We start from the raw sequence: 56,099 nt of genomic DNA on the forward strand, positions 1-56,099 counted from the left end.
ACATCGGCCTTTCACGCCGGTAACAGGGGTTCAAATCCCCTCGGGGACGCCAGAAATAATCCCCGGCCTCAATTCGCTAGGTGTTTTCTATACTACGGAGTCAAGTCTTAACAAGAAGATGGTTTAAAACCGGCTTAAACTCTAGACATACTTTTCGTATTCTTTCTCGAAAAGCTCCGAAAGAGTACGAGCCTTGTGATCATATTCGTCCGGATCATCCCATGAAAGTCGAGGTTGTAGAAGAGTCGAATCAACTCCAGGGCAATCAGCCGGCACGGAGAGGTCAAGTATAGGAACTTTGACAAACTCTCTGTCGTCAAGCAAACCGCTTACGGCTGCTGTAACAAGAGCTCTTGTGGATGGAAGAGGCATTCTCTTACCGACCCCGAAAGGCCCGCCGGAAATTCCGGTATTTAGAAGCCATACGTTTACTTTGTGTTTTTCCATTCTTTCTTTCAGCATCGCTCCGTAGAACTTCGGGGGTCTTGGAAGAAAAGGAGACCCGAAACATGAGCTGAAAGTCGCCTGAGGTTTGCTCACTCCCCTCTCGGTGCCGGCAACTTTCGCCGTGTAGCCCAGAAGGAAATAACGCATGGCTTGGTCGGAATCAAGCCTTGATATAGGGGGCAGGACTCCGAAAGCATCATAGGTAAGCATGAAAATACTTTTGGGAATACCGCCTATTCCTTCCGGAACAATATTTTCGAGCATATCAATCTGGTATGCCCCGCGGGTATTCTCCGTATACCTGTCGCTGTCAAAATCTATCTTTCCTGTTTCCGGATCAAGTTCGACATTTTCAAGAACCGAACCGAACTTAAGCGCTGCTTGATAAATCTCGGGTTCTGTAGTCGGGCTAAGCTTTATGGTCTTCGCATAACAGCCACCTTCGAAATTAAAAACCCCTTCATCAAACCAGCCATGTTCGTCATCTCCGATAAGCGCCCTTTCGGGATCAGCAGAAAGCGTGGTTTTCCCAGTTCCCGACAATCCGAAGAAAAGCGCCACATTTCCGTCCTTTCCGATGTTTGCCGAACAGTGCATTGGAAAAACGTTTCTTTCCGGCAGAAGAAAATTCATGGCGGCAAAAACGGATTTTTTCATCTCTCCCGCGTAGCGTGTACCACCGATAAGGGCAATTCTTCGGCTTAGGTTAAGAAATATAAAGGTTTCGCTGTTAAGACCGTATTTTTCTGGGTTGTCCGCCTTAAAACCCGGGGCTGAAATGACTGTAAAACCCACTTCCTTATGCGGAAGCTCAGAAGCGCCGGGTCGTATGAAGAGATTATTTACGAAAAGATTGTGCCAGGCGAATTCATTAATCACCCTCACGTTTGTTCTGTAGTCCGGATGAGCGCAGACCTGCAGGTCTCTCACGAAAACGTCCTTCCCCTTGAAATAATCCATCACCTTCTCGTAAAAGTGATCAAATACCTCTGGTGATACGGGCTTGTTTACCGCTCCCCAGTCTATATTTTTTTCCGTGGAGGGCTCCTTTACCACAAATCTGTCCTTGGGGGATCTTCCAGTATGAGGGGAGGTGTAGCCTACAAAAGTTCCACTCTCACCAATGTGTCCTTCGTTTCTCTTGATCGCCTCTTCGTAAAGCCTGGAAACGGCAAGGTTGTAATATACTCCTGAAGGTTTCTTAAGCTGGTGTTTTTCTGAAAGCTCCTTTTCGATTGAAAAATTCTCGGACATGGTCGTCGCCTCCAAATTCCCTGTTGCCTACAGATTTATGAGTAAAAATCTAGGAAAAAGTCAACTGTTTTATTAAAGGAGTTGTAAGATATATAAAGTTTCCCTTTTTGCAAGAACAAAAACTGAACTTGGCACCGTATCCCGGTTCAATTCCCAGAATCCCGAAACCCAGACGGAGAACTCGTCCGATTTATGTCTTCGCGTTAACTTCCGATATCCACTTTGTTATGGCGTCTATCGAGTCTTTGGGATTCTCTACGCAGTCGTGTTTCGCTCCCGGTATATAGCGTAACGTCACATCTTCGTTGCCCGACTGATTCATTATGTTCTTAAGTTCCTTGGGTTCCCACACATCAACGATTTCGTCATCTTCTCCGTGGATAAAGAGAACGGGAACCCTCACATTTTCTATAATTTCACAGGTTTTTGCGTAGTAGGCCTGGGGCCCCCTCATATACCACCAAGTCCTGTAAGTAAACATCTCCCCATCAACCGGGTTAAAAGAATCCCCCCAGGCTCTGTAGACGATAAATATCTGGTCGTTTTTCTTTTTCTCCGGATTCGGACCCAGAACCTCTCTGGCTTTCAGATAAATATCATCATAGGATGGAATACTCCTGTTTTTCTCAAGTCTTCTTTGCTGTGAATACGGCAGAGAATAGGAACACCCTTCTAGTATAAGGCCTTTTATCCCGAAAGAATCGGTCTGGGACGCATAGTAGACAGCCATGTTGGCCCCTAGGCTGTAGCCCAGCATGAAAATGTTGCGAAACCCTTCTTTTTGAAGAATATCCACCGATTCTTTCATTTCATGAATCGTGTCAGGAAAAATCCCCTCGCCCATTATCTGGCCCATAAACGCCATACGGGTATTTACAGAAAGCGTGCTTATATTCTTTTCCCTGAGAAGAGGGGGAAGTCTAAGGGGGGTCCCTCTCGTGAGAAAATGCCCCAATACTCCGTAGAGGTTTATGATTATAGGAGATTCGTAAAGATCTTCTTCCGACGCGAACTTAGGGGTGACAAGGAGAGAATTCACCTCGAATCCGTCTTCAGTCTTGTAGGTAAGGAGACTCTTCTGTTCGTTTACCATCGCAGAATCAGATGAATCTTCTGTCAAGCCATCTTATTATAATATCGCCCATTTCCTCTTCCTTTCCGTCGAGGGTATGGCCGGTATTGAGATAATATGCGGAAACATCGTCATTTCCGTTATCTATGGCTATTTGCGCAAGATTATGGGTCTCACCGGGTTTTACGAACTCATCGTTCCATCCCTGCATGAGAAGAATCGGCAGTTTTATGTTCTTTATTTGCTCGTGGCTTTTTACGGCCTCTGCCTCCGGACCGGCGAGAAACCACCACGTCTTGTAAGTATATATTTCGGTGTGCTCCGGCCGGTAGGAGTTTCCTCTGGCTCTGAAAATAAGAATCGTTCTATCTTGCTTTGAATCATGGGGATTATCGCCAAGTATTATCTTCGCTTCCTCGTATACCTCATCGTAAGAAGGCTGGCTTTCCCACTTATTCCATCTTCTTCTTATCGAGTCCGGGATAGAATAAGGAGTAGCGAGGGCAATCACACCCTTTAGCAGCTCCGACTCGTCGGAATCCTGTTGGCGGCTTTTTACGGAGAGATACCTGAGAATCACTCCTCCACCCAGGCTGTAACCGGAAACAATGATTTTCTCGTAACCGATTTCTCCCAAATATCTCACTACGCCGTCTATCTGCGAAATAGTGTCGTCCACTATTCCAAAGCCGAAGAAAAGCCCGAAATTGGCCAGTCTGGTATTTATTGCAATAGACGAATAGCCTGCCTTGGCGAGGATCGGCGGTAAGAATCTCTGGCTTCCGTCAAGAAAGTTCCCTAAAAACCCATGAACATGGATAATTATAGTCTTTCTTTTTTCGGAGTCGTTATTAAGCGCTCTGTAGTAGAGGGCGTTAACCTTTCTTTTCCCGACCGGTACGGAAATCAGTTCCTGCTCTACATATTTCATTATTAGACACGGTTTTTTTAAGAAGTACTGATATTATAAAAGTCCTGCGGGCAAGTCAATAGCGGTAGTAAAGAACTCCGATGATTGATAAGAACCTTAGCACTCGGAGATACCTCGAATCGTTTGCCTGAAATCGGCAAATTCAGCAATCCGCAGTTTCTATTGTGACTGAATCAGGGTTCCGCATTAGAAAATCAGCTTTCTTCTTCGCCTCTGTCCAGTCCGGAGCCTCTCCAATCTTTACGAGCGTGTTTTTTGCGGTGGCTTTGAGAAAAAGATGCCCCGTTTTCTTATTCCAGAAAATCTGCCAGTTATCCCCTTGGAAGTCTCTTAGCCATCCGAAAGGAAAAAATCCAGAATAATCACTGCCGGACTTCATGTGTTTTTTCTCCCCCTGCGTTCCGTAATTATTTTGAAAACCGGGTGGAGATACCCGGCGGTTTTGCGCACAAAGCGCTTTCGAAAAACCTCTTTAACGCTAACAGCTCTCACGATGCGTAAAGCTCCTCGAAATACAGGCATACGTGGGATATTCCGCACTTTGAACATAAGGGCTTTCTCGCCTTGCAGACATTTCTCCCATGGTCACCCAGGGAATTTGAAAAAAACGTCCAGTCTTTTTCCGGAATGCACTCTCTAAGATCAAATTCAATCTTAACGGGATCGGAATTCGAGGTAAGACCAAGTCGGCGGCTTAACCTCATTATATGGGTGTCAACTATTATTCCGGGTTTTCTGAAATAATTGCCGATTATAACATTTGCCGTCTTCCTTCCGACTCCTGGAAGTTTGACTAGCTCTTCCATCTCACAAGGGACCTTTCCCTCGTGTTTTTGTATTATCTCCCTGGAACAGTTTATTATCGCTTTTGCCTTATTTCTGTAAAAACCCGTTGATCTCACATCGTTTTGGAGTTCCTCCTCTGATGCACCGGAAAATGCCCCTAGGTCCGGGTACTTCTTGAAAAGTCCCGGAGTTATCATATTTACTCGTTTATCCGTACACTGGGCGGAGAGAATAGATCCGACCAGAAGCTCCGATGCGTTCTTAAAAGCTAGATGACATTTTGCGTCTGGATAGGTTTTCTTCAGAAATTGAAGAATCTTCCGTGCTTTCTTTTTTACATCTTGGGTATTCATCCTGAATAACAAAATATATACGTGAAACTTTTTAAGCTACAAACTGATGCAGTCTGAAATGTAAGGGAGTCTCTTTTGAACTTTTTCCACACTGCCATCTTGTCCGCATAAAAGTGCTTTCTCGAAGACATAAAAAAAAGGGGGAAATGAAGCTCTCAAGTCCCCCTTTTTTCTCTTTAAAACCCGTTCTTACTGAATTTTAGTCATTTCTGGCCGGTTCAAGGCCCTCTTTACCCTCGAAAAAGTCTTTGTTTATGTCAATGAACTTCTGCCATTTCTCGGGCAATTCATCTTCGTGAAATATGGCATCCACCGGACAGGGGTCTACGCACGCTCCGCAATCTATACATTCATCAGGATGTATGATCAGCTGATCATCTCCCTCATATATGCAATCGACCGGGCACGCTTCAACACAAGCCTTGTCCTTCACTCCGATACATGGTTCGGCAATTATGTATGCCATCTTTGAACCCTCCGAATTGGCACGTTACTACTTTACTAACTTATCATTTCTATACTAACTAAAGCACTTTCAAATAAAAGGCATCCGGATAACTGACACTTTATATTCATTCTCCTTCCTGAGAAGGTTCCAAAGGTTCTTCAACAGGCGGAGAGGTTTCTTCAAACATTTCAATCGGTGATTTCTCCACCACCGAACCCGATATTGATTTTACGGAAGTGTAACCTAGAAAAAGCGAGGTAATTACGAATATGAGCCCAAAGAGCCTGGTCATCTTCACAAGAAAAGGCATTGCACCGCTCGAACCAAAGAGCGACTCCGAACTTCCGCCTCCAAACATTGAACCTATGTCCGCGGACTTGCTCGGCTGAAGCAGTATGATCAGTACAAGAAGGATGCTGACAACAATATGAATAATTTTCACCGACGGTATTAAGAACTCCAATTTCTAACCCCCCACGGACTTTATTATTCTAAAAAAAGAGTCAGCTGAAAGACTTGCTCCTCCAACCAGAACCCCGTCAACTTCATCAACAGACATTATCTCTTCTATATTACCCGTTTTGACGCTTCCGCCATATAAAATTTTCACACTACCGCCTAAACTGGGGAACATCTCAGTTAAAAGCTCCCGTATATATCCGTGAACCTCAGCTATTTCCGAAGAAGTGGCATTTTTCCCCGTTCCTATGGCCCAGACCGGCTCGTATGCTATGACGATATCTGAAATCCGTTCCTCATCCAGATCATGCAGCGCATTTTCTATCTGGGTCTTTGTCGTCGAGAAAAGCAGTTCTTTTCTCGACGAAATGTCTTCACTTCCACGGATTGCTTCTTCCCTCTGGACTTCGGTTTCTCCCACGCAGAGAATTATTTTCAACCCGCAGGAGATTGATAGCAGAAGTTTTTCACGGATTTGTTCATCAGTTTCCCCGAGGATGTGCCTTCTCTCCGAATGGCCAATAATAACCCAATTGCATCCGGCGTCTAAAAGCATCGGCGCGGAAATCTCACCAGTGAACGCCCCTTTTATCCTGCCGAAAACGTTTTGAGCCCCAAGATCTATGTTTGAACCCGAGATGCGTCTCCCTACCATGTCGAGAACCGTATAGGGAGGCACAAGCACTACCTGACATGCGTCGTAGCCTTCTCCAAGCAGGCTGACTATTGCACCGGATAATTCCAGTGCTTCCTCCCGAAGCAAATTCATTTTCCAGTTTCCAACGACAAGCTTTTTATCCATATTAATACCCCGTGACGAAAATTTGTCTTATCCAGAAAAAGCGAGAAAGCTACTTCTCGGTCACAAGTAATGCAAGCTTTTTTCTCTCCAAAAGATACTTAACCCAAAAATTGACCCAGTCTTCTTATTCCCTCCCGTATGGAGTCAACCGACGTCGTATAGGAAAACCTGAGATAATCCCTTCCCCTGTCGCTGAAGTCTATTCCGGGAGTTACGCCCACGTGGCAGTTCTCAAGAATATCAAATGCGAGGCTCCAGGAGTCTCGGCTCCATCGAGAGGAATTCACGAAAACGTAGAACGCCCCCTTGGGTTCAACCGAAATATCAAATCCAACCGAGGAAAGTCCTTTTATCATCTCCTTCCTTCTTCTGTCAAACTCAGTCACCATTGTCTCGCTTCGCCCACCCTTCTTCACTTCTTCAATAGCGGCAACTCCTGCTTTCTGAACAAAAGATCCGGCGGAAATAAAGAGATTCTGCTGAAGCTTCTGCACGTACCTTACAAGGTCTTCTGGAACTATCATGTAACCAAGACGCCAACCTGTCATGGAGTAGAATTTAGCGAAGCCGTTTATCGCTATGGCGTTGTCAGTGAATTCCAGAATGGAGTTAACGCGCGCGCCATAGACAAGACCGTGGTAGATTTCATCTGAAATCACAAAAAGACCCATCTCGGACAGTTCCCGGAGAACTTCTCTGTCCATAACCGCCCCGGTGGGATTCGCGGGAGAATTTACCAGAATAGCTTTTGTCTTTTTGCCGATATTCTTTCTGATTTCCCCAGGGTCAACCTGGTAACCGTCCCTTTCGTAAACAGGTATTTTCTTTGCGACTCCTCTCGCAACGCTTATTATCTGCGGATAACACGCGTAATGCGGGTCCGTTATCAATATTTCATCCCCGGGGTTAAGAACTGTCAGCATTGCCAGCAAGAGCGCCGGGGAACTGCCTATAGTTATTATTACCCTTTCATACCCCACCTCTATTCCATAAGTACGGCTGTAATCCTCCGCGACGCTCTGGCGGAGCTCATCAATCCCAAGACTGCTTGTGTACTTGGTGTAACCCTCTTCTATCCATTTCACGGCAGTAGAACATATTTCATCGGGAGTATTGAAATCAGGTTCTCCAACCTCGAAATGTATCACGTCTCGACCTTCATCCTCAAGGCGCTTTGCCCTCTCGAGGATGTCCATTACGTAGAAAGGTTCTATGTTTTTAACCAAATCTGAAATCATGTTGTGAAATCGCTCTTGGAATCAAGCAAAACAAAAAATTAATCCTGTATGGAGCCGAACCGCTGGTTGATCTGTTTTACAAGAAGATCCTTTTTAAGTCGTCTTAGTCTGTCAAAAAACAATATACCATCAAGATGGTCAATTTCATGCTGAAGTACCCTTGACAACATTCCGTCCGCATCAATCGTGAAGCGCTTTCCTTTTCTATTGAGGGCAGATACACGAACGCGGTTTTTTCTTCTTACGTCCGCAAAAAATCCAGGCACGCTGAGACAACCTTCCTCTCCCACTTGGAACCCTTGAGAGGAAACAATCTCGGGATTTATAAGCTCGTAGAACTCCCTTTCTTCACTCTCAGGTAAAGGTACATCAACTACCAGGGCCCGGATATTCCTACCGACCTGTGGAGCCGCAAGTCCGACGCCATCTGCATCGCGGAGCGTCTCCGTCATATCATCCAAAAGACGTTCAAGGCCCTCACCTAACTCCTCCACGGGCAGGGATTTTCTCTTTAACTCAGGGGCGGGATAAACAAGGATATCAAGCAAAGGCATCTGCGACGCTTATAATAGAAGGGTTGTTAGCAGACCTACGCCGTGGTCTGTCATTCATCACTGCTTTTTTCCGTAAGCTTCGGGGCAAGCCAGCTACTTACCCTAAACAGTGGAAGGGTTTTTTCGCCGATGTCTATTTTTTCGCCTGTTCTGGGATTTCTTCCTTCATAAGGCTCGTAATCTTTTGTAAAGAAGCTTCCGAAATGTCTTATCTCTATTCTTTCCCCATCGCGAAGCATCTCAGTCATGGCGTTAATTATGGCGTCCAGAACCTTTCTGGATTCTACGGAATTAAGGTCGAATCTCCGCGAAAGCTCCTTTTCGATATCCGATTTTTTCATGACGTTTTGAAAATCAGTAAGGTTAGGTCCTGATTTCTCACTCTAGATATTTTAAAGCCGTTTGTCAAGTAAGCCCTCGATTTTGCGAGGAAAATCCTCAGTACCCGAGATTCGGCCGGAGCCATTTCTCCGCTTCTTCAAGAGCGATTCTCTTTCTTTCCGCGTAATCCAGAACCTGATCTTTGAGTATTTTGCCAAGAAAGAAATATCTCGATTCGGGATGGACCATGTAGAACCCTGAAACCGAACTTGGCGGAGTCATGGCGAAGCTCTCAGTAAGCGATACACCTGTGTGTTTCTCCGCCTCGAGAAGATCCCAGAGAATCTTTTTTTCTGTGTGGTCCGGACATGAAGGGTAGCCGGGAGCAGGCCTTATGCCTCTGTATTTTTCATTTATCAGGTCTTCGGAACTGAGCTTTTCATCTTTTCCGTAGCCCCAGAGATCTCTTACTTTTTTATGAATCATTTCGGCAAGAGCTTCGGCTATCCTGTCCCCCAGCACGCTTGTCATAATCGAATTGTAATCATCCCCTTTTCGCTTGAAATCCTCGGAGAATTGCTCAACCCCCTCTCCTGCAGTCACCACAAATCCCCCCATGTAATCTTCTCTGCGCGAGGCACTCGGCACTATATAATCTGAAAGACAGTAATAGTGACCCTCTTTAGAACGCATCTCCTGCTGCCTTAGAAAATGAAACGTTGCCAGAGCCTGTCTTTCTTCCCCATAGATTTCAACATCGTCTCCGACACTGTTTGCGCGGAAGATTCCGACAACAGCGCGGGGAGTGAAAACTTTCTCCAGGATTATCCGCTTAAGGAGCGTCTGACCGTCCTGGTATAGTTTTTTCGCCTGACTCCCTCTTTCGGGGTGCTCAAGTATTTTCGGGAAGACCCCTTTAAGTTCCCACGCCCAGAAAAAAGGAGACCAGTCGATGTAGCCGGCGACTTCTTCAAGAGAGATGCTGTCAAAGACAAAGACTCCAAGCCGCCCGGGGCACTCTATCGCAATATTATCCCAGTCGGTCGGGAACGCCTTTTCCCTGGCTTCTTCTATGGAAGCATATTCCGTCTGGCTGCGGGCTTTTTCAAAGCGCCGCTTCTGCTCCAAGTTGCTTTCTTCCAGTTTCTCCATGTAAAGCCGTGCTTTTTCCGGGTCCAGCATCTCGTTGCAGGCACCTACCACGAGCGAAGCATCAGCTACGTGATCAACTATGCCGCTGTATCCCGGAGCTATTTTTATCGCAGTATGAGCCCTGCTTGTGGTCGCCCCGCCAATAAGAAGGGGTATGGAAAACCCTTCCCGTTCCATCTCTTTCGCGTTATACACCATTTCGTCAAGAGAAGGTGTAATCAGTCCGCTTAATCCTATGAAATCCGCGCGATGCTCTTTTGCAACGTTGAGTATTTTCTCGCAGGGAACCATTACCCCGAGGTCTATCACTTCGTAGTTGTTACAGCCAAGAACCACAGACACTATGTTTTTTCCTATATCGTGGACGTCTCCCTTTACCGTCGCTATAACGAATTTCCCCTTGCCTCCCCCGCTTCCTTTTTTTTCCTCTTCCATAAAAGGCTGAAGGTGCGCAACGGCTCTTTTCATGACTCTGGCGCTTTTCACCACTTGGGGAAGGAACATTTTGCCGTCGCCGAAAAGATCTCCGACCACTTTCATGCCATCCATAAGAGGCCCCTCGATAACATCAAGCGGGGCCCCGTACTTAACCCTTGCTTCTTCCGTGTCATCCTCGATGAAGTCCGCTATGCCGTTTACAAGGGAGTGCTCAAGACGTTTTTCAACCCCGAGCTCTCTCCATTGCTTGGTATCCCTCTCCGCACTCCCGGACTTTACCCCTTCAAAATGTTTTGCGTATTCAACAAGACGCTCCGTGGCGTCGGGGCGACGGTTAAGAAGCACGTCTTCCACTTTTTCGAGAAGTTCAGGTTCAATGTCGTCGTAAACGGCTAGCATTCCAGCGTTTACTATTCCCATGTCAAGCCCGGCTTTTACGGCGTGGTAAAGAAACGCACTGTGCATGGCTTCACGCACTACGTTGTTTCCCCTGAAGGAGAAGGATATGTTGCTTACTCCACCGCTTGTGAGTGCTTCGGGACAGGATTTCTTTATCTCCCTGACGGCCTCGATGAAATTCACGGCGTAGGAATTGTGTTCTTCGATCCCGGTTCCGACAGTAAGTATGTTCGGGTCAAAGATTATGTCGCAGGGGTCCATGCCTATTTTCTCAGTTAATATGCGGTAGGCCCTTTTGCAGATTTCCACCTTCTCCTCTTTTGATGTCGCCTGGCCTTTTTCGTCAAAAGCCATTACCACGACTGAAGCGCCGTAGCGCATTGCCGCTTTTGCCTGTTCACAGAATACTTCCTCGCCTTCCTTAAGACTTATGGAATTTACAATGCACTTGCCCTGAATACATTTAAGTCCCTCCTCAATAACGGACCACTTGGAGCTGTCTATCATCACCGGAACCTTGGTTACCTCGGGTTCCGAAGCAATAAGGTTGAGGAAACGCTTCATGCAGGCTTCAGAGTCAAGAAGCCCTTCATCGAAATTAACGTCTATTATGTTCGCCCCGTTCTCCACCTGTTGAAGCGCTACCGAAACAGCTCCTTCATAGTCTTCTTCCTTTACGAGTCTTGCGAACTTTGGAGAACCCGTAACATTGGTCCTCTCCCCAACCATTATGAAAGGTCCCTCGGCATCAGAGGTTATGGTAAGGGGTTCAAGGCCGCTTAGCCTGGTTGCGTCTTCGCAAACCGGGATTTCTCTCGGCGGAACATCTCTTAGTTTTTCAACCACCATTCCTATATGCTCCGGAGTGGTGCCGCAGCATCCGCCCACTATGTTGACAAAACCGCTTTCCGCGAAATCCAGAAGAAGAGTAGAAGTGATCTCCGGCGTTTCGTCGTATCCCGTCTCGCTCAACGGGTTGGGAAGTCCGGCGTTCGGGTAGCAACTTATGCGGCAGTCGGCTATTCGAGAGAGCTCCTCTATGTAAGGACGCATGTCCTCAGCCCCAAGCGCGCAGTTTATACCGACGCTGAAAGGTTTTGCGTGGCGAACGGAGTTCCAGAAAGCCTCCACAGTCTGTCCCGAAAGAGTGCGTCCGGATCGATCCGTTATGGTAACGGAGATCATGACCGGAATCCTTTCCCCTCCACGCGAATCGAAAAAGCTCTCAATGGCGTATATGGCCGCTTTTAAGTTAAGGGTGTCAAAAGTGGTCTCAGGCAGAAGTATATCCACCCCTCCCTCGACAAGAGCTTCTGTCTGCTCGCGGTAAGCCTCAACCAGTTCTTCAAAGGAAACCGCCCTGTACGACGGATCGTTTACGTCAGGGGACATTGACGCTGTCTTATTGGTCGGACCCAGCGCTCCGGCAACAAAGCAAGCCCTCCCAAGGTTTTTTTTCATAAAATCAGAAGCTGCCTTCTTTGCGAGTTTCGCCGACTCGACATTAAGGGCTCTCACCCAGTTCTCAAGGCCGTAATCGGCCTGAGCTATTGAGGTGGAGCTAAAAGTGTTGGTCTCAACTATGTCGCAGCCGGCCTCAAAGTATTCTCTGTGGATTTCATATATAACGTCGGGTCTCGTGAGGGAAAGCAGATCGTTATTCCCCTTTAGGTCCACAGGATGATCAGAGAACAGATCTCCCCTGAAGTCCTCTTCTTCGAGGTCGTGCCTTTGGATCATCGTGCCCATGGCGCCGTCGAGGAAAACTATCTTCTTTTTCGAAAGAGCCTCGAGCTGGGCGGAGATTTTTATGTCCTTATATTCCGTATTCATCACTCCCTAACCTTGTTGAGAGGCCTTGCCTTTTTCTTTTTCCCTGATGGCAAATACCGCTTTACTGGAACAAGGAAAAACACGGAGTCTACCATATGTTTCTGAGTTCTCTTAACTTTATAAAAACCGCCATCGGGTCATTTTCCAAGGACGGGTCCTTTTTCCTGAGCGAGTCCAGAACATGCGGATCACTCGTTCTCATAAAAGGATTATAAGTTCTCTCCTCCCCCAGAGTTGAACGGGGAAACTTGTCCTCGGGGATTTCCTTGAGCTTTTTCTTCGCGGCTTTATTCTCCGGTGCAAGTTCAAGAGCGAATCTGAGGTTAGTATCTGCGTAGTCATGACCGCAGAACATCTTGAGGCTGTCGGGAAGACCGGAGAGCTTAAAGGCAAAGGTTTCATATAGGTCTTCGACTTTCCCCCTGAACTTTACGTTTCCACACCCTGAAACAAATACCGTATCGCCCAGAAAAATATTGTTCCCGATTACAAAGGAGACATGTTCTGGGCAGTGTCCTGGGGTATGAATCACCTGGAGTCGCTGCTTTCCGAAGTCTATCTCGTCTCCTTCCTCTATGCCTTCGCTTCTTGGAGCGACATAGTCAAGGGCCGTTGGATGAATAAGTATTTTCGAGGAGAGAAAGACTTTTATTATGGGGTTGTTTCCGTGAATATGGTCTGGATGGGCATGGGTATTCAGGACGTATCTAACCTTGTAATCTCTCTTTCTTATGATTTCAAGAAGAGTGATCGGATCAAGAGGGTCTATTACCACGCATTGCCCGGTTTCCTCGCACGCCACCAGATAATTGTAGTTGCTGTCGCTCTCGCCGACTTTGAAGCCATGTATTGAGAATCCGTCCTCGCTAATTACGTTCATCGGGGTCTCCTTTTTGCGTGAAAGTGTACCTGAAAGCCTTATTGCGAATAAAAAAACCGGGGTTGCCCACTACGGGCGATATGAGCAAAAACTTCTCTAAAACCTGCAGTGGGAGTCGCAGAATTTCTTTGACATCAAAAGCCGTTAAGGTAATTTTTACTCCCAATTGATTTTTTGGAGACACCATGGGTTTCGTAGAATCTCTTAAATGCAAGGAATGCAGTGATCTTTATCCCAAGGAACCGAAGTATGTTTGTGAAACGTGTTTCGGTCCTCTGGAAGCCGTATACAACTACGACGAGATAAAAAAGCATATTTCAAGAGAAAAAATAGCTTCCCGTCCGCAGAACATATGGAGATACAAGGAGCTTCTTCCGATTGACTCAGAACCCACCCTCGGAACCCAGGTGGGATACACTCCGCTTGTGCGGGCAAAAAACCTTGCAAAAGAACTCGGGGTTTCGGAGATCTACGTCAAAAATGACGCGGTCTGCTACCCCACCCTCTCTTTTAAGGACAGGGTTGTATCCGTAGCCCTCTCGAAAGCAAAAGAGTTCGGATTCGATACGACCGGCTGCGCATCCACGGGAAACCTGGCAAACTCCGTATCAGCGATTTCCGCTTCCGGGAATCTGAAAAGCATCATACTTATTCCCTATGACCTTGAACAGTCGAAAATACTCAACACCATAGTCTATGGAGCGAATCTCATAGGTGTAAAAGGCGGTTACGACGAGGTGAACAAGCTCTGCAGCGAAATTGCCAGCAAATATAACTGGGCCTTCGTGAACATAAACATGAGACCTTACTACTCCGAAGGTTCCAAGTCATACGCGTTTGAGGTGATGGAACAACTCGGATGGAAAGCCCCAAAGCACATAGTGGTCCCTATGGCAAGCGGTTCTCTCCTCACCAAGGTATGGAAAGCCATAAAGGAGTTTGAGTTGCTTGGGATCGTCGAGCCTCAAGGTTCAAAAATATATGGTGCTCAAGCAACGGGATGTTCACCCATATCGACCGCATTTAAAAACGACTGGGAGATGTTCAAGCCCGTAAAACCGGATACCATAGCGAAATCCCTTGCTATTGGTACTCCGGCCGACGGTTACTACGCGATGAACATAATAAGGGAAAGCGGCGGAGTGGCTGAGGACGTAAGCGACGACGAAATAGTGGACGCGATAAAACTTCTTGCAAGAACCGAAGGCATTTACACCGAAACCGCCGGTGGAGTAACGCTGGGAGTAACGAAAAAACTCATAGAGCAAGAGAAAATCCCCCGCAACGAGCCCATAGTGGTATCGATAACGGGAAACGGTCTTAAGACCCAGGATGCCGTCGAGGGAACTCTTGGAAAACCCGCGGTGATAGGACCTTCCCTCGAGGACTTCGAAGAGCTATACAACAGTAAAAAATCCTAGCGTTACGTGTTATAGTCATAGTATCCGGTTAGAAGCAGAATTTCGGATAAACCCAGGAAGAAACGGGAGAAAAACATGGTATCGGTAAGAATTCCAACCCCTCTTAGAAAGCTCTCAGAAGACAGGGACGAGCTTGAAATAGAAGCATCCACGGTATCCGCACTCATAGAGGAACTTGAGAGCGAATGTCCGGGAATAAAGAACAGGCTCTGCGATGAGAGCGGAAACGTGAGGAGATTCATAAATCTCTACGTTAATGATGAAGATATAAGGTTTCTTGACGGAGTGGAAACAAAGCTTAACGACGGAGATGTCGTATCAATCATTCCGGCAATAGCCGGAGGGTAAGTTTCCCGAAAATCCCGCACATACAGATTGTAGCGAGTTGTATTGCGCCCGAGTTCAAACACACATGTGTATACACTCTCCTTCCGGTTCTGAAGCAGTTCAGGATAGTTCGACACAGTTTTCGTGTTTCGGTATATTCGCACTATGAAGAACATCACCATCACATTGCAGGAAGACACAGCACTCTGGTTAAAGGGTCAAGCCCAAGCCGCCAAAAACGGGTGTAGCGTCTCAAGATGGGTCGCCGAACTTCTGGAAAGGACGAAAAACCGGGAAGACGAGCACGAAGTCGCCATGGAGGCTTTTTTATCCAGAAAACCTCGAAAACTGAAATGGGTCGACGGCCGACCCCCATCGAGAGAAGAACTGCATGAGCGCTAGTGCTAGTGGCTTCGCTGGCACCAGACATTCTCTCTATCAGCCAGACATTCTGGATACACTAAGTTAATTCTATACTTAAGTCAACACTTAAGGTTCAGTGGATTAAATCTCTTATCTTATTAAAGTATTTTTCGATCAGAGGTTCTTTTTCTTTCTTGTAACTTCCGGCAAATTCTATTAAAACCTCTTTTTGTTTTTTGGTGAGCTTTTGAGGTATTATCACTTTTACCACGACATACTGATCACCAAGGCTCCCGGATTCCACATCCACGAGCCCTTTTCCTCTAAGCCTGAAAGTCTGCCCCGGCTGGGTTCCGGCCGGAATTTTCATTTTGGTAGTGCCCTTTAGAATCGGGACTTCCACCTCGTCTCCAAGAGCTGCCTGGGTGAAACTTACGGGAAATTCACACACGATGTCATTTCCTTCCCGCGTGAAAATAGGGTGTTCCCGCACCATCACCTGTATGTAGAGATCTCCCGGAGGACCTCCTTGTGCCCCGGGTTCCCCCTCCCCCCTTATCACAAGTCTCATTCCGCTTGAGATTCCGGCGGGTATGCTGACCCCTACCATCTTTTCGGTGTACGAAAGCCCGGACCCCCTGCAACTCACGCAGGGTTTCGTTATAACCTTCCCGCTTCCCCCGCACGAAGGACATCCCTGACTTATTGAAAACGGACCTTGGGAGAAAGCAACCGACCCCCTGCCTCCGCAACGGTCACAAATCGATTCTCCCCCGACTGCGGCCCCGGAACCGGAGCAGTCATCACAGAGTTTTCTTTTCCCGACCTTTATTTCTTTCTGTGTTCCGAACGCAGCTTCGTCAAAATCCACTTCAAGATCATATCGAAGACTCTCCCCTTGCCGAACCCTGCCCCTTCTGCCCATACCTCCAGTGAAAACATCGTCGAAGAGATCACCGAAAAGGTCTCCGAATCCGGAGAAACCGCCCATTCCATCACCCGACATATGGCCGAAACTGTCATAACGAGCCCTTTTTTCCCTGTCGTTAAGCACTTGGTAGGCCTCGTTTATTTCCTTGAACTTCTCTTCGGCATCCTTGTCCCCGGGATTGCGGTCAGGATGGTACTTGAAGGCAAGATCCTTGTAGGAACTCTTTATGTCTTCAGGAGAAGCGTTTCTTTCAACGCCTAGTATTTCGTAGTAATCCTTAGCCATTTGGGAGTTGGGAGACGGGAGCTTTAGTCAGCTTCTTCTTCAGAATCTTTTTCAGGGGTTTTCTCCGGACCTTGGGACACCGATACCATCGAGGGTCGAAGCAGTCTTCCGTTTAGAAGGTAACCCTTCTGAACCTCCGAGATTATAGTCCCGCTTTCGCAAGTTTCCGAGTGCTCCTTGTAAACGGCTTCGTGGTAGCTGGGGTTGAAAACAGTTCCCTCGCCCGAATCTATTCCAGTAACGCCGAAGTTTTCAAGACCCGCAAGAAATTGCGAATGAACAATCTTTATTCCGTCAAGAAAAGCTACGAAGTCCGTTTTCTCGCCGTGTGATTCTTCAGAAAGTTCGATGGCTCTCTCAATATTATCGAGAACGAAGAGCAGTTCCTTTAGCCTGTGCGCGTTTCCGAAATCAAGTATTTCCTGCTTTTCCTTCGCAAGCCTTTTCTTATAGTTATCAAAATCTGCTGAAAGCCTCAGGTATTTCCCCCTCAGGGCCTCAAGCTCGGCGGAAACATCTTCTCCGGGTTCTTCCTCCCCAACTTCAGCACCGGAAAGTTCAGGCTCTTCTGAGTCTTCCTCACCGTTTTTCTTGTTCTCTTCAATGTCTGCTGCTGTGTTCTCACTCATTCCGTAATTTCTCCGTTAACCCTCTTTGTAACCATTTTCGCTGTGTAGTTCACAAGCGGGATGATTTTTGAATAGTTCATTCGCGTGGGACCAAACACACCTAAGCTCCCGTAGCTGTTTCCCTTGTAATAAGGTGCCGCCACGAGGCTGAAACCGCGAGGCATTCCTTTCTCTGAACCTATAAAGACCTTTGAGTGGCCATCTTTTATAACCGACTTCAGAAAATTGGAAAGAATTTCCTGATCCTCGAGTATCTCTATTATGGTCTTATAGAGACTGGAATCTCCGAAATTCAAAGATTCGATAACCGAAATCTTCCCCTCTATGAATATCCCCGCTTTTCTTTCCTTCTCGAAAAGCTCGCTGCTTATCCTGAGCACCTTTTCGAGGATTTCATTGTATTCGGTTGTGGTTCTCCTTATCTTCTCAAGCACCACTTTGCGCACCTGCTCGATCGTCAGGCCCAGAATAAGACGATTAAGGTAGCCCCCTATCCTCTCGACTTGGGAATCCCTAATGGGTTTGGCAAGCCTGATGTAGGTTTTTTCCGTAAGTCCGCCCTCAAACACGAGAAAGATAAGGCATTCCCTCTCCCCCATCTTAATAAGCTTCGTGGATTTAACTCTGAGGGTGTTCCTCTGGGGAAGCATCGCAAGACCCGCAAGCTTAGTAAAATCGGAAAGTATCGAACTTGCAGCACTTATCACGTGATCAAGCGTGCCGTCAATACGTTCATATTTGTTCTCAAGGAACTGCAGACCGAAGTCCGGTGAGTTCTCAACGTTGAGAATGTTCTCCACGTAATAATTTATTCCTTTCTCCGTGGGAAATCTGCCGGAAGAAGCATGACTTTGGGCGAGGAAGCCCGCTTCCATGAGCGAATTAAGCTCTTGGCGAACGGTGGCCGGGGACCATTTTATATTGTATTTCGATATGAGAGTCGAAGAACCTATAGGACTCCCTGTCTCAATAAAGTGGTCCACTACAAAGCCCAGAAAAGCCTCATTTCTTGGAGAGATTGGCTGTGTCATATATTTCTGAAATATAATTTCAGCCCGCCGCATTGTCAACGGAATACGCGCCAATCGGGACAAAGCGTCAAGTCATCCTGTGCTTATGTCACGAAATCAAGATACCGGCTCGGCGTTATCACGTCATAGGTGGCATCTGAATATGTGCCGAGCCAGTCCCCGGGTGGCTTTTTTCTGTCCTTTCTCCACTTAAACTCGTATCCGTGCAGCATGCCACCTCTTTCCTCTATGAAATCTATTTCCTTGCGGTCATAGGTGCGCCAGAAATAGTAGTTTGCGGAGATGCCCATGTACGCGTTTCTCTTGATTCTCTCAAGCACCATGAAGTTTTCCCAGAGCTGCCCGGTATCGTTTCTCGTGTCAAGATCGTTGAAGTTGGAAATAAGGGCGTTTCGTATTCCGAGATCGTAAAAGTAATACTTGCTCATCTTGGTTACTTCCTTGCGAAGATTTCTGGAAAATCCGTCGAGCCTGAAAAGGACGAAAGACTTTTCAAGCAGGTCGAGATAACGTCTCACGGTCTTCTCGTTTAGCCCGAGCCTCTCACCGAGTTCGGTGCAGGAGACTTCACCGCCGATCTGAAACGCAAGCAGTTTCAGAAGGTCTATTAAGGGTCGGGATTTCTTTACACTCTGAAAAGCGAGTATGTCCTTAATGAGAGATGAATCCTTGATCTCAACGATCCTTTTTTCTTTCCGTTCGTAGCTTTCATAGGTGATGACCTCAGGATACATACCGTAAACTAGGTACTGCCCGAGTTTCTTCTCAAACTCATAGAGAGTCTCCTCCCGCAGTAGCTCGCTTACCGCGACAGGGTAAAGAACCAGGATATTTTTCCTGCCGGTAAGCGCCTCCTCGGCGGTACTGGCGAGATCAAAGGAAGAAGAACCTGTAGCAATAACGCGGATGTCCTGTATGTGGTCCACCATGAGTTTAAGGGCTGTTCCGATGTTCTGTATCTTCTGCGCTTCGTCAATGAAAAGCAGGTTGTTATCTCCCGCAATTCTTTTTATATGCTCAAGATTGCACTCCGCAAGACTGTGGGCGAATTCAAGACTGTCGCCGCTGTAAGAAGCATATTTAAGCGGAGTTTCCGACAGGAATTTTTCAACCGAAGTCGTCTTTCCGACCTGACGGGGCCCGTAGATAATCAGAACCTTGTTTTCCTCAAGATTCCCTCCTATGTCTATCGCTCTTTGAATCATGGTGCCAAAACCATCCGATTCCGATAATTAAGCATAAAAACCGGAATTTAATTCTGTTGATTAATACTAATTGTCTGAATTCCTTTCTGCAAATTAAGATATCCCTACACAACAAGCCTTTCTTCAGTTGTACTGCTCAAGTCTTATATGCACCAGATTACAACTCACCCCCTTGAGCGTACTGGCCCTAACCCCGCGGAGAAAATACAGAATGCTGAAACAGATAAAGTCGTAATCTAATTCCGATAATTAAGCATTATAACCGGAAATATGTTCTGTCAATTATCCAATTAGACGATGTTGCCTTAAAAAATTAAGGCAACATCGTCTGGCAGTTTTAACCTGAAAGCGATTTGTCCGCTTTGACGATACGACAATTATAAATATAATTACCCCCGGAATGAGCAAGTTCGACCTCACAGTAATAGGATCCGGCCCCGGGGGATACATCTCGGCAATAAGAGCCGCGCAGATGGGAATGAAGGTTGCCGTCATCGAGCGGGACAAGCCCGGCGGAGTATGTCTTAACTGGGGATGCATACCTTCAAAGGCGATTTTAAAATGCGCGGAGATGTACTCGCATTTTCTTCACTCAGAGAACTACGGAATCACTCACAAGGGACTTTCTTTTGACTACCCCGAAGTAATAAAAAAAAGCAGAAAGGCCTCGTCTTCTCTTAACAGGGGAGTGGAAGGGCTCTTCAAGAAAAACAAGATCACCCTTATAAGCGGCACAGGAAGGCTCACATCAAAACATGGGATTTCCGTTATCGGAAAGGAATCGCAGGATATAGAGAGCGAACGCATACTTCTCGCCACAGGCTCTGTACCAAGGACGCTTCCCGGCCTCAAGATCGACGGGAAAGTGGTAATGACAAGCGACGAGGCGATAATGCACCCGGAAGTTCCCCGCTCCATAGTGATAATAGGCGGAGGATACATAGGAATGGAGTTTGCCTATGTCTACAACTCTTTTGGAAGCAAGGTGACCATCGTTGAGATGGAAAAGCAGATAATGCCGGGAGTCGACGAGGAAGTTGCCAAAGAGGCAAAGAAGATATTCAAAAAGCAGGGAATGACCATTCTTAACGAGACGGTGTACAAGTCCCTGAAGAAGACCCGAGGGTCCGCGACTGTAACCGTGGAAAATGTGGTCTCGGGAGAGCAGAGCGAACTCAAGGCAGACATGGTGCTCGTGTCGATCGGAAGAAAGGCCGTGGCCAACGCTGCACCGACATCTTTTGCCTTCTACGGTGAGGGCGACAGCATGGGTCTTGAGGATGTCGGCGTCGAGCTTGACGAAAGAGGGTTTATAAAGACAGACGAGGGCTACATGACCACATGCTCCAACATCTATGCGATCGGGGATGTGATCGGAGGCCCTATGCTTGCGCACAAAGCTTCTGAGGAAGGGGTGGTCGCGGTTGAGAGAATGAACGGGATGAACTCCAGGGTTCATTACAGTTCAATTCCCGGATGCGTTTACTGTCAGCCGGAAGTTGCGATGATCGGCCTTACGGAAAAACAGGCGAAAGACCAGGGATATGACGTGGACATAGGAAAGTTTCCCTTCAGGGCCGTTGGGAAGGCCGTAGCAGTCGGAGAAACTGACGGTTTTGTGAAAATGATTTTCGACTCAAAAACAAAAGAGCTTCTCGGAAGCCATATAATAGGCCACGGGGCTACCGAAATGATCGCGGAGATCGGAGTGGCGAAAACCCTTGAGACAACCCCCTATGAAATAGCCACCACTCAGCACGCACACCCCACCCTCTCTGAAGCCGTGATGGAGGCTGCCCTTGACGCCATGGGAAGGGTAAGGAACTTCTGAGGCGCTAAATATTTTATCACCGCCCCGATGAGCACCCTTGATATATACGAGCTCGGGACCGTCCCCTACGAAAAGGCGCTTCGTTACCAGGAGAATCTTCTCGCAAGAAGAATCACAGAGGAAATACCGGATTCCCTTATTCTGCTCGAGCACCCGCCTACTATCACCACGGGAAGGAAGGGAAATACCGAGCATCTTCTCGTAAGAGAGGAATACCTTCGAAAACACGGGATTTCCTTCGTAAATGCATCAAGGGGAGGAGACATAACCTTCCACGGTCCCGGACAGATCGTCGGCTATCCCATACTGAATCTCAAGGACCACAGCATGGACATCCGCAGGCATATGAAAATGATTGAAGAAATGATCATAAACACCCTTGCAGATTTCGATATCGAGGGAAGAAGAATAGAAAGAGTTACGGGAGTCTGGGTAAAAAGAAACAAGATAGCGTCCATAGGAATAGCCATAAGGAAATGGGTTACCTATCACGGGTTCGCCCTCAACGTCAGCACGAACCTTGATTATTTTGACCTGATACTCTCCTGCGGGATAACCGACGTCAGGATAACCTCCATGGAAAGCTGGCTCGGGGACGGCAGGAACATCAAAGTGGACGATGTCACCCAGTCAGTCATAAGAAACTTTATGGGGGTTTTCGGTTTTGAGAACTTCAGCCTGAAAGGAGAAAAAGAGATAGACTTAAATCCCTGAGAATCGGAGATACAGAAGAGATGTCAGAGCAAAGAATTCAGAAATTCAGAGAACTGCTTGAGAAAAATCCCGGGAACCCTCTTGTTCACTACAGTCTCGCGAACGAATATTTCAAGCTTGACCGCTACGAGGAAACCATAGAGACCATCAACGCCTACCTTCGTCTGAAAGACGACGAGGGAGCGGCTTACAGAATACTCGGCCACTGCTACACGGAACTCGGAATGGATGAGCAGGCAAAAGACGCCTATGAAAAGGGGATTGCGGCGGCATCAAGACACGGGCATCCCGATATGGCTGAAGAATTCAGGGACTGCATAGAGTCTCTTGACATGTAGTCTCACCTATCCGCAAGCAGATTCCACTCAATCAGTATCGAACCGATGACAATGAAAGCAACTCCGGCGATTCTCATCGGCCCCGGGCTTTCTCCCAGGAAAAGATAGGCGTATATAACCGTAAACATGGGGAAAGTGGCTATTATCGCGACAATTTTTGACGTGTCGGCAGCCTGAAGAGCGGTGAAGTAAAGAAAAAGGCCTATCAGTCCCCCGAGAAGACCTGAAAGAAGTATCCAGAAAAGAGTACGGCCGTCGACGTCAATCACCTGGGAGAACCTTCCTGTCGCCAGCACCAAGAACACAAGACATAGCGCTGTGAAGACAAACCTTATAGTGATCACCGAAAGCGGTGAAGCATCTTTCAGGCTCAGTTTTTCAAAAATCGGGTTAATACCGAATATCATCGCCACCAGAAACGCGATCAAAGTAGCTTTCATTTAATCCTCCTTAAATCAAAACAGAATTCCCCGCGCTGAAGCTCCTATCAGGTCGCAGAGTTTCGCGGGGAAACATATATCAGCACTACTCGACATCCCCAGAAGGGATTATATCTCAAAATCCACTTGATTCTGAGTAGGAAACCCGTTAGACATTGCCATGACGAAAAGGAATAATTCAGTTTGTTCCACCTCATGGGGGAGGGTAGAGGGTCTATTTACCTTCACTGCGACCCTACGGCTTCACATTATCTTAAGTTGCTTATGGATGAGGTGTTTGGAAAGGCATTATATCAGTCCGAAATATCATGGAAGCGTACAAGTGCCCACAATGACAGTCTTACCTTTGGAAATGTGCGAGATGTAATTCTGATGTATGGGAGCTCCGATATCAATGTTGATCCTATTAGAGAACCACTTAAGAAGAAGACTATTGAAGAATCTTATAAGGATGAAGACGAACGAGGTATTTACATGTCCGATAATCTGACAGGTCCAAAAACCTCGGAGGGGGCAAGTGGAAAGCCATGGAGAGGTATCGACCCGGGGGAGGTAGGACGTTGCTGGTCTGTTCCCTTAAGAGGTGAATACGCCAAGTGGATAGAAGAGAATATAATCCCTGACTACAGGTCTATCGAAACACCACAGGAAAGATTGGATGCTTTAGATAAAGCAAAAATGATTGCTTATCCTAAAACGGGTGAAGGAATGCCTCGTCTTAAGAGATATTTGAAAGCTTCAAAGGGACAAGTTCCCTCAAACTTATGGGATGATATCCCGCCTGTTTCTCCTCGTAGCAAGGAATATACGGGATACCCAACACAGAAACCGTTAAAGCTTCTGGAGCGCATAATCAAAGCTTCGAGCAATCCAGGGGACATCATTTTTGACCCGTTCTGTGGCTGTGCCACAGCTTGTGTTGCTGCGGAGAAGCTAGACCGTCAGTGGGTAGGAATAGACGTATCGGAGAAGGCCGCAGAACTAGTGCAAGAACGAATAAATAACGAACTTGGACTTTTGCTGTTTAATCCCATACATCGAACGGATATCCCCGGAGACCGAGGGGGGAAACGGTCAAGAGACATCAAGAATGTTCTCTACGGCAAGCAGGAAGGGATGTGTGGTGGTTGCGGGCATTGGTACAGGATAAAGGATTTTGAAGTGGACCATATTACCCCTAAGAGCAAAGGCGGACCGGATACGGACGAGAATTTGCAACTGCTTTGCGGGAACTGCAATCGGATCAAGGGAGATAAGTCGCAGGAATACCTGATCTCAAGAGTAAGGAGTATGGCAGGATGAGGAGAGAGTTTTGAGCAATAGAACCGCAGTGAAAATTCTTATTGGCTTGATTGGGGTGCTTTGCTTTCTTGCTTTCACTTATTGGTTGCCAGTCGAAGAAGCATGGGGGAAGCAAGAGGACTGTCTTCAGAGTGGAGAAGACTCGGTGATTGAACACTTGAAACAGCAAGGCTGGAAAAACCTTGAGGTTTTTCATAGCGAGTTTATGAGTATAGAAAAAGATGGTGAAGTCTTCATGGGAAAGACCGTAGTGACTGGCAAATCAAAAGGGAAAAAATTCGCAGTTGGAGCCTATCACTACGGTAAAATTTTATACAGCGGCAGTAGTGGGTTTTATTGCGAGGCTCCTAGTGTTGTAGCAGTTTATGGGAAGAGTCATATCCCGTAGGTATTAGTGGAAAATGGCAAAGAAGAAAACAGAAGAAAAGAAGCGACCCCGGGGTCGCCCGGTCAAGAACGTAATCGAGCCGATAGACGCTTCACCCGAGGAGATAGCAAGGGCGATATTCCGGGACGCTGACAGAAAACTAGAGGCAAGAAGGAAAATCAAGTTCGCAAAGTAAGGGGGCTTGTCTAGCATTGTATATAATTCCCAGGACATTGAAAACTATGAAGAAGCTGAGAGGGCCTACAGGGATTTCATTGCTTCCGGAGAATATAACGATTCCTTTCTCAAAAATAAATAAGAAATACGGCCTTTAGACGCACTGAAAGCGGGTTTGCGCGCAGACCCGGAAAACAGTCTTCAAAGCGACCTAGAAATATTAAGGCGATTCCCCGTTAAGCCAAAATATCTTGCAATGAAAATCCCAAAAAAAACGATCTGCATTATTGCTGACGACATGTTTTTCTCGTCAAAGATTGAAAGTGCGGCCAAGCGCCTTGATGTCTCTATGGTAAAGGCAAGAAATCGCGAGGAGTTTCAAGACAAGGTAGAAGGAAAGAAAGTCGACCTCGTAATTATTGATCTCGCTTCAAAAAGAATCGATGCCGAGGAAATTTTCATCAGGCTTAGGAATTCCGCTATAAATAAAGAGACCTTCTGCATAGGGTATCTACCTCATGTGGAGCGAGACCTCGCGGCCAAATTCAGAGAAAAAGGTGTAGATCTTGTTCTTCCAAGATCAAAATTCTCCCAGAAAATGAGCACGGTGATCAAAGAGCACCTGGAACCAAAGTAAAAATACCCGCCTGCGGTTTCACTACATGCAACAGGGATCCATTCTCACAAGGATAAATAGCGGAAATTCCTTTGACCATTTTAGGGCTACAGTAACCATCGGGCAAGCTTGACAACGAAAGGGGGAATAATAATACTGTTTGCAACTTTTCTTTCTCCGAATCATGGTAGAAGCCTATGTCAGACGACCAATCCAGAATCTGGTTTAACGGAAAAACAGTGCCTTGGAACGAGGCGAATGTGCACGTGCTCACCCACACCCTGCATTATGGTCTGGGCGTATTTGAAGGCATAAGGGCCTACAAGTGCTCTGACGGGAGATCAGCCGTGCTGAAACTCACCGAGCACATGGAGAGGCTTTACGCCTCGGCGCACGTGGCCGGCATACAGATTCCCTACGATACCCAGACCCTCTGCGACGCGGTGGTAGATCTTCTGCGCGAAAACGGTCTTGATGAAGCCTACATCAGACCCATAGTTTTTATCGGGGACGGGGGAAAGGGAATACTCCCCGGAGATAATCCCATAAATGTAGCGATAGCCGTGTGGCCATGGGGAACCTATCTAGGGGATGACGCAATCGCAAACGGAATCAGGGCGAAGATATCCTCCTACACGAGAATGCATGTGAACTCATTTATGACCAAGGCCAAGATATGCGGAAACTACGTAAACTCGGTCATGGCAAGACAGGAGGCGGCGGATCTCGGCTTTGATGAAGGAATCCTGCTCGACGGAGAAGGTTACGTTGCTGAAGGCAGCGGGGAGAACATCTTTATCGTCAGAAACGGAATCCTCAAAACCCCTCCCCTCACTTCAATACTTGAAGGCATAACCAGGAAATGCGTCCTTGAACTTGCCGATGACGAAGGCTTTACAGTGAGAGAGCAGCGTTTCACAAGAGATGAGCTCTATATAGCGGATGAGGCCTTTTTCACGGGGACCGCGGCTGAAGTGACGCCCATCAGGGAAGTTGACGGCAAGAAAATAGGTTCAGGTAAACCCGGGGAAATAACAAAGACTCTCCAGAAAAGGTACTTTGGCGTTATAAAAGGAGAAGATGAGAAATTCAGCCACTGGCTTGATTACATCTCCTGAGCGGTTTCCACACAATCCAGCACTGTTTGCGCAGAAAATACAGCAAACCTTATGGAAATGTCATCTCTCCATAAGGTAGTTAACTATTGTCCTAACGCCGAACCCTGTGGCTCCGTACTGATACCAGTCAGAAGTTTTCTCCATGTAGGAAGGACCGGCTATGTCTATATGAACCCAGGGAACATCCGAAACGAAATTCTCAAGAAAAAGCGCAGCGGTTATTGCCCCGCCCCACCTGCTTCCAACATTTTTGACGTCAGCCACGCGGCTTCTTATCTCCTCTCTTAACTCCACGTCTAGAGGAAGCTCCCACATCTTCTCGCCCACGTTGCCGGCCGAACTTAAAATTGATTTAACGAGATTCGGGCTGTTGCCCATGACCCCGGCGTTATGAAGCCCGAGCCCGACTATGCACGCGCCGGTAAGCGTCGCGAGATCCACTATTTCCGAGACCTCGAGGCGAACCGCGTAACTGAGCGCGTCGGACAGAGCCACCCTGCCCTCGGCGTCTGTATTTATAATTTCTATTGTCTTGCCGTTAAGCGCCGTTACCACGTCGTCCGGTTTATAGGCAGAAGCTCCCGTCATGTTCTCCGTAGCGGGAACAATGCCGTGAACGTTAATGCCGGGGGTAAGTTCCCCTATCGCTTTCATGGAACCGAGTACAACAGCCGCACCCGACATATCCATTTTCATCGTTCTCATGCTGTCGGCCGGCTTAAGACAAAGGCCTCCCGAATCAAAGGTTATTCCCTTGCCGACAATGGCAACTTTCTTTCTGGATTTTCTGGGAGGTGTGTAGGAAAGATGGATGAATCTCGGGGGTTCGCTGCTTCCGAAAGAAACCGCGGAGAGTCCCCCCATTCCCATCTCACTTATTTCTTCTTTGCCGAGAATCTTGCAGTCCAGATGTTCTGACCCTTCGGAAATCGAAAGGGCGTGTTCAGCAAGAATTGAGGGAGTAAGCAGGTTAGGAGGATCATTAACAATATCTCTTGTGAAAGCAACGCTTTCCGAGATCGCACTTGCGCGGGCGGCCTGAGTCCTGAAATAATCAGCGGAGATTTTCCTTGAGGTTATATAAACCCTTTGTATTCGGTTTTTCTTTTTTCCAGAAGACTTTAATTTCCCGTATTCATAGGCTCCGCAGGCCATTCCCTCGAGGAAGACTCCAAGAAACTCCCTGTCCACACCGGAGAAATCAACGGAGACGGCGTGGGAGCGCTGGCCTGTTCTCGCAACCGCGATGTTGGCCGCGCGAAAAGCCTCAAGCGCACCGAAATTCTCCTTTTTCCCGAGGCCGAGGAGGACAACAGTTTTCATATTGAAATCGCCCGGCGTATCAACAAGAACCGTTTTTCCGAAGGTGCCTTTAAAGTCAGACAGTTTCGCCCTGTCTGAAAGAAACCCTCCGAGCGCACGGTCAATTTTTCTCGCCGTTGCGGGAAGCTTCGATTCTTCATAGCAGGGTAAAACTACCGAGTCAGACCTGATGTCCGCAACATTATCTTTTACAAGAGAAAATTCCATTTTATCTCCTCGTTAATCGAGATTTCAAAACACAGCCGGGACGGCGATATTCCGATAGGGGAATAATTTTACATACAAGAGTCCCCGAAACCAAAAACAGGGCTCGGGGAATCCCCGCTCTCTCGGGACATCGGTGCCCTCACTTCGGCTCAAATAGAAGCTCAGGCACAATTACTTCCCACCGGTCGCACGACATATTTTTTCTGTACTCAGGATCAGAGTCCTCTCGATCTCTTACCACGACAGCGAAAACCGTCGCTCCCACACAGCGCATCCCCTCCGGCGGCTTAAACTTTTTGGCAAGCTGCCCTACAACCACCCCTGAACCATCAAGCAGACACCAGCGTTCGTTAACAACCCGCGTCTCAAGAAGATCTCCGTGGGAGAGCGCGGAGATGGAACGATGCAGAGGATGACCGGCGGACCTGTATCCGGCAAAACCAATATTCACTTCCCTGAGCGTGAGTCTTACGCGGCATATTCTGAGCTTCTCGTCATGTTTACCCGAAAGTGCGACAGGCTCACGCTCAACTACCGAGAGATTGCCCCGCAGAGGCTCCTGCAGCCGGTTCGATTTTCCAAGACGCATAAGCGTCAAGGTCTTTTTCGCCCGAGTCATTGCTACGTAGTAGAGTCTTCGGTTCTCATCGGCATCCTTGGACTGCTGATCCCATCCGCCGTCGAGTATAACCACGTGATCGAATTCAAGTCCCTTGGCTCCGTGCGCAGTCACGAGAAGCAGCCCCCGCTGGCGGCGACGTATCTCCCGGCCCCATTCCGCAAGCCACTCTATAAAATGACTCACGGGAGTTTCTGCATCGCCGCTTTCTTCTTTGTATTCCCCTGCAGCTTCACGGAGCAGATCGTTCCAGTGACCGGGTTTCTGCGCCCTGAGCCAGTTGTCCATGTCCGCGACGGTCACGGTTTTTCGTTCACGCAGCCAGAGAACAAGCGCTTGGGTTTCGCGAAGACGCCAGAAGCCCGGGGGATCTTCATTGCCCATCTGTGCGGAGATTTTCTGGATTTCGGATAAAGTACGCACGGGTTCAAGATTCTTCCACTCGCGCGCCACGACGGCGCAGCGCGACCAGTCCCAATCGCTAGAGAGACCCGCAAGACGTCTTAACTCAGTCATGGCAATAACGGCCTGGGAATACATGTCATCTCCAGCCGGAACAATCTGTACCCTTCCCTTTGCCACCGGGTCGAGCTTTTCCCATTTTCCGCCGCCGGGATCCTTTGAACGCGCCTGGTTGACGCTGATGGGATGATCAGCCTTCATGCGGTTCCGCGCCGGGCCAATCACCGCATTTGCGGCAGCAATGATGTTGTGGGTAGAGCAGTAGTTTTCCGTGAGAAAAAAGGGCCGGGACTTGTAATCCTTCTCAAAACGCCTGATGAATTTGACTGAAGTCCCCTTGAAGGTGTAGATATTCTGATCATCGTCTCCCACGGCGAACAATGTAAGCTTGTCATCCGGATTCTTCTTCATTCGCCCCGCAAGAGCCGAGATAAGTTCATATTCTTCATTGCCTATATCCTGATATTCATCAACAAGTATCCAGCGGAAACCGGCAAGCATCCTCTCTCTCTGCTCATCCGATTCCTCAGGAGGCGCCCCTTCTCCCTGAAGAAGCGCCGTCGCGCGGCGCAGCACGCCCCTGAAAAAATCCCCATCTTCCGGCTGCGTTTTTTCGGCAAGACTCGCGCCGACAAGTCGCATGGCAAGAGCGTGACAGGTAAACACGGAAACACCAAGGGAGTCATCACCGACAAGTTCCCTCAACCTGCGTCGTATGTCTGCGGCGGCGTGGCGGTTATAAGCAAGTGCCATGATACTTCGGGGGTTCTCCCTCTTCACGCGCAGAAGATAGGCGATACGGTGCACCAGAACCCGGGTCTTGCCCGCACCTGGACCCGCGAGCACAAGCATATTTGTCTGTTCTTGGTCATTCGCCACTATGCGCTGCTGCGGTGGACTGTTAAGGCTCTCCACTATCGCGCGCCACGACTCGGGACTAGTCTCCCTTTCAAGCTCTTTTTTACGGTCAGGAAGCCAGCGGATAAGGAAGTCATCCTGATTGAGCTCAAAATAATCGCCAACCAGCTTCATGGCGAGTTGCATGTCGTCAAGTCCCCTGTTTGCGAACTCGGCCATTATATGTATCTGCTGAACCCGTCCCCTGTAATAATCAGCCAGAGGCCTGTAATCGACATTGGCAAACCCCCTACTCACAGGTTTCAGATTAACAGTCATAGCAGTGCGAAACACGGTAAGGCCCCTGTTAAGGCGGATGATTTCCTGGTCATGGAGCCAGAGAAGCGCCCTGTTAAGAAGTTTCACGGGATTCTTTACCCGGCTTTTAAGGGCAATATCGGAGTTAATCGCATTTAAAAGCTTCCCCATGGTCGTATCCACCATGAGATCCGTCCCGCGGGTTTTCTCCGGAAGACGTCCAAGTAGGTGCTTAAGAAGAAGTGCCGCGGCTTCGCGCCTGAGGTCCGCTGTCTTCTCAAGAGAGGGCCATTCCCTCTGAAGAGCAATTCTCACCGTATCCCTGTTCCGGTTTCGCACGTAAATGCTCCCGGAGTCTGCCTGGTCCCCTTTGCCATCCCGGGCAATGCCGCGAAGAAGGGCAAGCACCCTCTGCGGCAGGGCATCCTGAAGTCCCTGTTCTGTAAGTTTCTGTGAAGCCGAACGCAGAGGCAGAGTGAACTTCTCCCCCGCTCCGATGCCGGGTTCCATACCGCGCATGTAGCTTATCAGAGCGGTTTCAAGCCCGACGGCCTGCTCAAAACGTTTCCGGGATGAGTGCTGCACTCCCGAGTGCACAAAGGCGGTAATGGCGATATCATTGCTTGCTATGCCCAGGCTCTCAAGCTGGTGCATGGCTGAAGCCACTTCTTCGGCATTAAGGCCCGATACGTACATGAGCTGGTCGGTGGAAACTCCTTCATCCCTGTCCGAGTTCATTATCTCCCTTACGATGGAGAGAAGCTTTTCCTGGTAGGCCGGGGAAACCGACTTTTTCCGCAATATCCCTGAGATTTCCTCAAGCGAATTCATCTGAAGAGACGAGGGGAAAACCTTGACCAGGTTCTCTTCTCTTGTGAGCAGCACGGCATCCTCAAGCCAGGATATAGCGGTTCTGACCCTTGTGTCGTCAGTAGCCGAATCCTTTACAAACTCGTTATCCTCATCCTCAAGCAGTATCTCGCCCGCGGTGGCGACAACCTCTCCTCCGAGACGTTTTTTGCGGTCAAGCCTTCGAAGCGCTCTCAGAATGCCGTGAATTTCCCTTCTGTTAAGTTTTGAACGCGCCGACATTCCGAACTGCCTCTCGGCGTCAGAAGGCGAATAGAGCATAACGCAGCGCGCAGGCTCCCCGTCACGTCCGGCCCTTCCCGCTTCCTGCAGATAGTTCTCGAGCGAACCCGGCATATCGGCGTGAACCACGAGCCTGACGTCGGGCTTGTCAATACCCATGCCGAACGCATTTGTGGCAGCGATAACACTCAGGTCCCCCCCTTATAAAGCTCTGCTGGACGTTCTTCTTGGCATCGGGAGTCAGTCCCGCGTGAAAGTAGCCGGTGGCGATCTGCTTTCCGGCGAGAAAGCTTGCCACCTCCTCACTCTGTGCCCGCGTGGCACAGTAAACAATCGCGCCTCCGAGCTCATCCGCCGGAAGATATTGTGCGATTATCCGGTGTATATCAGAGAATTTTTTCGCTTCAGTAGTTTGAATTACCTCGAACCCGAGGTTGGGACGATGAGTGCCACCGTTAAAAACATCAAGATGAATCCCGAGCGTCTTCCTGAAATAATCCTTGATCTCCTCCGCAACGTCGGGCTTGGCCGTGGCCGTGAGGCACAGCAGGGGCGGAACCGGGGCTTTCTCCCTCTCCGCCTTCTCGCGTACAAAACGTCCAAGGTAGAGGTAATCAGGACGGAAGTCGTGTCCCCACTTCGAGAGGCAGTGAGCCTCGTCTATCACCCATGATCCAATCTCCCTCTGATCAAGCACCCGTCTTATGGAAAGGCTTCTGAGCTGCTCGGGCGAGATGATCAGTATGCTGGCATCGCCGAGTCTTACCTGTTCAAGCGCCTCTGCCCGCTCGGGCACAGAAAGAAGTCCGTTCACGGTCACGCACGAGTTTATCCCCTTCTCCGAGAGGCCTTCAACCTGATCCGCCATGAGGGCTACAAGGGGTGAGATAACTACGGTGAGAGCTCCAGTTTTGTAATAGCGGGAAAGGGCGGGAACCTGGTAGCAAAGGGACTTTCCGGTGCCCGTGGGCATGATGCCCAAAACGTGTTTTCCGGCCATGTTCCTCTCAACTATCGCGCGCTGCATTGAAGCGCCGTCTTCGCAGGCAGGCTTCTCGCGGAAATCGGAGAAACCAAACCAGCGCGAGAGCTCCTTGCGGGCATCGTGTCTTTCCGCACACCAGTCGCAGTTGGAGTTGCCGCAGGCAATGTCCCTTAACATGCGTACAAGCCTGCCCGTCTCGGGAAACTGATGACGTACCCAGGGCGGCATGACTGAGTTTCCCCCCGACACTGAAAGCCAAGCAAGAGCGTAGGCAAAGGACCAGCCGAGGCGCGGAATATTTCCCATGGCTTCTTCCGCCTGCACAGTGCAGGCCCTGTTTTCAAGAAACCTTCCTATCGCCCCGCGTGCATCATCGTCCGAGGGACGTTTCGAGCGTCTCAGAAAAGAGAAAAACACATCGAAACCCCTCATGTTCTCATCCGTTCCGGCAAGCCAGTGCCAGGCCGAGAGAAGTTCGGGGGCAGATTTCCCAAGCGCCGAGATTTCATCTCTGAAAAGTTCAAGAGTGATCTTCGCGTCAATTTCCGGGTCGCTTGTCTGCGCGCGCTCAAGACCCGCGTCCTTGTAGTGCTTTACGAGTCTGTGATAGGGGTTTTTGGGAAAGGCAAGAGGACTTAGCCAGAGCGTGTCGATTGGGGAAAGTTCAAGGAGACGAAGATCGGGTTTTATCGCTTTTATGTGAGGCAGATCGAAACCGATCAAGTTATGCCCGAGAAGAAATGCCGCTCCCTGTGCAAACTCATCAAGTCTTTCAAGCTCAGCCCGCAGGTCTCCATCGCGAAAGCGTATAGACTCCCCCGTGTCCGAGCGTATTGCCGCAAAAGCGTTTAGCCCGCTGCTTCCCTGCTTTGCTTCAATGTCAAAACAGAGGCAGGAATGAGGAAAAGGGATATCCGCACCACTTGAGGGAACATCGGGCGCGCGGCAGGATATCCGGTTTTTATTCATTCAGTTCCCCCTGAGAAATATCTTTGCGGAATATCTGCCCTGTTCCTCCTTTTCAGATTTTTTCGGTTTCCGGCGATATTTCCTCTTTTCTGTACGAATAACACGGACATAGAGCATACAGGAAACAAGGAAAACCCGCTATTTATTCGCACGTAGAGAACCGCGTCAGCAAATTGACCGATCATATTATTCTTGATACATTTACCTATGATTCAGGTGCTGAAGCGGTTATCGGCATATTTTTACCGCTCAGAGGAAGATCGGGAGCCAGTCCGTGAGTGGTTGCGGAGCCTGAACCCTGTGGATCGTAAGATAATTGGCGAGGATATAAGAAAAATTGAGTTTTCTTGGCCGCTCGGTATGCCGTTTGTGCGTTCATTGGGACGAGGTCTTTGGGAGGTACGCAGCAGACTGGTTGACGGAAGAATGTCGCGGATAATATTCTGCGTAGAGAAAGACAGAATGATACTGTTACACGGCTTCATAAAGAAAAGCCAGAAGACCCCCAAGAAGGACATTGACCTTGCGATCAAGCGAAAAAGGGGAGAATACTTGTGAAAGACAAAAACATCGGAACATCTTTTGATAGCTGGCTGGATGAAGAAGGCATCAGACAGGAAGTTACTACTAACGCAATAAAGCGCGTATTGGCACATCAGGTGGTAGCAACTATGGAAAAAGATGGTCTTACCAGAACTGCTATGGCAAGGAGAATGCGCACTAGCCTCGGCACCCTCGACCGATTGTTAGACACCGAAAACGGTACGGTTACCTTGACAACCTTGCAGAAAGCTGCCACGGCGGTAGGACGTGAGGTGCGCTTGGACCTTGTATAAACTCTCTGCAGTTTCACATGACAAGTCCATAGCGTCTCTCCTCGCCTAAGACAACCTGTTATGAAAACATCTGCAGAAAGACGTTAGGACGGCAGTGACACTTCAAAATGCATTAATCATCTAAAAAGAATAAGCAGGCCAATGATCCAAGAACAAAGAATGACCGAACACCTGATGGACATCATACGGATAGACAGTCCGTCAAGAAGAGAAAAAGATGTAGCCGTAAGGCTTGAAGAAGAGATGAAAGATCTCGGTGCTGAATGTTTCTATGACGACGCCGGTGAGAAAGTCGGCGCGGATACGGGAAATATGATAGTAAGGATTCCCGGAACGAAAGAAAACGCCCCGCCCTTTTTCCTCTGCTCCCACATGGATACAGTAAGCCCGGGAGAGGGAATAAAACCGAGAGTGCAGGACGGCGTCATGAGAAGCGACGGCACTACAATACTCGGAAGCGACGATAAAAGCGGCGTATCCATAATAGTCGAAGTGCTTCGTACCCTGAGAGAAAACGATATCCCGCACTCCGATATAGAAGTGGCTTTTACGATCTGTGAAGAGGTCGGCCTTCTGGGGGCGAAGTTCCTTGACACTTCAAGCTTTAAAAGCACCTACGGGATAGTTCTTGACAGCAGCACACCAGATAGACTTGTCCTCAGGTGCCCATGCTCAGACATAATGGACGTGAAGATATACGGCGTAGAAGCGCATTCAGGACTCTGCCCGGAGAACGGAATAAGCGCGGTGGAAATCCTAAGCGAGGCAATCTCCAGAATGAAGCTCGGGAGGATAGACCATGAGACAACCGCAAACATAGGAAAGGTAAACGGGGGGTCCGCCATAAACATAGTTCCGGGGCTGGTTGAAGTAAAAGCCGAAGCGCGAAGCCACGACCCGAAAAAACTGGACGCGCAGATACAGCACATGTGCGAGTGCTTTCTGGAAGCGGCCGGGAGCAGAGAGCTTTTCCTTGACGGAGAACGGCTCTTTGCCCGCGCGGAGGTAGAGACAGAACGCGTTTACCCGGTAATGAACGTCTCCCCGCAGGCAGTTGTGACGAAACTCGTACTCAAAGCGGCGGAGAACATCCACCACGACATAGAACTTCACACAAGCGGCGGAGGGTGCGACGCGAACTACATAAACGAAAAGGGAATCGAGTGCGTAAACCTGGGAACCGGAATGTATGAGCTTCACACCGTAAACGAATATCTTCTGATCGATGAATTCCGAAGATCGGCGGAGATAGTCCTTGAAACCATAAAACTCCATTCGGAAAGCAACTGAGCGATGAAGGCTCTAATTCTGGTTGATCACGGAAGCACTGTAGAAGAAGCAAACGCCCTTCTTGAGAAAGTGGCCGAGAGGGCAAGGGCTTACCCGGGCTCCCCGTTTGATATGGTTGAGCACTGCCACATGGAACTCTGCGAACCGTCAATAAAGGAGGCTTTTCGCAAATGCGTAGCGGCCGGCGCGAGTGACATAACAGTCCACCCGTACTTTCTCGTACCGGGAAGACACTCAAAGTCAGACATACCCCGAATGGTGGCGGAAGCAGCTCGGGATTTTCCGCAGGTGAGCTACAGGGTCACGGAACCGCTTGGACTTCACGACAAGATAATAGAAGTTGTATTTGAAAGATCGCTTGGGTAATACCCGTACAAAACCTGATGAGAAAATATTCGGCGGTGCTTTTTGACCTTTTCGACACGATTGTAATGTTCGAACCTTCACTCCTGCCCGAGGTGACTATTAACGGAGAGGTACATAACTCAACCGCCCAACACGTTTTCACAAAGATGCGCTCAAGCCTCGGAGGAATGGAGTTCTCGGACTTCTATACGCCTTTTGTTGAGAGCTACACAGAGCTTCTTGAACTCAGGAAAAAGGATCTGAGAGAGCATCCGAACAGAAAAAGGTTTGAGATATTCCTTGAGAAGACGGGCATCAACGGAAGTGACGACTTGCCTGACAGGTTTGTACGCTCACACATGGAAAGCCTCTGCGGAGCGGTTGTATACCCCGAGCACCACACTGAAGTTCTTTCCTACCTAAAGGAAAAAGGATACAGGCTTTCCCTGGTCTCAAACTTTGATCACGCTCCCACGGTGCGGGAGCTGCTCGAAAAATTCAGGATCGCGGATTTTTTCGAAGATGTAGTGATATCAGAAGAAATAGGCTGGAGAAAACCTCACCGGAAGATGTTTGAATCCGCTCTCGCGAAACTTGATGAGAGTCCGCAAAATGCCGTTTTCATAGGGGACAACCCCGAAGCAGACATAAAAGGGTCTTCTGAGTCAGGAATTGATTCCGTGTGGGTAAAAAGAAAGGAAGAACTCACCCGAGCAAAACCGAAATTCATCATAAAAGACCTGATAGAACTGAGAGAAATAATCTGAAAACCCCCATTTAGATGCAAAGATTCACCCGCACTGAAAAAAAACTGCCCTCCATAAGAAGCGCGAAACATATAACAACCATACAGCAGATGCTTGAGGAAAATTCTGCCCTCTACGCGGACAAGATCGCCTATTCCGTAAGAAAAAAGGATCTGTCGCTAAGCTCTCTTGTTTTCAGTGAAGTCTTTACTCTTTTCGCCGGGCTTTCTGCCCACTTGAGATCCCTAGGTCTTAAGAAGGGAGAACATGTTGCCATAGTGGGAGAAAACAGCCCGCAATGGGCAATCTCCTACTTTGCGGCAATATGGGCGGGTGCAATAGCCGTACCACTTGACGCTAGGGCTAAAACGGAACACATAAAGCAGGTTCTCGTGCTTTCAGATTCAAGATTCCTTATCGCCTCGGCACCATTCGTAAAAACTTTGGGCGACATTGGGACCGTCGAGCACATAATACCGATGGAGGAAGCTCTTAATTTAAGGACCGATGTCGAAAAAACCAAACCACCAGAAAAAACAGAACCCGAGGACATAGCTGATATAGTTTTCACCTCGGGAACCACCGGCAACCCCAAGGGCGTAATGCTCTCCCACGCAAACATAATGTCTAACCTTAATACACTCTACTGCGCTTTTCCCATAACAGATAAAGACACCGCTTTTTCCATACTTCCCATCCACCACGTGTATGAGAGAATAGGCGGAATACTGCTTTCTTTCTGCTGCGGGCAGAGAGTGTTTTTCGCAAGAAGCATAAAACCGAATGAAATGCTCTCGGATCTCAAGGCCGCAAGACCCACGGTGTGGCTAAACACCCCTTTGATACTGGAGAGACTGCTCGGAAGAATAGAACAGGCCAAGGCAAAAAGCTTTTTCACAAGGATGCTTCCTTCGGGGCTCTTTGGAAAGATGGCGAAAAAGCGCCTGGGTCTTGACCGCCTGAGACTCATAGTAAGCGGCGGGGCCGCCTTATCCGAGGCAGCTTCTTTGGGACTCGAAAAATACAGATTTCCCCTGCTTCAGGGATACGGAATGAGCGAGACAGCCGCGGTTATATCAGTAAATCCCCCTTCAGCGCCAAAAAACACAAGCGGCGGAATGGTGCTTGAAGGAATCGAGGTTGAGATAAGGGATATGGACACAGAAGGGGTCGGGGAGATATGCGCCAGGGGCCCGAACATAATGCTGGGTTACTATAAGAACCCCAGGGCGACAAAAGAGATTCTCTCCGATGACGGCTGGCTCAGAACCGGTGACCTTGGCTATTTTGACGACGGGGGCTATCTGCACATAACGGGAAGGAAAAAATCGGTTATCGTAACCAAGGGAGGAAAGAACATCTCTCCCGAGGAGATCGAGGAGAAGCTTACCCCGCTTGAAACGGTTGAAGAAGCCGTTGTATTCAGCCCGGATGACGAAAGGATACAGGCCGTGATATTTCCGCAGAAGGAGGGAATTTCAAGAAGGCTCGGGAACACCCCGCAGGACGGAGATGATGAAAGCGTGTGGGATATTCTCAAAAGCGACATAAGCGCACTTAACCGCCGCCTTGAAGCCCACAAAAGAATCAGCCACTTCGCGGTCGCAAGAAAAGAACTTCCGAAAACCACTACGAGAAAGGTGAAAAGATATCTTTTCAGGAACATGGACATACCCAGGACCACGAAGTTCATCCAGCCCCCGGAGGACAAATGAATAAAGCACCTCTCAAGTTCGCCCTTGACCACGGCCTCACCGAGAGCGAATACCAAAAGATAATCGAAACCCTGGGAAGAGAGCCCAACTCGACAGAAATCGGAATTCTGGGAGCCATGTGGTCTGAGCACTGCTCCTACAAAAGCTCCAAGGTGCATCTCCGGAAGTTTCCCACAACCGGAGAGCAGGTCATACAGGGCCCGGGAGAAAACGCGGGAGTGGTGGATATAGGGGATGGCGACTGTGTCGTCTTCAAGATGGAAAGCCACAACCACCCCTCCTTCATAGAACCTTACCAGGGCGCCGCCACCGGGGTCGGGGGGATACTCCGGGACATATTCACCATGGGAGCAAGGCCGGTGGCGCTTTTAAACTCCCTTCGCTTTGGAAACCCGGATCTTCAGAAAACAAAATTCCTTGTCGAAGGGGTCGTATCGGGAATAGCCGGCTATGGGAACTGCATGGGTATTCCCACTGTAGGAGGAGAGATATATTTTGACGATTGCTATAACGGAAACCCTCTTGTAAACGCCTTCGCTCTCGGAGTAACGAAAGAAGACAACATCTTCCGCGGATATGCGTCGGGCGAAGGGAATCCCGTGATATACGTCGGATCAAAGACCGGAAGAGACGGCATACAGGGGGCCATCATGGCATCTGACACTTTTACAGAGGAAACCGAAGAGAAAAGGCCCGCGGTACAGGTGGGAGATCCGTTTACGGAAAAACTTCTTCTTGAAGCCTGCCTGGAACTGTTTAAGACTGATTGTGTTGTCGGCATACAGGACATGGGAGCCGCGGGACTCACATCCTCTTCAACGGAAATGGCTGATCGTGCGGGAACAGGCCTCGAGATTCAAATCGACAGGGTTCCAAGGCGAGAAGAAGGCATGACTCCCTATGAAGTGATGCTTTCTGAATCGCAGGAAAGAATGCTTGTAGTCTTGGAAAAGGGCAAGGAAAATACAGCCCGGGATATCTTCAGGAAATGGAACCTTGATTTTTCGATTATCGGCAAGGTGACCGATTCTGGAAGACTGACTATTGTAGAAGAAGGAAGCACAGTTGCGGACCTGCCCGTAAGCCTCATAACCTCCGGAGCGCCAACTTACGAAAGACCGGTAAAAAGACCCGCCTACCTGAACAAAATAAAAAAACTGGATTCGGAGGATATCCCCGAACCTGAAGATATTGAAAGAACTTTCCTTGAGATTCTGTCTTCTCCGACTGTATCGAGCAAGAAATGGGTTTACGAGCAGTATGACCACATGGTAAGAACCGACACCGTTTTGGGACCAGGAGCGGATTCCGCGATAATAAGGCTCAAGGGAACTCATAAAGGGATCGCAATGACATCTAATGTTAATTCTAGATATTGTTATCTAAGTCCTCGTGAAGGAACTAAAATAGCTGTCGCGGAAAGTGTCAGAAATCTGGCCTGCTGTGGTGCCTCTCCCCTTGCGATCACCGACTGTCTTAATTTTGGAAACCCTGAAAATTCCGAGATAATGTGGCAGTTCCAAGAAAGCGTTGAAGGCATGTCGGAAGCCGCAAGAACGTTCAATACGCCTGTTGTAAGCGGCAACGTCAGTCTTTACAACGAAACCGAGGGTGTCGCAATATTCCCTACCCCGACTGTGGCAATGGTGGGCCTTATAGAAGATATCGCCAAAACCGTCACTTCTTGGTTTCAAGATCCTGGAGATTTAGTGATACTGCTCGGAGGAGCCATAGAAGAAGATATAGGAGGTAGTGAGTACCTCAATATCCAACACGGCTTGATTGACGGGAAACCACCTTCAATTGATCTTGATAAAGAGAAAAAGCTTGCCGAAATGTTGATTGCATGCGCTTCTCAAAGTATACTTAAATCGGCGCATGATATATCTGAGGGCGGCTTTACTGTAGCGCTCGCGGAATGCTGCTTTAGTCCAGACGGTACAAGGGGGGTCTTGGTAAAAGCGCCCGATATAAATGAAAACTCTCTTAGAGGCGATCTGTTTCTTTTCTCCGAAACGCAATCCAGAGTAATAGCTAGCATAAGCGAAGCCAATTGGGGAAGAATAGAAGAGATGGCGAGTAATTACGGCGTTCCCGCGCTGCGTGCCGGAGTAGTCATTGATAACGACAGGTTCTGCGTTGAAGATTTAATCGACATGAAAATCTCAGCAGTTCACGATGCATGGTCTATGGGCTTTCAGAGGAGTCTTTCGGTCCCAGAGGGGTGAAAATGGCAAAGCTACGCGAAGAGTGCGGAGTCTTTGGAATATATGATCATCCAGCCGCTGCCAATTTTACCTATCTCGGTCTCTACTCTCTCCAACACAGAGGTCAGGAAAGCGCTGGCATAGTGTCAACCGACGGTGAGAAGCTTTACTCTCACCGGGAGATGGGACTCGTAACCGAAGTTTTTGATGAAGAGTCCATATTGAAGCTTAAAGGCACTACCGCAATCGGCCACGTAAGGTATTCCACAACAGGCTCAAGCAACAACAAGAATACCCAGCCTCTGATTATGAATTACGAAAAAGGAGAGCTAGCGGTCGGACACAATGGCAATCTCACAAATGCGAGAGTGCTGAGACACAAGCTTGAGAAAGAAGGTTCCATATTCCAGTCAACCACAGATACCGAGGTAATCGTACACCTCATAGCGAGATCAAAAGAAAAAACCTTCTTGGGAAGAATCATCGAAGCCCTTACCGAATGCAAAGGAGCTTATTGTCTTTTATTTCTTACTCCCAAAGGGCTAGTAGCTGCACGTGATCCCCACGGATTCCGGCCCCTTGTTCTCGGGAAGATTGATAATTCTTACGTTGTGGCCTCCGAGTCATGTGCTTTTGAACTAATAGGAGCTGATTATATAAGGGAAGTAGCACCAGGGGAAATAATATTCATAAATGAGAAAGGAATCAGGTCATTCAATCCGCTTCCGAAAAAACAGCACAAATACTGCGTATTTGAGAACATATATTTCTCGAGACCCGATTCGTTTGTCCAAGGAAAAAACATCTATCAGATGAGGAAAAACATGGGGAAACAACTCGCAATTGAATCTCCCGCCGACGCGGACATCGTCGTGGCCGTACCAGATTCGGGAACGCCGGCGGCCATGGGATACGCCGAGCAGTTGGGAATCCCTTTTGAAACCGGCTTCCTGCGGAGTCACTATATCGGAAGAACCTTTATTGAACCTCAACAATCAATAAGAAACTTCGGAGTGAAACTGAAACTCAGCGTGATAAAAGAGGTCATAGACGGGAAAAAAATAGTAGTGGTTGACGACTCCATAGTAAGAGGGACAACCAGCAGAAAAATCGTCAAGATGATACGCGATGCCGGTGCCAAGGAAGTTCACATGAGAATAAGTTCACCTCCGATGAAGTTCTCATGCTACTACGGCATAGATACTCCTCTCAAAGAAGAACTCATAGCGCATTCTCTCGAAGTAGAAAAAATAAAGGACTACATAACTTCCGATACTCTGGGATACTTAAGCAGAGATGGGGTAGCAAAAGCGGTCACCAACGGTGACGAGTCCCTTAATGGAAAATCAAGCTACTGTTTTGCGTGTTTTGACGGAAATTATCCGGTGGAAATAACAGACGAGAAAGTGTCGCATCAACAAATGGACCTTTTTTAGTCCCATCGGACCGTGCTAAAATCAAGAGTTCCGGCTATATATCTGAAAGTTTCCCGAGAATCTCTTCAAGCTTTTTCTTGTGGTTTTGAAATTCATCCAGTTTCCCCTTTTCCTTTTCCACAACGTCTTCGGGAGCACGTTTGATGAAATCCCTGTTCGCAAGTTTACCCTCGGTTTTTTTAAGTTCCTGCGTAACTTTTGCCAAATCCTTACTCAGTCTGGAAATTTCCTTCTCAAGATCAAGCAGATTCTCAACCGGCATAATTATCTCCACCCCCGAAACAACTTCCGAGACTGTTTTACCCTGAATATCCTCTCCGCAAACAACGCAATCTGCAAGAGAAGCCATACCCAGGATAATCTCAAGGTTTTCCCTTAAAACATCTCCTACCTCGCTGCTTTCGGAATTAAGGTGGATTGATACCTTCTCCGAGGGATGAATTCCCACGATGGCACGCAGGTTTCTTATTCCAGTTACAACACTTTTTACAAGCTCAATCTGCCCGGACTCTTCTTTAAATATCTCGCTTTCCTTCGGCTTTGGATACCGTGTTTCAAGAATGCTCTTTGAATCAAGACCTTCTCCTTTAGGAAGATTGACTCCCTTTTCCCTGAATATTCGGAATATTTCCTCCGTAATATAGGGCGTAAAAGGATGGAGCGCCCTCAGGGAGCGTACCAGGACCCGCACGAGTACGTTAAGAGTGGTTTTTTTAGATTCACTGTCGTCTCCATAAAGCGAAAACTTGGATATTTCAAGATACCAATCGCAGCAATCATCCCATATAAAGTGATAAAGCACCTGAGAAGCCTTGTCGAATTCGTAGTCTTCAATGAATTCTTCAACTTCGGCGAGGGTGAAGTTGAGCCTGCTGAGAATCCATCGGTCAGGAACACTTAGGCAAGAGTTGTTGAGATCGGAGTCGTGAATCATCTCCGGTTCAAGGTTCATAAACACAAATCTGGTAGCATTCCATATCTTGTTCATGAAGTTCCTGTATCCCTCGATAACAGGAAAGGTAAGCTTTATATCCCTTCCCTGAGCTGCAAGTGCCGCAAGCGAGAAACGAAGCGCGTCGGCACCATATTTTTCGATCACGTCAATAGGATCAATTACGTTGCCCGTCGTCTTGCTCATCTTGCGACCTTTTGCGTCCCGTATAAGGCCATGCACATAAACATCCCTGAAAGGGACATCTTTCATGAACTTAAGTCCCAGCATTATCATTCTCGCGACCCAGAAGAAAATAATGTCAAATCCGGTAACCAGGCACGATGTCGGATAGTAATGCCTGAGCGCTTCAGTCTCCGCTGGCCATCCAAGGGTGGAAAAAGGCCAGAGCCCGGAAGAAAACCACGTATCCAGCACATCCGGATCCCTAACGAGTTTGACCTCTTCACCATAATGCTTCTTCGCGGAAGCGGCAGCTTCGCGCTCATTCACGGCAACGAAAACTTCCCCGTCAGGTCCGTACCATGCGGGTATTCGGTGACCCCACCAAAGCTGCCTCGAGATACACCAAGGCTCTATATTTCTCATCCATTCAAAGTAAGTGTTTTCCCAGAACTCCGGATAAAAACGTATTTCACCTCGTTCTACGTATGAAATGGCCTCAGCGGCAAGTTCTTTTGTGTTTACGTACCACTGGTCAGTCAACCAAGGTTCTACGATCACCCCGGAGCGGTCGCCGTAGGGAACCGTGTGGGTGGTTTGCTCAACCTTTACCAGAAAACCTCCTTCCTCAAGGTCCTGGATTACGGCTTTTCTAGCCTCAAATCTTTCAAGTCCCACGTATTTTTCGGGGACATCACCTCTTACGTGTGCCCGCTCGTCAAGAATGTTTAATATATCAAGACCGTTACGTTTTCCGACTTCAAAATCGTTAAAATCATGTCCCGGAGTTATCTTTACGGCTCCCGTACCCTTCTCTGGGTCGCTGTACTCATCAGCTATTACCGGGATATTCCTTCCAACAAGAGGCAAAATAGCATTTCTGCCCACTAAATCGGCGTATCTCGGATCTTCAGGATGAACCGCGACTGCAGTATCTCCAAGCATGGTCTCAGGACGTGTTGTAGCTACAGTAACGAACAGGCCATCATCTCCCTCTATCGGATATCTTATATACCAGTAGTTCCCTTGAGTCTCTCTCTGCTCCACTTCCAGATCCGATATAGCCGTACGGAGCTTGGGGTCCCAGTTGACAAGCCTTTTGTCCTTGTAAATAAGTCCTTGAGAGTAAAGATCGACAAAAACTTCTCTCACCGCTTCTGAAAGCCCCTCATCAAGGGTGAACCGCTCCATTTCCCAGTCGGGAAGCGCTCCGAGTCTTTTTAACTGTTCTGTTATTCGGTTGCCGGAGTTCTCTTTCCATTGCCAAATTCGTTCAAGGAATTTTTCCCTGCCCAGATCGTTTTTCGTGAGTCCTTCGGAGGCAAGATTTTTTTCAACCATCATCTGGGTAGCAATACCCGCGTGATCGGTCCCTGGAACCCAGAGAACATCGAAATTATTCATTCTCTTGTACCTGACGAGAATGTCCTGAATGGTGTTGTTAAGAGCGTGGCCTATGTGCAACGATCCCGTTACGTTGGGTGGGGGGATGACAATTGAGAAAACCTCAGCCGAGTCTTTTATTTCGGATTTGTGAAGTCCCGATGAGATCCAGAAATCATAAACTCTCCGTTCAACCTCGGCAGGGTTGTAGCTTTTCTCCATGGCTACTGATCAAAAGAAAGAATAGACCGCAGGGGAAATATTAGCTTTCCAGCAATACGTCTTCGCTCTTCTCTTCGACTTCCGGTACGGGTACAGGTATTTCCGGTGCCTCGGTCTCTATGCTTATGTCCCTGTACATGGGAAGGCCGGTGCCAGCCGGAATCAACCTGCCCACGATAACGTTTTCCTTGAGTCCTCTGAGATCATCCTCCCTACCCTCGCAGGAGGCCTCGGTAAGAACCCTGGTGGTTTCCTGAAAAGATGCGGCGGAAAGCCAACTGCGAGTGCTAAGCGAAGCGCGGGTTATACCGAGAAGAAGTGGCTCGGCCGCTGCCGGGGTTCCGCCTTCTTCGACGACCTTCTCATTTTCTTCAAAGAAAACATTTTTCTCTATAGCCTCGCCGACAAGCATGGTGGTGTCACCTGGGTCTTTTATCTTCACCCTTTTTAGCATCTGCTTGACTATAACCTCGATATGCTTGTCGTTAATCTTCACACCCTGAAGTCTGTAGACTTCCTGAATTTCGTTAACCATGTAGTTGGCGAGTTCTTTTTCTCCCATGATATTCAGAATGTCATGGGGATTAACCGCACCGTCGACAAGCTGGTCACCGGAAGAGACGAATTCCCCTTCCCTGACCAAGATATGTTTTCCCCTGGGAACAGTATATTCTTTAGGCTCTCCCATCTCCGGAGTTACCACAACCCTCTTCTTCCCCTTTAGATCTTTCCCGTAAGATATAAGTCCGTCGATTTCGCTTACAACGGCCGGATCTTTGGGCACTCTGGCTTCAAAAAGCTCGGCAACCCTGGGAAGACCTCCGGTGATGTCTTTTGTCTTCGAGGTCGCTCTCGGAATCTTGGCAAGCACATCCCCCGCCTCTATGCTATCTTTGTCGCCGACTTCTATTATAGCGCCTACGGGAAGCGAGTAAGGCACCTTCTTATCTTTCGGCAAGGAATCGATTTCCAGAGATTCCAAATCCTCTGTTCTCACCTCGACATCCAGAGTGGGATGCATTTCCAGATCCTTGGTCTCAACCACCACCCTCATGAGAACACCCGTGACTTCATCGACCTGTTCCTTGTACGTAACTCCGGCTTCAAGGTCCCTGAACTTTACAGCACCCGGAACTTCTGAAATTATTGGGGTCGTGTAAGGGTCCCATTCAGCGAGTATTTTTCCTTTCTTTACTTTGTCCCCTTCCTTGACGTTAAGCCTGGCCCCGAGCACAACGGGATATTTTTCCCTTTCATATCCCTTGCTGTCCTCAATTGAAAGGACGCCGCTTCTGCTGATAACAACCAATTTGTTACCACGTCCCTTGACGGCTTTTATGTTCTTAAATCTGACTATCCCCTCGTGCTGATTCTCAAGGGTGCTCTCGGCTGCTCTCTGGCTCGCGGCACCACCTATATGAAACGTTCTCATGGTAAGCTGAGTTCCGGGTTCCCCGATTGACTGGGCCGCGACAATACCTATGGCTTCGCCCATGTTCACAAGTTTTCCAGTGGAAAGGTTCCTTCCATAGCAGAGTCTGCAGACACCGCTTCTGGTTTCACAGGTAAGAACAGAACGGATGCTCACCTCGCTTATGCCCGCTTCATCCATCTTAGCAACCGCGGTCTCATCAACTTCCTCGTTTGCGTGAACAATGACCTCTCCGGTCTGGGGATCTTCTATATCTTCAAGCACCACCCTTCCAAGCACCCTCTCCCCTACTTTTTCAATTATTTCTCCACCTTCCACCAGATCACTGACTTTAATTCCCTCTATGGTGCCGCAGTCAAGTTCGGCAATCATTACATCCTGGGCGGCATCAATCAGCCTTCGCGTCAGGTAACCGGCATTTGCTGTTTTTAGTGCCGTATCCGCAAGTCCCTTCCTCGCACCATGGGTAGAAATAAAATACTGGAGCACTGATAGCCCCTCACGGAAATTGGATGTGATAGGAGTTTCTATTATTTCTCCCGAAGGCTTCGCCATAAGCCCCCTCATACCCGCAAGCTGCCTTACCTGCGTCTGGCTCCCTCTCGCCCCAGAATCAATCATCATATATATTGGGTTCGAACTCGGTCCCGCAACTGTAGTGTTTTTGCCCGTCTGGACTTCCTCTGAAGAGATCTTTCTCATCATTGCCTGAGCGACTTCATCGCTTGTTTTTGCCCAAATATCTATTACCTTGTTGTACCTCTCTCCGTCGGTTATAAGCCCCTGGGAATACTGGCTCTGCACTTTCATAACTTCCTCTTGGGCATTTTCCAACAGATCCTTCTTTGATTCAGGAATAATCATGTCCGTGATCGAAATAGAAGCTCCGGACTTTGTCGAATACTTGAATCCTAGAGTCCTCAGGCTGTCAGCCAGCAAAACCGTGCTTTTGCCGCCGGTTTTCCTGAAACACTCATCCACAAGGGCTTCTATAGCTCTTTTAGTCATTGGCTTGTTGATAAGTTCAAAGGAAACACCTTCGGGAACAACCTCGTACATCAACACTCTTCCGACTGTCGTCAGATGACTCTTCCCGTCAATCCTCACTGTTACGCTATCATGCAAACCGATCTTCCCCAGTTCATACGCAAAAACCACCTCACGCACTGAAGAAACACGGCCCGGCTCGGAACTTTTATCTGAAGCCGTATCCCTTGTGAGGTAGTAAAGCCCCAGAACTATATCCTGAGTGGGAAGTATTATCGGCTTTCCGTGCGCGGGAGAAAGAATATTGTTCGTCGACATAACAAGCGAGCGGCATTCGGTCTGGGCCTCAATTGAGAGCGGAACATGAACCGCCATCTGGTCGCCGTCAAAATCCGCGTTGTAGGCAGGGCATACAAGAGGATGAAGCTGAATGGCTTTATCTTCAATAAGCACCGGTTCGAAAGCCTGTATGCTAAGACGATGAAGAGTCGGGGCCCTGTTAAGAAGTACCGGATGCTCTTTTATCACTTCGTCAAGAGCGTCCCACACCACCGGAGCTTCGCTGTCAAGCAGCTTCTTCGCTATCTTTATCGTTGCCGCCTCACCCCATCTTTCAAGCTTCTGGTAAATAAAGGGCCTGAAAAGTTCAAGCGCCATCTGCTTGGGGATTCCGCATTGGTGAAGACGCAGATCTGGACCTACGGTAATCACTGACCGACCTGAGTAATCAACTCTTTTCCCCAGAAGGTTTTGTCTGAATCTGCCTTGTTTACCTTTTATTATGTCACTCAGACTCTTAAGTGGTCTGTGGTTGTGACCCAAAACCGGTCTTCCCCTTCTCCCGTTCTCCAAAAGTGCGTCGACAGACTCCTGCAGCATCCTCTTTTCATTCCTGACTATTATGTCCGGAGCACCGAGTTCAAGGAGTTTTCTCAGCCTGTTGTTTCTGTTGATCACTCTTCTGTAGAGATCGTTAAGATCAGAGGCGGCAAACCGTCCTCCATCAAGAGGAACAAGGGGTCTGAGATCAGGTGGCAGAACAGGAATAGTGGTCAGGATCATCCATTCCGGACGGTTTTTGGACTTGCGAAACGCTTCACATATTCTCAGTCTTTTTGCAATACGGGCTTTTTTGATTGGAGACTTGGTCTCTTTCATACTCGTCCTGAGTTCTTGAGAAAGCTCGTTTAAATCTATGGTTTTCAGCATTTCCCGTACCGATTCGGCCCCCATACCGACGACAAATTCGGAACCGAAGCGCTCGCGCTCGGCTCTGTACTCATCTTCGGTTATTACTTGGGCAAACTTGAGGTCGGAAATTCCCGGATCCATAACTATGTAAGCCTCGAAATAAAGCACTCTCTCCAAGTCCTTCAAAGTCATGTCAAGGAGCATTCCTATTCTGCTGGGAATGCTGCGAAGAAGCCATATGTGTGCAACGGGAGAAGCGAGTTCTATATGACCCATTCTCTCCCTTCTTACTTTAGAGGAAATTACTTCCACGCCGCATTTCTCACAAGTTACTCCTCTGTGCTTAAGTCTTTTGTATTTTCCGCAGGTGCATTCGTAATCTTTCACGGGCCCGAATATTTTGGCACAGAAAAGACCGTTTCTCTCGGGTTTGAATGTCCTGTAGTTTATAGTTTCAGGTTTTTTTATTTCTCCGTTTGACCATGACCTGATTTTTTCCGGAGAAGCTATGGAAATTTTTATGGTCGAGTAATCAGAAGGGTTTTTCGGCTTTTCAAAAAGCGTGTCTATATCCATGGTATGATTCCCTCCAAATTAATATTTCGGAAGCGGTTCAATTTCCGCTTCCTCTTCAATAAGATCCACATCAAGTCCCAACGCCTGCAGTTCCTTGCGCAACACTTTGAAAGATTCAGGGAGACCTGGTTCAAAATTCATATCACCTCTTACGATCGAGTCGAATATTCTCGTCCGTCCCGCTACGTCGTCTGATTTTATGGTGACAAATTCCTGAAGGGTGTAGGCGGCCCCGTAGGCTTCAAGCGCCCAGACCTCCATTTCTCCAAGTCTCTGTCCACCGAAGTGGGCCTTCCCGCCAAGGGGCTGCTGCGTTACCAAGGAATAAGGCCCGATTGCCCTCGCATGAATTTTCTCTTCAACAAGGTGATGGAGCTTTAACATGTACATTATCCCAACGCACACTTTCTGATCAAAAGGTTCACCGGTCTGACCATCAAAAAGAATAGTCTTTCCATCTTCGTCGATGCCGGCAAGCTCCTGGATACGCGCAATTTCAGCCTCGTGGGCACCGTCAAAGACCGGGGATTTTACCGGCACTCCATCCTCAAGCTCTCTTACCAACTCTACAAGACCTTCTCTGTCCAGCGACCCTACAAGCTCCCGTGTCTGCGAAGAATCCGAGTATATTTCCAGAAGCTTCTCTCTTAGGGCTTCGTCGCTAAATTCCTGTTCGATATACTCATTAAGCTGCCTTCCCAGTTCTCTGCCGCCCCACCCCAGATGGGTCTCCAGTATCTGGCCAACGTTCATCCTTGAAGGCACGCCGAGCGGGTTAAGCACCATATCAACCGGCCTCCCGTCCGAGAGATAAGGCATATCTTCCTGCGGAAGTATTTTCGATACGACACCCTTGTTGCCATGCCGTCCCGCCATTTTGTCACCAACCTGAAGCTTTCTTTTAACCGCAATGCGGACCTTAACCACTCTCAAAACCCCGGGAGGCAACTCATCGGGCTTTTTCAATTTTTCTATGCGCTGCTCATAGGTAGCGGTCACGTAATCAATGCGTTTGAGAACTCTGCCAATTATTCCAGTCAGTTCTTCACCCGCTTCGGGAAGGTTCTTTATCCTAACATCAACAAGCTTTTCTAAGGGAATAGCATCAAGAATCTCTTCAGTAATTTCCTGTCCGCTTTTAAGAATGGTTTTCCTGTTAACCGTTATTTTGGAAAGCGAAGTTTTGCCTAGGACAATATGCTTTACTCTGTCAACCGCATCCCGCCTGAGAATACTTACCTCGTTCTCTCTCTCTTCCATCAATTTTGAGATTTCTTGGTTCTCAATGTCTTTACTTCTCTCGTCCTTATCCACGGAGCGGGACACAAGAGTTTCAACATCTATCACGGTACCGTATACCCCGGAAGAAACCTTGAGGGAGGAATCCTTGACATCCCCGGCCTTATCTCCGAAGATCGCCCTCAAGAGCCTCTCTTCCGGAGAAAGCTGAGTTTCGGTTTTTGGAGAAATTTTTCCAACCAGGATGTCTCCAGGCTCAACCTCGGCACCTATCATTATTATCCCGCTTTCATCCAGATACCTAAGTGACTCTTCGGACACATTAGGTATATCTCTGGTTATATCTTCTCTTCCGAGTTTCGTCTCCCTTGCCGTACACTCAAACTCCTCAATATGAATTGAGGTGAATGCATCGTCCTTTACAACCCTCTCGGATATCAAGATTGCGTCTTCGAAGTTGTATCCTCCCCACGGCATAAAGGCGACAACCATATTCTGTCCGAGCGCCAGTTCGCCACGGTCCGTCGAACACCCATCCGCTATTACCTGTCCTTTCTTCACCCGCTGCCCTTGGCAAACTATAGGCGTCTGATTCCAGCAGGAACTCTGGTTTGAGCGGTGGAACTTTATCAAGTTGTAGATATCCACCCCACCTTCGCGACTTCTTTCCGTGGATTTAACCACAATCCTAACCGCATCTACGGACTCCACTACGCCATCTCTGCGTGCGACGACCGTAACCCCGGAGTCCTTGGCCACCTTGCTTTCAAAACCTGTCCCCACAAGCGGCGAGACACTCTTTATGAGCGGCACGGCCTGGCGCTGCATATTAGAACCCATAAGGGCCCTGTTCGCGTCATCATGCTCAAGAAAGGGAATAAGAGAAGCCGAAACCGAAACAAGCTGCGAAGGGGACACGTCCATAAACTCAACCTCTTCCCTCTCAACCATCATAAATTCGCCATTTCCCCTGGCGGAGACAAAAGGCAGTTTGAAAGACCCGTCCTCTTCAAGGGGGGCGTTTGCCTGAGCTACAATGTAATCCTCTTCCATAAGTGCATTCATATAAATTATTTCGTCCGTAACACGCCCGTCCTTCACTTTCCTGTAAGGAGTCCGGATAAATCCGGATTCATCTATCTTCGCATAAGTGCTCAAGCTGGATATAAGTCCGATATTAGGACCTTCCGGAGTTTCTATAGGACATATTCTCCCATAATGGGAAGAGTGAACATCTCTTACCTCGAACCCCGCTCTCTCTCTGGTAAGACCGCCCGGACCAAGTGCGCTCAGCCTTCTTTTATGAGTTATTTCCGACAGAGGGTTGGTCTGATCCATGAACTGGGAAAGCTGACCCGTGGTGAAAAACTCCTTGAGAACCGATGTAACGGTTTTCGGAACCAGTACTTCATTAGGCATTAGGTTTTCTATGGTCTGGTATCCCATTTTTTCCTTCACAAACCGTGCAAGCCTCTCAAGACCGTGATAAAAACGGTCCTCTATAAGTTCCCCAACGGTCCTTACCCTTCGGTTGCCGAGATGGTCTATGTCATCGGTAGATCCCCTGCCACCTTTCAAATCAAGCAGGTATTTCACGGTCAGAAGGATATCTTCTCTGTCCAAAGTAAGATGATCATCGCTCACGCCCTTCCTCTTGAGCTTATAGTTAATCTTGATCCGACCCACTTTCGAGAGTCTGTATGCATCCTGAGTGAAGAACATATTTTCAAAGAAAGTCCGCGCGACTTCATCGGAAGGAGGGTCCGTCGGCCTGAATTTCTTGTATATCTCCGTTATGGCTTCCTCACATGAATCCACCTTATCGGAAAGAAGTGTGGTCCGAAGAGAACTCACGAACAGGGTCTTGTCTATGTAGTAGACTCTGAGGGTTTTTTTACCGACTCTGCGGAGTTCGTCGAGTTTCTCTTCCGTTATTTCCTCATTGAAATCTAGTATTACTTCCCCAGTTTCGGGGTCGGAGACCACTTCGGCCGAGGGTTTTTCCATTATCTCTTCATCTGAAACAGGTATGGAACTCATGCCAACTTCTTCGAATCTTGAAAGAAGATTTTTCAGCCTTCTTCCCTTTCTACCTATAAGGTCACCTGTTTCCGGGTGGTTTATATCCACAGTCACTTTCTGATAGGAAATTATTTCGGTGGTCTTTTCTTTCTTAAAACCCTCCGCTCCCACCTCGAAAACTTCCGCGGTTACTTCTTTTCGAAGTTCTTCTGGTTCTATATGGAAAGTCTCCACGGGATAGAAGAAATCCATTATCTGCTGCTCATCATAACCCATGGCCTTGAGAAGAACGGTGACGTGGAATTTTTTCTTTCTGTCTATGCGCACATGGAGCATGTCTTTCAGATCATATTCAAAATCAAGCCAGCGACCGTTTTGAGGAACGATTCTCGCTATAAAAGATCCTTCCTTTCCGGACAGCTGGTTCTTGCTTTTGTCCCGATCAAAAAACACTCCGGGAGATCTGTGGAGCTGGTTTACGATTACTCTTTCGGTTCCGTTTACTATAAAAGAACCGCTGGGGGTCATAAGCTGTACTTCCCCAAAGTATATCTCTTGCTCTTTAATGTCGCGGAACTGTCTCTCGGTATCTTTCTGTCCTTTTTCACCTTCAGGAATGTCCCAAATTATAAGACGGAAAGTTACATAAAGAGGAGCAGTGTAGGTATAGCCCTTAAGCCTGCATTCGGCGAAATCATACTTGGGTTCGTCCAGCCTGTAGCTGAGATATTCCAAAGAAGCCTTGCCATTATAATCCTCAAGAGGAAAAACAGCCTTGAAGGCTCCATGAAGGCCGGTGTCCGAACGCTCATCTGGAGGAACATCGGCCTGCAGAAAATCTTCGTACGATTTTATCTGTACATCAAGCAGGTGGGGGATATCCAGAACCTGGGGGATCTTCGAAAAATCTTTCCTTAATTCCTGAGACTCTATATTCTCTATGGTCAACGCGCACCCCCTCGTTTTTTAATTTAAGTGAAAATAACCGAAGAAAATTATGGTCAGTTAACTTCAACGGTTGCCCCGGCGTCTTCAAGCTTCTTCTTGATGTCTGCAGCCTCATCCTTGCTAACTCCCTCTTTTACAGGTTTTGGAACTCCTTCAACAAGCTCCTTGGATTCCTTGAGTCCAAGACCCGCGATTTCCCTTACTGCTTTTATGACCTGTATTTTCTTGTCTCCGAAAGAACTGAGAATTACACTAAACTCAGTTTTCTCTTCGGCCGCAGGAGCGGCTTCGGCACCGGCAGCAGTGGCAACAGCAACTTGTGGCGCAGCGGCCTGAACACCGAACTTTTCCTTTATTTCCTCTATCAGTTCGGAGATCTCAAGCATGCTAGCTTGTTCAAGATAAGTGACAACGTCTGTTCTACTAATATCGGGCATTTTTATTCCTCCTTGATAAAACAGTTCTACAGCTTTTTATTTAGTTTTCTTTTCTTTTAAACCTTCTAACACATTGACAATGTTTGAGCGTGCCTGCTCCAAGACTCCCACAAGGTTGCCCATCGGAGCACTAAGCAGGCCTACAAACTCGGAGATAAGCTCCTGCCTTGACGGAAGCTTTGCTATCTGCTCTATTCTGGATACATCTACTACTTCTCCTTCGAATATACCGCCCTTTATCTTGATTTCCGGGAAATCTTCGCCGTAATCAACAAAAACCTTCGCTGCCGCGGAAGACTCTCCGTCACAGATAGCAATCGCTGTGGGACCCGAAAAAAGATCTTTCATTTTTTCTATGTCCGTTCCTAGTGAAGCTTTCTCCAGAAGGGTGTTCTTTACAACCCTGAACTCCGTATTGGTCTGCCTGAGTTTTTTCCTCAGGACATCCATCTCCTTCACCTTAAGTCCTTGGTATTCAACAACAAACACCGAGGAAACGGAATGGAATCTGGATGCCAAGTCGTCAATTACTTTCTGCTTTTCGGCTTTACTGAGCATAGTCTCTCTCTTCTCGTATCTAGTTTCGCGTTACGCTTACGCCGCAATTCCCATACTTTTAAGTTCGTTCCTAATATCCGGCACACTAACTCCGATACCGGGACCCATGGTCGCCGACACCGAAACTCTCTTCAGAAAAATACCCTTAGAAGCAACAGGTTTCTCTTTGATCAGAAAACCCATAAAGGCGAGGAAGTTTTCTTTCAGGTTCTCTTTTCCGAAAGAGACTTTTCCAACAGGAGCGTGTATAACCCCGCTTTTGTCATTTCTGATTTCAACACGACCGGCCTTTGATTCCTTGACCATGTTAGCGACATCCGAAGTTACAGTACCTACCTTAGGACTCGGCATCAGTCCTCTTGGCCCCAGCACTTTTCCCAGTCTTCCAACCTTTGACATCACGTCAGGAGTGGCTATAGCCACGTCAAAATCAAGCCAGTTCTCCTTAGAAATTTTTTCCACGATATCGTCAAGACCCACATAATCGGCCCCGGCATCTTTTGCCTCGACTGCCTTATCATCCGTTGCAAACACGAGGACCGTCATTTTTTTCCCGAGACCGTGAGGCAACACGAGTGCGGAACGAATCTGCTGGTTCGCATGTCTGGGGTCTATGCCGAGATTTACGGCTATATCCACCGTTTCGTCAAATTTCGCATAGTGGGCCTGAGCCACAAGCTCCATGGCCTCATCAACCGTATACTCTTTGCGGGAATCTACTTTGGTGCTTACGTCAATATATTTTTTTCCTCTGGTGGTCATGAAGTCTCTCCAAACTCTATCCTTCTATATCAATTCCCATGCTTCTCGCGGTACCACGCACAACCATCAAAGCCGCGTCAATTTCATCAGTATTGAGATCCTCGAGCTTTCTTTGCGCTATCTCCCTTGCCTGTTCCTCCGTAATCTTGCCGGCTTTGGTCCTCGGAGTGGATCCTGAACCTTTTTCAAGGCCCGCAGCTTTTTTCAGCAGGTAAGAAGTAGGGGGAGTTTTTATCTGAAGATCAAAAGACCTGTCCGCGTAAACGGTCACCGTAACTGGAAGAAGCCCTTCGGAAGAAGACGTCTGGGCATTAAAGGCTTTGCAGAATTCCATTATGTTCACGCCTCTTTGTCCGAGCGCGGGACCTACCGGAGGCGAAGGGGATGCCTTTCCCGCTTCAATCAGCAACTTTATGTAACCGCTTATTTTCTTCATCTAGATTTTCTCCACCTGATTAAAATCGAGCTCTATGGGTGTGGTCCTGCCAAAAATGCTGACCAGTACCTGCACCCTGGCTTTTTCGGGTTTTACATCTTCTATAATTCCGGAAAAATTAGCAAAAGGACCTTCTATAACTCTTATGGATTCTCCTTTTTCAAAAGCGACGCTCGGCTTGGGCTTGAGCGTGCCCTCTTTTGCCCTTGTTTTTATCTCGTTAACTTTTTCTTCGTCAACTTCGGGGATGGAATCAATATTTATCTTTCCATCAACCGGGCGACCTCCCACGAAACTTATCACTTTCGGTATCTCCCGTACGAAATCCAGGGTTTCCTTGTTAAGTTCCATTTTAAGCATTATATATCCGGGAAAGAATTTCCTAATAGATGTTCTCTTCCTTCCGCCTTTCTGTGTTTCAACTACTGTCTCAGTAGGAATAAAAACCTCGTCAATGGCAAGGTTTTCATTGTTCATGCTCTCCATCCCGTTTTCTATCTGGGTTTTAACCCGTTCCTCAAAACCGGTATTTACATGCACTATATACCACTTGCTCGGCATTCGAAAACTGCTCCCGATTCGCTCTTTAACTCAGTATAAGACCAAACAGAAAAGAGAACACGTAATCGGCCAGCATAAAAAAGAGTGCAAAAAACGCGGTAATAATAACAACCACTAAGGTTGATTTAACCGTATCTTTACGCTCGGGCCAGGTTATTCTTTTCAGTTCTGTAGCAACACCGCTGAGATACCTGGTCGTATCAACTTTGATCCTGTCAAATTTTTCCATGACTTGGTTTTTCTGCAGGGCAGGAGGGTCTCGAACCCCCAACCTGCGGTTTTGGAGACCGCTGCTCTACCAATTGAGCTACTGCCCTGTAGAGTCTATTACTCATCACTCAATTATTTCTGTTACTACGCCTGCCCCAACTGTCCTTCCACC

The 56,099-nt window shown here is 48.0% G+C and carries 48 protein-coding genes, 1 tRNA gene and 1 pseudogene; 19 read left to right on the forward strand and 31 right to left on the reverse strand.

Annotated elements, in window-relative coordinates; translation table 11 throughout:
* Positions 1 to 141 precede the first annotated feature (141 nt).
* The 13 genes and pseudogenes from pckA to OXG75_00585 form a co-directional block, all read right to left on the reverse strand.
* Positions 142 to 1,701: a phosphoenolpyruvate carboxykinase (ATP) gene (pckA, locus tag OXG75_00525; protein MCY3624476.1), complete on the reverse strand. Its 1,560-nt coding sequence runs from the start codon at positions 1,699 to 1,701 to the stop codon at positions 142 to 144.
* A gap of 190 nt (positions 1,702 to 1,891) precedes the next feature.
* Entirely contained in the window at positions 1,892 to 2,794 is a 903-nt protein-coding gene (locus OXG75_00530) for an alpha/beta hydrolase (protein ID MCY3624477.1), read from the reverse strand.
* 7 nt (positions 2,795 to 2,801) lie between these two features.
* Positions 2,802 to 3,704: an alpha/beta hydrolase gene (locus tag OXG75_00535; GenBank protein ID MCY3624478.1), complete on the reverse strand. Its 903-nt coding sequence runs from the start codon at positions 3,702 to 3,704 to the stop codon at positions 2,802 to 2,804.
* Positions 3,705 to 3,846: 142 nt separating this feature from the next.
* Entirely contained in the window at positions 3,847 to 4,083 is a 237-nt protein-coding gene (locus OXG75_00540; protein MCY3624479.1) for a hypothetical protein, read from the reverse strand.
* A 109-nt stretch (positions 4,084 to 4,192) separates the two neighbouring features.
* The gene (nth, locus tag OXG75_00545; GenBank protein MCY3624480.1) at positions 4,193 to 4,843 is read right to left on the reverse strand and encodes an endonuclease III; all 651 of its coding nucleotides are present in this window, start codon (positions 4,841 to 4,843) and stop codon (positions 4,193 to 4,195) included.
* A gap of 238 nt (positions 4,844 to 5,081) precedes the next feature.
* A pseudogene (locus tag OXG75_00550) lies at positions 5,082 to 5,309 on the reverse strand (ferredoxin family protein).
* 106 nt (positions 5,310 to 5,415) lie between these two features.
* Positions 5,416 to 5,754, reverse strand: coding sequence for a preprotein translocase subunit SecG (gene secG / locus OXG75_00555; protein MCY3624481.1), 339 nt, complete (start codon positions 5,752 to 5,754; stop codon positions 5,416 to 5,418).
* A 3-nt stretch (positions 5,755 to 5,757) separates the two neighbouring features.
* Positions 5,758 to 6,552, reverse strand: coding sequence for a triose-phosphate isomerase (gene tpiA / locus OXG75_00560; GenBank protein MCY3624482.1), 795 nt, complete (start codon positions 6,550 to 6,552; stop codon positions 5,758 to 5,760).
* Between the two features lie 98 nt (positions 6,553 to 6,650).
* Entirely contained in the window at positions 6,651 to 7,790 is a 1,140-nt protein-coding gene (locus tag OXG75_00565; protein MCY3624483.1) for a pyridoxal phosphate-dependent aminotransferase, read from the reverse strand.
* A 38-nt stretch (positions 7,791 to 7,828) separates the two neighbouring features.
* Positions 7,829 to 8,344 carry a peptide deformylase gene (gene def / locus OXG75_00570; protein ID MCY3624484.1) on the reverse strand — a complete coding sequence of 172 codons (516 nt, stop codon included), beginning with the start codon at positions 8,342 to 8,344 and terminating at the stop codon, positions 7,829 to 7,831.
* Between the two features lie 50 nt (positions 8,345 to 8,394).
* Positions 8,395 to 8,685, reverse strand: coding sequence for an integration host factor subunit beta (locus OXG75_00575; GenBank protein MCY3624485.1), 291 nt, complete (start codon positions 8,683 to 8,685; stop codon positions 8,395 to 8,397).
* 97 nt (positions 8,686 to 8,782) lie between these two features.
* On the reverse strand, positions 8,783 to 12,487 hold the full coding sequence (gene metH, locus OXG75_00580; GenBank protein ID MCY3624486.1) for a methionine synthase: 3,705 nt from the start codon (positions 12,485 to 12,487) through the stop codon (positions 8,783 to 8,785).
* An 88-nt stretch (positions 12,488 to 12,575) separates the two neighbouring features.
* Positions 12,576 to 13,367 carry an MBL fold metallo-hydrolase gene (locus tag OXG75_00585; GenBank protein MCY3624487.1) on the reverse strand — a complete coding sequence of 264 codons (792 nt, stop codon included), beginning with the start codon at positions 13,365 to 13,367 and terminating at the stop codon, positions 12,576 to 12,578.
* Positions 13,368 to 13,552: 185 nt separating this feature from the next.
* Here OXG75_00585 and thrC point away from each other — a divergent pair, with 185 nt between their 5' ends.
* The 3 genes from thrC to OXG75_00600 all read left to right on the forward strand — a co-directional run bounded on the left by thrC (position 13,553) and on the right by OXG75_00600 (position 15,517).
* Positions 13,553 to 14,788, forward strand: coding sequence for a threonine synthase (gene thrC, locus OXG75_00590; GenBank protein ID MCY3624488.1), 1,236 nt, complete (start codon positions 13,553 to 13,555; stop codon positions 14,786 to 14,788).
* Between the two features lie 75 nt (positions 14,789 to 14,863).
* Positions 14,864 to 15,136 (forward strand): MoaD/ThiS family protein, encoded by a 273-nt coding sequence (locus OXG75_00595; protein MCY3624489.1) that lies wholly within the window; start codon positions 14,864 to 14,866, stop codon positions 15,134 to 15,136.
* 144 nt (positions 15,137 to 15,280) lie between these two features.
* Complete coding sequence (locus OXG75_00600; GenBank protein ID MCY3624490.1) at positions 15,281 to 15,517, forward strand: hypothetical protein; 237 nt, start codon at positions 15,281 to 15,283, stop codon at positions 15,515 to 15,517.
* Positions 15,518 to 15,611: 94 nt separating this feature from the next.
* Here the strand turns inward: OXG75_00600 and dnaJ are convergent, their stop codons facing one another.
* From dnaJ to OXG75_00620, 4 genes are all read right to left on the reverse strand, one after another.
* Positions 15,612 to 16,694, reverse strand: a complete 1,083-nt coding sequence (gene dnaJ / locus OXG75_00605) for a molecular chaperone DnaJ (GenBank protein ID MCY3624491.1) — start codon at positions 16,692 to 16,694, stop codon at positions 15,612 to 15,614.
* Between the two features lie 23 nt (positions 16,695 to 16,717).
* The gene (locus OXG75_00610; GenBank protein MCY3624492.1) at positions 16,718 to 17,323 is read right to left on the reverse strand and encodes a nucleotide exchange factor GrpE; all 606 of its coding nucleotides are present in this window, start codon (positions 17,321 to 17,323) and stop codon (positions 16,718 to 16,720) included.
* Positions 17,320 to 18,354 carry a heat-inducible transcriptional repressor HrcA gene (gene hrcA, locus OXG75_00615; protein MCY3624493.1) on the reverse strand — a complete coding sequence of 345 codons (1,035 nt, stop codon included), beginning with the start codon at positions 18,352 to 18,354 and terminating at the stop codon, positions 17,320 to 17,322. Before hrcA ends, OXG75_00610 begins: the two co-directional genes overlap by 4 nt.
* Before the next feature lie 83 nt (positions 18,355 to 18,437).
* Positions 18,438 to 19,559, reverse strand: a complete 1,122-nt coding sequence (locus tag OXG75_00620) for an ATP-binding protein (protein MCY3624494.1) — start codon at positions 19,557 to 19,559, stop codon at positions 18,438 to 18,440.
* Positions 19,560 to 19,959: 400 nt separating this feature from the next.
* On the opposite strand from OXG75_00620, the gene lpdA reads away from it, so the two are divergent.
* Genes lpdA through OXG75_00635 form a run of 3 tightly spaced genes read left to right on the forward strand, consistent with a single transcriptional unit; the run spans position 19,960 to position 22,442 of the window.
* Complete coding sequence (gene lpdA / locus OXG75_00625; protein ID MCY3624495.1) at positions 19,960 to 21,390, forward strand: dihydrolipoyl dehydrogenase; 1,431 nt, start codon at positions 19,960 to 19,962, stop codon at positions 21,388 to 21,390.
* A gap of 27 nt (positions 21,391 to 21,417) precedes the next feature.
* The gene (gene lipB / locus OXG75_00630) at positions 21,418 to 22,104 is read left to right on the forward strand and encodes a lipoyl(octanoyl) transferase LipB (GenBank protein ID MCY3624496.1); all 687 of its coding nucleotides are present in this window, start codon (positions 21,418 to 21,420) and stop codon (positions 22,102 to 22,104) included.
* A gap of 20 nt (positions 22,105 to 22,124) precedes the next feature.
* Complete coding sequence (locus OXG75_00635) at positions 22,125 to 22,442, forward strand: tetratricopeptide repeat protein (GenBank protein ID MCY3624497.1); 318 nt, start codon at positions 22,125 to 22,127, stop codon at positions 22,440 to 22,442.
* 2 nt (positions 22,443 to 22,444) lie between these two features.
* Here OXG75_00635 and OXG75_00640 read toward each other — a convergent pair whose 3' ends face one another.
* On the reverse strand, positions 22,445 to 22,882 hold the full coding sequence (locus tag OXG75_00640) for an EamA family transporter (GenBank protein ID MCY3624498.1): 438 nt from the start codon (positions 22,880 to 22,882) through the stop codon (positions 22,445 to 22,447).
* A gap of 183 nt (positions 22,883 to 23,065) precedes the next feature.
* On the opposite strand from OXG75_00640, the gene OXG75_00645 reads away from it, so the two are divergent.
* From OXG75_00645 to OXG75_00665, 5 genes are all read left to right on the forward strand, one after another.
* Entirely contained in the window at positions 23,066 to 24,184 is a 1,119-nt protein-coding gene (locus OXG75_00645; protein ID MCY3624499.1) for a DNA methyltransferase, read from the forward strand.
* 10 nt (positions 24,185 to 24,194) lie between these two features.
* Positions 24,195 to 24,572 carry a hypothetical protein gene (locus OXG75_00650; protein MCY3624500.1) on the forward strand — a complete coding sequence of 126 codons (378 nt, stop codon included), beginning with the start codon at positions 24,195 to 24,197 and terminating at the stop codon, positions 24,570 to 24,572.
* 13 nt (positions 24,573 to 24,585) lie between these two features.
* Positions 24,586 to 24,747, forward strand: coding sequence for a hypothetical protein (locus OXG75_00655; GenBank protein MCY3624501.1), 162 nt, complete (start codon positions 24,586 to 24,588; stop codon positions 24,745 to 24,747).
* A 237-nt stretch (positions 24,748 to 24,984) separates the two neighbouring features.
* Positions 24,985 to 25,365, forward strand: a complete 381-nt coding sequence (locus OXG75_00660) for a hypothetical protein (GenBank protein MCY3624502.1) — start codon at positions 24,985 to 24,987, stop codon at positions 25,363 to 25,365.
* A 176-nt stretch (positions 25,366 to 25,541) separates the two neighbouring features.
* The gene (locus OXG75_00665) at positions 25,542 to 26,462 is read left to right on the forward strand and encodes a branched-chain amino acid transaminase (GenBank protein MCY3624503.1); all 921 of its coding nucleotides are present in this window, start codon (positions 25,542 to 25,544) and stop codon (positions 26,460 to 26,462) included.
* Between the two features lie 60 nt (positions 26,463 to 26,522).
* On the opposite strand, the gene OXG75_00670 is transcribed toward OXG75_00665, so the two are convergent.
* From OXG75_00670 to OXG75_00680, 3 genes are all read right to left on the reverse strand, one after another.
* Positions 26,523 to 27,992, reverse strand: a complete 1,470-nt coding sequence (locus OXG75_00670; protein ID MCY3624504.1) for a leucyl aminopeptidase — start codon at positions 27,990 to 27,992, stop codon at positions 26,523 to 26,525.
* A gap of 139 nt (positions 27,993 to 28,131) precedes the next feature.
* Entirely contained in the window at positions 28,132 to 31,479 is a 3,348-nt protein-coding gene (locus tag OXG75_00675) for an AAA family ATPase (GenBank protein MCY3624505.1), read from the reverse strand.
* Positions 31,469 to 33,274, reverse strand: coding sequence for a DEAD/DEAH box helicase (locus OXG75_00680; protein ID MCY3624506.1), 1,806 nt, complete (start codon positions 33,272 to 33,274; stop codon positions 31,469 to 31,471). The genes OXG75_00675 and OXG75_00680 overlap by 11 nt, the downstream gene beginning before the upstream one ends.
* A gap of 207 nt (positions 33,275 to 33,481) precedes the next feature.
* On the opposite strand from OXG75_00680, the gene OXG75_00685 reads away from it, so the two are divergent.
* From OXG75_00685 to purF, 8 genes are all read left to right on the forward strand, one after another.
* Entirely contained in the window at positions 33,482 to 33,832 is a 351-nt protein-coding gene (locus tag OXG75_00685; GenBank protein MCY3624507.1) for a type II toxin-antitoxin system RelE/ParE family toxin, read from the forward strand.
* Positions 33,829 to 34,110 (forward strand): Fis family transcriptional regulator, encoded by a 282-nt coding sequence (locus OXG75_00690; protein ID MCY3624508.1) that lies wholly within the window; start codon positions 33,829 to 33,831, stop codon positions 34,108 to 34,110. Before OXG75_00685 ends, OXG75_00690 begins: the two co-directional genes overlap by 4 nt.
* 141 nt (positions 34,111 to 34,251) lie before the next feature.
* The gene (locus OXG75_00695) at positions 34,252 to 35,400 is read left to right on the forward strand and encodes a M20/M25/M40 family metallo-hydrolase (protein ID MCY3624509.1); all 1,149 of its coding nucleotides are present in this window, start codon (positions 34,252 to 34,254) and stop codon (positions 35,398 to 35,400) included.
* 3 nt (positions 35,401 to 35,403) lie between these two features.
* Positions 35,404 to 35,766, forward strand: a complete 363-nt coding sequence (locus OXG75_00700; GenBank protein MCY3624510.1) for a cobalamin biosynthesis protein CbiX — start codon at positions 35,404 to 35,406, stop codon at positions 35,764 to 35,766.
* A 17-nt stretch (positions 35,767 to 35,783) separates the two neighbouring features.
* The gene (locus OXG75_00705) at positions 35,784 to 36,512 is read left to right on the forward strand and encodes an HAD family hydrolase (GenBank protein MCY3624511.1); all 729 of its coding nucleotides are present in this window, start codon (positions 35,784 to 35,786) and stop codon (positions 36,510 to 36,512) included.
* A gap of 14 nt (positions 36,513 to 36,526) precedes the next feature.
* Entirely contained in the window at positions 36,527 to 38,206 is a 1,680-nt protein-coding gene (locus OXG75_00710; protein MCY3624512.1) for an AMP-binding protein, read from the forward strand.
* Complete coding sequence (gene purL / locus OXG75_00715; GenBank protein MCY3624513.1) at positions 38,203 to 40,434, forward strand: phosphoribosylformylglycinamidine synthase subunit PurL; 2,232 nt, start codon at positions 38,203 to 38,205, stop codon at positions 40,432 to 40,434. Before OXG75_00710 ends, purL begins: the two co-directional genes overlap by 4 nt.
* Positions 40,431 to 41,849, forward strand: coding sequence for an amidophosphoribosyltransferase (gene purF, locus OXG75_00720; protein MCY3624514.1), 1,419 nt, complete (start codon positions 40,431 to 40,433; stop codon positions 41,847 to 41,849). The genes purL and purF overlap by 4 nt, the downstream gene beginning before the upstream one ends.
* Before the next feature lie 34 nt (positions 41,850 to 41,883).
* Here purF and OXG75_00725 read toward each other — a convergent pair whose 3' ends face one another.
* From OXG75_00725 to OXG75_00770, 10 genes are all read right to left on the reverse strand, one after another.
* Entirely contained in the window at positions 41,884 to 44,568 is a 2,685-nt protein-coding gene (locus tag OXG75_00725) for a valine--tRNA ligase (GenBank protein ID MCY3624515.1), read from the reverse strand.
* Positions 44,569 to 44,608: 40 nt separating this feature from the next.
* Positions 44,609 to 48,754, reverse strand: a complete 4,146-nt coding sequence (gene rpoC / locus OXG75_00730; GenBank protein MCY3624516.1) for a DNA-directed RNA polymerase subunit beta' — start codon at positions 48,752 to 48,754, stop codon at positions 44,609 to 44,611.
* Positions 48,755 to 48,772: 18 nt separating this feature from the next.
* Positions 48,773 to 52,963: a DNA-directed RNA polymerase subunit beta gene (rpoB, locus tag OXG75_00735; GenBank protein MCY3624517.1), complete on the reverse strand. Its 4,191-nt coding sequence runs from the start codon at positions 52,961 to 52,963 to the stop codon at positions 48,773 to 48,775.
* 53 nt (positions 52,964 to 53,016) lie between these two features.
* A complete protein-coding gene (gene rplL, locus OXG75_00740; GenBank protein MCY3624518.1) occupies positions 53,017 to 53,400 on the reverse strand; it encodes a 50S ribosomal protein L7/L12 in 384 nt (127 codons plus the stop codon).
* Positions 53,401 to 53,436: 36 nt separating this feature from the next.
* The gene (gene rplJ / locus OXG75_00745) at positions 53,437 to 53,958 is read right to left on the reverse strand and encodes a 50S ribosomal protein L10 (GenBank protein ID MCY3624519.1); all 522 of its coding nucleotides are present in this window, start codon (positions 53,956 to 53,958) and stop codon (positions 53,437 to 53,439) included.
* A gap of 36 nt (positions 53,959 to 53,994) precedes the next feature.
* The gene (gene rplA / locus OXG75_00750) at positions 53,995 to 54,720 is read right to left on the reverse strand and encodes a 50S ribosomal protein L1 (protein MCY3624520.1); all 726 of its coding nucleotides are present in this window, start codon (positions 54,718 to 54,720) and stop codon (positions 53,995 to 53,997) included.
* 16 nt (positions 54,721 to 54,736) lie between these two features.
* Complete coding sequence (rplK, locus tag OXG75_00755) at positions 54,737 to 55,156, reverse strand: 50S ribosomal protein L11 (protein ID MCY3624521.1); 420 nt, start codon at positions 55,154 to 55,156, stop codon at positions 54,737 to 54,739.
* Positions 55,157 to 55,717, reverse strand: coding sequence for a transcription termination/antitermination protein NusG (gene nusG, locus OXG75_00760; protein MCY3624522.1), 561 nt, complete (start codon positions 55,715 to 55,717; stop codon positions 55,157 to 55,159). It abuts the gene before it with no gap.
* A gap of 25 nt (positions 55,718 to 55,742) precedes the next feature.
* Positions 55,743 to 55,946, reverse strand: a complete 204-nt coding sequence (gene secE, locus OXG75_00765) for a preprotein translocase subunit SecE (GenBank protein ID MCY3624523.1) — start codon at positions 55,944 to 55,946, stop codon at positions 55,743 to 55,745.
* A 15-nt stretch (positions 55,947 to 55,961) separates the two neighbouring features.
* A tRNA-Trp gene (locus OXG75_00770) sits at positions 55,962 to 56,034 on the reverse strand.
* Between the last annotated feature and the right edge of the window lie 65 nt (positions 56,035 to 56,099).

This window comes from Candidatus Dadabacteria bacterium (genome assembly GCA_026705445.1).
In the GTDB taxonomy this organism is placed as follows: domain Bacteria; phylum Desulfobacterota_D; class UBA1144; order Nemesobacterales; family Nemesobacteraceae; genus Nemesobacter.

Excerpts from the sequence above, each read along its gene's own strand:
- OXG75_00660 (MCY3624502.1), top strand. The coding sequence starts at position 24,985 with ATGAAAATCCCAAAAAAAACGATCTGCATTATTGCTGACGACATGTTT.
- pckA (MCY3624476.1), bottom strand. The coding sequence starts at position 1,701 with ATGTCCGAGAATTTTTCAATCGAAAAGGAGCTTTCAGAAAAACACCAG.
- metH (MCY3624486.1), bottom strand. The coding sequence starts at position 12,487 with ATGAATACGGAATATAAGGACATAAAAATCTCCGCCCAGCTCGAGGCT.
- OXG75_00585 (MCY3624487.1), bottom strand. The coding sequence starts at position 13,367 with ATGAACGTAATTAGCGAGGACGGATTCTCAATACATGGCTTCAAAGTC.
- hrcA (MCY3624493.1), bottom strand. The coding sequence starts at position 18,354 with ATGACACAGCCAATCTCTCCAAGAAATGAGGCTTTTCTGGGCTTTGTA.
- OXG75_00540 (MCY3624479.1), bottom strand. The coding sequence starts at position 4,083 with ATGAAGTCCGGCAGTGATTATTCTGGATTTTTTCCTTTCGGATGGCTA.
- OXG75_00565 (MCY3624483.1), bottom strand. The coding sequence starts at position 7,790 with ATGATTTCAGATTTGGTTAAAAACATAGAACCTTTCTACGTAATGGAC.
- OXG75_00655 (MCY3624501.1), top strand. The coding sequence starts at position 24,586 with ATGGCAAAGAAGAAAACAGAAGAAAAGAAGCGACCCCGGGGTCGCCCG.
- purL (MCY3624513.1), top strand. The coding sequence starts at position 38,203 with ATGAATAAAGCACCTCTCAAGTTCGCCCTTGACCACGGCCTCACCGAG.
- OXG75_00530 (MCY3624477.1), bottom strand. The coding sequence starts at position 2,794 with ATGGTAAACGAACAGAAGAGTCTCCTTACCTACAAGACTGAAGACGGA.
- lpdA (MCY3624495.1), top strand. The coding sequence starts at position 19,960 with ATGAGCAAGTTCGACCTCACAGTAATAGGATCCGGCCCCGGGGGATAC.
- tpiA (MCY3624482.1), bottom strand. The coding sequence starts at position 6,552 with ATGGATAAAAAGCTTGTCGTTGGAAACTGGAAAATGAATTTGCTTCGG.
- OXG75_00635 (MCY3624497.1), top strand. The coding sequence starts at position 22,125 with ATGTCAGAGCAAAGAATTCAGAAATTCAGAGAACTGCTTGAGAAAAAT.
- OXG75_00620 (MCY3624494.1), bottom strand. The coding sequence starts at position 19,559 with ATGATTCAAAGAGCGATAGACATAGGAGGGAATCTTGAGGAAAACAAG.
- OXG75_00700 (MCY3624510.1), top strand. The coding sequence starts at position 35,404 with ATGAAGGCTCTAATTCTGGTTGATCACGGAAGCACTGTAGAAGAAGCA.
- lipB (MCY3624496.1), top strand. The coding sequence starts at position 21,418 with ATGAGCACCCTTGATATATACGAGCTCGGGACCGTCCCCTACGAAAAG.
- OXG75_00640 (MCY3624498.1), bottom strand. The coding sequence starts at position 22,882 with ATGAAAGCTACTTTGATCGCGTTTCTGGTGGCGATGATATTCGGTATT.
- rplA (MCY3624520.1), bottom strand. The coding sequence starts at position 54,720 with ATGACCACCAGAGGAAAAAAATATATTGACGTAAGCACCAAAGTAGAT.
- OXG75_00705 (MCY3624511.1), top strand. The coding sequence starts at position 35,784 with ATGAGAAAATATTCGGCGGTGCTTTTTGACCTTTTCGACACGATTGTA.
- nusG (MCY3624522.1), bottom strand. The coding sequence starts at position 55,717 with ATGCCGAGCAAGTGGTATATAGTGCATGTAAATACCGGTTTTGAGGAA.
- def (MCY3624484.1), bottom strand. The coding sequence starts at position 8,344 with ATGCCTTTGCTTGATATCCTTGTTTATCCCGCCCCTGAGTTAAAGAGA.
- OXG75_00600 (MCY3624490.1), top strand. The coding sequence starts at position 15,281 with ATGAAGAACATCACCATCACATTGCAGGAAGACACAGCACTCTGGTTA.
- rplJ (MCY3624519.1), bottom strand. The coding sequence starts at position 53,958 with ATGCTCAGTAAAGCCGAAAAGCAGAAAGTAATTGACGACTTGGCATCC.
- rplL (MCY3624518.1), bottom strand. The coding sequence starts at position 53,400 with ATGCCCGATATTAGTAGAACAGACGTTGTCACTTATCTTGAACAAGCT.
- OXG75_00595 (MCY3624489.1), top strand. The coding sequence starts at position 14,864 with ATGGTATCGGTAAGAATTCCAACCCCTCTTAGAAAGCTCTCAGAAGAC.
- OXG75_00675 (MCY3624505.1), bottom strand. The coding sequence starts at position 31,479 with ATGGGTATTGACAAGCCCGACGTCAGGCTCGTGGTTCACGCCGATATG.
- OXG75_00535 (MCY3624478.1), bottom strand. The coding sequence starts at position 3,704 with ATGAAATATGTAGAGCAGGAACTGATTTCCGTACCGGTCGGGAAAAGA.
- OXG75_00680 (MCY3624506.1), bottom strand. The coding sequence starts at position 33,274 with ATGAATAAAAACCGGATATCCTGCCGCGCGCCCGATGTTCCCTCAAGT.
- dnaJ (MCY3624491.1), bottom strand. The coding sequence starts at position 16,694 with ATGGCTAAGGATTACTACGAAATACTAGGCGTTGAAAGAAACGCTTCT.
- OXG75_00710 (MCY3624512.1), top strand. The coding sequence starts at position 36,527 with ATGCAAAGATTCACCCGCACTGAAAAAAAACTGCCCTCCATAAGAAGC.
- OXG75_00670 (MCY3624504.1), bottom strand. The coding sequence starts at position 27,992 with ATGGAATTTTCTCTTGTAAAAGATAATGTTGCGGACATCAGGTCTGAC.
- OXG75_00575 (MCY3624485.1), bottom strand. The coding sequence starts at position 8,685 with ATGAAAAAATCGGATATCGAAAAGGAGCTTTCGCGGAGATTCGACCTT.
- rpoC (MCY3624516.1), bottom strand. The coding sequence starts at position 48,754 with ATGGATATAGACACGCTTTTTGAAAAGCCGAAAAACCCTTCTGATTAC.
- OXG75_00665 (MCY3624503.1), top strand. The coding sequence starts at position 25,542 with ATGTCAGACGACCAATCCAGAATCTGGTTTAACGGAAAAACAGTGCCT.
- OXG75_00695 (MCY3624509.1), top strand. The coding sequence starts at position 34,252 with ATGATCCAAGAACAAAGAATGACCGAACACCTGATGGACATCATACGG.
- nth (MCY3624480.1), bottom strand. The coding sequence starts at position 4,843 with ATGAATACCCAAGATGTAAAAAAGAAAGCACGGAAGATTCTTCAATTT.
- rplK (MCY3624521.1), bottom strand. The coding sequence starts at position 55,156 with ATGAAGAAAATAAGCGGTTACATAAAGTTGCTGATTGAAGCGGGAAAG.
- secE (MCY3624523.1), bottom strand. The coding sequence starts at position 55,946 with ATGGAAAAATTTGACAGGATCAAAGTTGATACGACCAGGTATCTCAGC.
- OXG75_00685 (MCY3624507.1), top strand. The coding sequence starts at position 33,482 with ATGATTCAGGTGCTGAAGCGGTTATCGGCATATTTTTACCGCTCAGAG.
- thrC (MCY3624488.1), top strand. The coding sequence starts at position 13,553 with ATGGGTTTCGTAGAATCTCTTAAATGCAAGGAATGCAGTGATCTTTAT.
- OXG75_00610 (MCY3624492.1), bottom strand. The coding sequence starts at position 17,323 with ATGAGTGAGAACACAGCAGCAGACATTGAAGAGAACAAGAAAAACGGT.
- OXG75_00725 (MCY3624515.1), bottom strand. The coding sequence starts at position 44,568 with ATGGAGAAAAGCTACAACCCTGCCGAGGTTGAACGGAGAGTTTATGAT.